Genomic DNA, 54,958 nt, shown 5'->3' on the forward strand with positions numbered 1-54,958 from the left:
CGCAGCGGCGCGCGCAGGTCGTGCGCGACGGCGCGCAAGAACTCCTCCTGCGCGGCTGCGAGCGCCGCGTTGTGCTGCTGGCATTGCGCGAGCGCGGCGCGCAGCGCTGCTACGTCGGAAAAGCCCGTTACGTCGGCGGCGCTGCCATCGGCCACGGTCTGCGCCTCGTCGCTTGCGCTGGCGCCGCAGTGCAAGTCAGGCATGGTCACGCTTTACGCTGCTTGACCGGCCGCTGCCAGCCGGGGATGTTGACCTGCTTGCCGCGCGCCACGCTGAGCGCGCCCGCGGGCACGTCTTTGGTGATGGTCGAGCCGCCGCCCACGGTGGCGCCTGCGCCCACCGTCACGGGCGCCACGAGCACGCAGTTGCTGCCCACGTGCACGTCGGCTTCGAGCACGGTGCGGTGCTTGTTGGCACCGTCGTAGTTCGCGGTGATGCTGCCGGCGCCGTAGTTGACGTGCGCGCCCACGCTCGCGTCGCCGAGGTAGGCGAGGTGGTTGGCCTTGGCGCCCTCGGCCAGCGTGCTGTTTTTGACCTCGACGAAGTTGCCGATGTGCACCTGCGGCCCGAGCTGCGCGCCCGGGCGCAGGCGCGCGAACGGGCCGACCAAAGCACCCGGGCCCACTTCTGCGCCCAGCTGCTCGCCATCGATGTGCGTATAAGGGTGGATCACCGCGCCCGCGGCGATGCGCGCATTGCTGATGTGGCAGTGCGCGCCGATCTGCACGCCCTCGCCGAGCTCCACGCAACCCGTGAAGATGCAGCCCACGTCGATGTCCACATCCTGCGCGCAGCGCAGTTCGGCGCGCGTGCCATCGCGCGCGTCGTCGCGCAAGTCAAAACGCGCCGGGTCGGCCAGGCGCACGCCCTGCTCCATCAGCGCCTGCGCCTGGCGCGCCTGGTGTGCGCGCTCGAGCGCCGCGAGCTGCGCGGGGCTGTTCACGCCCGCGACCTGCAGCGCGTCGTCGATGCAGTGCGCGACCACGGGCACGCCATCGTGCACGGCCATGGCGACCACGTCGGTGAGGTAATACTCGCCCTGCGCGTTGTCGTTTGTAAGGCGCGCGAGCCAGCCCTTGAGCAGGCGCGCGGGCACGGCCATGATGCCGCTGTAAACCTCGCTCAGCGCGCGCTCGGCGGCGCTCGCGTCTTTGTGTTCGACGATGCGCTGCACGCTGCCGTCGGCCGCGCGCACGATGCGGCCGTAGCCCGTGGGGTCGGGCAGCTTGACGGTGAGCAATGCGAGCCGCGCGCCCTGCGCCGCGGCGACGAGCGCGCGCAGCGTGTCGGCCTGCGTGAGCGGCACGTCGCCCGAGAGCACGAGCACGAGGCCGTCGTCCTCTAGGCGCCTGTCGGACTTTGGAATCGTCGGCTGCGGCGCATTCTCGCTATCGACGCCCAAAGTCCGACAGGCTCCTAGCAGCGGCGCCGCCTGCTGCACCGCGTGCCCCGTGCCGAGCTGCGGCTCCTGGCGCACGCAGTGCAGCTCAAAATGATGGTCAAAATAGCCCTCAAGGCTTATGGCACGGTCGCAAGCAGCTTCTACTTCAGGAGCGCCGTGCCCCGTCACCACGACCACGCGCCGCGGTGCGAGCCGCGCCGCCTGGCCGAGCACATGCAGCAGCAGCGCGCGCCCCGCGAGGCGCTGCAAGACCTTGGGGATGCGGCTTTTCATGCGCGTGCCCTTGCCGGCCGCCATGACGACGATGTCGAGCGCTGTCATCATTTTCCCTTCCCGCTGCAAAGTCAGGTCAAACTCACGCGCGCGAACTTGCGCTTGCCCACCTGCACCACGTAGCTGCCCGCCGGCAGCTTGAGGCCCTTGTCGCTGACCACGCTGCCATCGATGCGCACGCCGCCGCCATCGATGAGGCGGTTCGCCTCGCTCGTCGAGGGCGCGAGCTGCGCCTGCTTGAGCAGTGCGCCTATGCCCAGCGGCGCGCCCGTGAGCTGCACCTCGGGGATCTGCTCGGGCACGCCGCCCTTGCTGCGCAGCACGAAGTCCTGCTCGGCCGCATCGGCCGCCTGCGGCGAATGAAAGCGTGCCGTGATCTCCTTGGCCAGCAGCACCTTCACGTCGCGCGGATTGCGCCCGGCAGCGACTTCCTGCTGGAGCTGCTCGATCTCGGCGAGCGAGCGGAACGACAGCAGCGTGAACCAGCGCCACATCAGCGTGTCCGAGATGCTCATGACCTTGGCGAACATGGTGTTGGCGTCTTCGGTGATGCCGATGTAGTTGTTTTTGCTCTTCGACATCTTCTCGACGCCGTCCAGCCCTTCGAGCAGCGGCATGGTCAGGATGCACTGCGGCTCCTGGCCGTATTCCTGCTGCAGGTGCCGCCCCATGAGCAGGTTGAACTTCTGGTCGGTGCCGCCGAGCTCCAGGTCGCTCTTGAGCGCGACCGAGTCGTAGCCCTGCATCAGCGGGTAGAGGAACTCATGCACGCTGATGGGCTGGCCGGTGCTGAAGCGCTTGTGGAAGTCGTCGCGCTCCATCATGCGCGCCACGGTGTATTTGGCCGCGAGCTGGATCATGCCGCGCGCGCCCAGCGGCTCGCTCCACTCGCTGTTGTAGCGGATCTCGGTGCGCGCGGGGTCCAGCACCAGGCTGGCCTGGCGGTAGTAGGTTTCGGCGTTGGTCTTGATCTGCTCGGGCGTGAGCGGCGGGCGCGTGCTGTTGCGCCCCGATGGGTCGCCGATCAGGCTCGTGAAGTCGCCGATCAGAAAGATCACCTGGTGGCCCAGGTCTTGCAACTGGCGCATCTTGTTGAGCACCACGGTGTGGCCGATGTGGATGTCGGGCGCGGTCGGATCCAGCCCCAGCTTGATGCGCAGCGGCTTGCCCGTGGCTTCAGAGCGCGCCAATTTTTGCACCCAGGCGTCCTGCGGCAGCAGCTCTTCGGCCCCGCGCAAAGTGACTTCGAGCGCGTGCCGCACGGCATCGGTCACGGGGTATTTTGTAACGGCGGAAGGATTCATAGGGTTTTCAGGGATGCCGGCGCGACAGGCGTCGCTATACTGCGGCCCACTTTTGGTGGGTGGCGCCGGATTTTAGTGCCGCACCGCCTACCCCTTCCGAGGGAATCTTTGGGCGCGCATGCCGCGCAGCCCGAGGGTTTCGCAGTATTTTTGCTTGCGCGGTCTTTTCGTCTGCGCGCTTTGAACTTTGAAGGCTGTCCTGGCAGCGCTGGCTTGGCGCCAGCGCCTGGGCCAGGCAGCCCTTGCAGTTTGGGGATAGATCTTGATCCACGGTTTGGCTTCCACCGGCAAGGCATTGCTAACGCAACTGTCACGCACCACACAAAATCACCCCCGCCGTATCACCACCGCCGTCGCTGCCCTGCTGCTCACGGGCGGCGGCGCCGCGTTTGCCGTGGCGGCTTTAGGGCCCGACGCGGCCGATCTGCCCGTGCGGCAGATCAGCTACCCCGTCGATTCGCTGGCCGAGGGCACGGCGCTCGATGCGCTCCAGGCGCCGGGGTTTTCGCTCTACCGCTCCGAGCTCACGCGCAGCAGCGACACCGCCGAGTCGCTGCTGCAGCGCCTGGGCGTGGCCGACCCGGGCGCGGCAGCGTTCTTGCGCAGCAACGATGCCGCGCGCCAGCACCTGCTGGGGCGCACAGGACGCCTGGTGTCGGTCGAAACCACCGACGACCACCGCCTGCGCAAGCTCACCGTGCGCTGGGCGCCCGACGATAGCAATACCTTCCAGCGCCTGGTGGTCGAACGCCAGGGCGAGGCCGAGCGCTTCAGCGCGCGCATCGAGAGCGCACCGCTGGTCGCACAAGCACGCCTTGCGGGCGGCATCATCCAGAGCTCGCTGTTCGCGGCCACCGACGCCGCGGGCATCCCGGACGCGGTGGCCATACAGCTGGCCGAAATTTTCGGGGCCAACATCGACTTTCGCCGCGCGCTGCGCCGTGGCGACCGCTTCTCGCTGGTCTATGAAGTGCTCGAAGCCGACGGCGAGCCGCTGCGCAGCGGCCGCGTGCTCAGCGCCGAGTTCCACAACAACGGCAAGACGCACCAGGCCGTCTGGTTCCAGGAACCGGGCGCGGGCAAAGGCGCCTACTACACGCTCGACGGGCAAAGCCTGCGCAAGGCCTACCTCGCCGCGCCGGTGGCGTTTTCGCGCGTCTCTAGCGGTTTTGCGATGCGCTTTCACCCCATTTTGCAGCAGTGGCGCGCGCACCTGGGCACCGACTTTGCCGCGCCCACGGGCACGCCCGTGCGCACCGTGGGCAACGGCGTGGTCGCATTTGCGGGCGTGCAAAACGGCTACGGCAACGTGGTTTTCGTGCAGCACGACAAAGCCCATGTCACCGTTTATGCGCACCTGAGCCGCATCGACGTGCGCAAGGGCCAGAGCGTGGAGCAGGGCCAGACCATAGGCGCGGTGGGCGCGACGGGCTGGGCCACGGGGCCGCACCTGCACTTCGAATTCCGCGTCGATGGCAAGCAGCAAGACCCGCAGATCATGGCGCAGGCGAGCGCCGCTGCCGCGCCGGTGTCCGCCGCTGCGCGCCCCGCGTTCGAGCGCCTCGCGCGCAGCATGCGCATGGGGCTCGACGCCGCGGCGCAGGTGCAACAGGCCAGCGCGGAATAATCCAGCGCCATTCGCCTGCGTACCGCCGCACCCCTGCGCCGCCCAATCCCCCACCGCCCAGCGCCCGATGTCCGAGCTCTACATCGGCCTGATGTCGGGCACCTCGCTCGACGGTGTGGACGGCGTGCTCGTCGATTTTTCTACGTCCAAATGGGCTGTAGTGGCCGCTGCATCAGCGCCACTAGCTCCTGAATTGAAAGCGCAGCTGCTTGCGCTGCACTCTCCTGCATCGGATGAGCTGCACCAGGCCGCGCTCGCCGGCAACGCCATCGCGCGCAGCTATGCGCAGGTGGTGGAAGAGCTGCTGGCCGCGAGCGGCGCTCGCCCTGCAGCCGTGCGGGCGATCGGCGCGCACGGGCAAACGGTGCGCCACCAGCCGGGCGCGTTCGACGGCACGGGCTACACGCTGCAGCTCGGCAACCCGGCGCTGCTCGCCGAGCTTTGCGGCATCACCGTGGTGGCGGACTTTCGCAGCCGCGACCTCGCCGCGGGCGGGCAGGGCGCGCCGCTCGTGCCGGCATTCCACCAGCAGGTGTTCGGGCGCGCGGGCGAGACCGTGCTCGTGCTCAACCTCGGCGGCATCGCCAACCTGAGCGTGCTGCGCGCCGACGGCAGCGTGCGGGGCTTCGACTGCGGCCCCGGCAACATGCTGCTCGACCACTGGTGCCAGCAGCACACCGGCCAGCCCTACGACGCGCAAGGCGCCTGGGCCGCGCGCGGGCGAGTGCTGCCCGCCTTGCTCACGACACTGCAGCAGGAGCCGTTTTTCCACGCTCCGCCGCCCAAGAGCACCGGGCGCGACCTGTTCAACGCCGCGTGGCTCGCCGAGCGGCTGCGCGCTTACCTGGCCGAACATGCGCCGCCCGCGCCCGAAGACGTGCAGGCGACCTTGGCCGAATTGACCGCCAGCGCTTGTGCAGAAAGCGCCTTGTGCTATGGAGAAAATAGCAATTTGCTCGCCGTGTGCGGCGGCGGCGCGTACAACGCCGACCTGCTGCAACGCCTGCAGCGCCGGCTGCCGCAGCATCAGGTGCAGCCCACCGACGCACTCGGTCTGCCGGTGCAGCAGGTCGAGGCTGCAGCCTTTGCCTGGCTCGCGCGCCAGGCGCTGCGCGGTGAACCTGGCAGCCTGCCAAGCGTCACGGGCGCCCGCGGCGCCCGTGTGCTCGGTGCAATCTATCCGGCCTGAACCGCCGGCAAAAAGATCAAACGGAAAAACTCGACCCGCAGCCGCAGGTGGACGTGGCGTTGGGGTTGCGGATCACGAACTGCGCGCCCTGCAGGTCTTCCTTGTAGTCGATCTCGGCGCCAAGCAGGTACTGGTAGCTCATGGCGTCGATCAGCAAGGTAACGCCATTTTTGACCATGGTGGTGTCGTCCTCGTTCACGACTTCGTCGAAGGTGAAGCCGTACTGAAAGCCCGAACAGCCCCCACCTTGCACGAACACGCGCAGTTTGAGGTCCGGGTTGCCTTCTTCGGCGATCAGGTCCGCCACCTTGGCCGCTGCGCTGTCGGTGAAGTTGATGGGGGCGGGCATTGCAGTGGCAATGTTTTCGGCTACGGCGCTCATGGCACTCTCCAGGTTCAATATTTGGGGTCAATAGTACTGCAAAGCCCTCGGGAATTCGGCGGCCGGCGCGGATGACGTCTATTGCAGTGGGGGCTTAGAGTGTTCAGGCAAACAGCTCGAGCGCACGCTGCAGCAGCGCGAGCAAAGGCTGCTCCAGCATGGGCAGGGTGGCGGCGATGCCGAGCAGCCCCACGCTGAGCGTGACCGGGAAGCCCACGGCGAAGATGTTCATTTGCGGCGCCACGCGCGAGATGATGCCCATGGCGAGGTTCACGAACAGCAGCAGCGCGATCATGGGCAGCGCGATCCACAGCGCGCTCGAAAACACCGCCGCGCCGAGTTGAGCGATCTGCATGGTGGCCAGCGCCTGCAAAAAGTTGCCGTCGGCGGGAAAGCGCTCGAAGCTCTTGACCACGGCCATGAGCACGAGCAAATGCCCGTTGAGCACGATGAAGAGCAGCGTGGCGATATGGCCGAAGAACTGCCCCACGGCGCTCGCCTGGGCGTTGCTCGTGGGATCGAAGAACGAGGCGAAATTGAGGCCCATCTGCAGGCCCACCACCTCGCCCGCGAGCTCCACCGCGGCAAACACCAGGCGCGCGGCAAAGCCCACGGCCAGGCCCACGGTGAGCTGTTGCGCGACGGCGCCCAGCGCCGCAGGCCCCGTGAAGGCTATGCGCGGCTGCTCGGCGAGCACGGCCTGCGCGCACAGCGCCACGAAAAAGGCCAGGCCGATCTTCACGCGCATGGGGATGGCGCGCATGGAAAACACCGGCGCCACCGAAAACAGCGCGAGCACGCGCAGAAACGGCCACAGCAGCGGCGCGATCCAGGCCACGAGCTGGGCTTCGGAGAGGGAGATCATGGCGTGCCGGGCGGTCTGGTCAGCCCACCGCGCCGGGGATGGCCTCCAGCGTGCGGCGAATGTAGTCCACCAGCGAGCTGAGCATCCACGGGCCCGCGAGGGCGAACACGAGCACGGCGGCGATGAGCTTGGGCACGAAAGCGAGCGTGGCCTCGTTGATCTGCGTGACGGCCTGGAAGATGCTCACGAGCAGGCCCACGAGCAGCACTGCGCCGAGCACGGGCATGGCGATCATGAGCAGCTGCATCAGCGCTTCCTGGCCCATGGTGAGGACGGTTTGGGCGTTCATGGTCAGGTCACGAAGCTCGCGGCGAGCGAGCCTATGAGCAGATTCCAGCCGTCGGCGAGCACGAACAGCATGAGCTTGAACGGCAGCGCCACGAGCACGGGCGAGAGCATCATCATGCCCAGCGACATGAGGATGCTCGAGACCACCATGTCGATCACGAGGAAGGGGATGAACACCATGAAGCCGATCTGGAACGCCGTCTTGAGCTCGCTGGTCACAAAAGCCGGCACCAGCACGCGCAGCGGCGCGGTCTCGGCGGTGGTTTTGGCGTCGAGCTTGGCCAGGCGCGCGAACAGCGCAAAGTCGGACTGGCGCGTCTGCTTGAGCATGAAGCCGCGCAGCGGCGCGTCGGCCTTGTCGAGCGCCTGCTCGAAGCTCAGCGTGCTCTTGGTGTAAGGCAGGTAGGCGTCCTGGTAGACGCGCTCCAGCGTCGGCCCCATGACGAAAAAGGTGAGAAACAGCGACAGCCCGATGATGACCTGGTTGGGCGGCGCCGCCTGCGTGCCCAGCGCCTGGCGCAGCAGCGACAGCACGATCACGATGCGCGTGAACGCGGTCATCATGAGCAGCACCGCGGGCAAAAAGGACAGCGCAGTGAAAAACAGCAGCGTCTGGATGGGCACGGAGTAGCTCGTGCCCGCGCTGCCGCTGCCCACGAGCAGGGGCAGCGTGCCGGGGGTCTGCGCGAGCGCAGGTAATTGCACGAGCAGCGCGCCTGCGAGCGCCAGCAAGGTGCGGCGCGCTGCGGCTTGCCACTGTGGCCCGTTTGGGCGTGCGCGCTCAGCCATGGCCACCCTTGCCCTGCGCGGACTGCGTCTGCGCCAAGGCCTGCGCGAACGAGGCTGCGCCGGGGTCTCCACCCGGTGCGGCGCTCGGTGCCGGTGCCAGGTCGCCCAATGCGTTGGACAGCGGCACAGCCCCGGCTTTGGCGGGTGCGCCGGCGCCGGGCTGCAGCACATGCAGGCAGTTGATGTGCTGCGCCGTGACGCCGAGCACGAGCCAGCTGCGCGCGCCCTCGGGGCCGACTTCGACGGTGAGCACGCGCTGCTGCGGCCCCACGGCCACGGCCGAGAGCACGCGCACGCCGGCGCCGGCCGCACCCGCGTCGGCGAGCCGGCGCTGCTGCAGGCGCCGCACCAGCCAGGGTAGCAGCGCGAGCGCGCCCACGAACAGCAGCAGCATCGCAAATGTCTGGCTCATGTTGGCCATGTCGCCGCCTCCCGGGCTCAACCGCGGCTGAGCCGGCGCAGGCGCTCGGACGGCGTGACCACGTCGGTCAGGCGGATGCCGAACTTGTCGTTCACCACCACGACCTCGCCCTGCGCGATCAGGTAGCCGTTGACCAGCACGTCCATGGGTTCGCCCGCGAGCGCGTCGAGCTCGACCACCGAGCCCTGCGCGAGCTGCAGGATGTATTTGATCGGCACCTTGGTACGCCCCAGTTCGACCGACAGCTGCACGGGGATGTCGAGCACGCGGCTGATGTCGCCCACGGGCGGCTCGCCGGCAACGCTCGCGGGGTGCACGGGCTCGCCCGAGAGCGGGCCGCCCTGCTCGGCCTCGTGCGCCTGTTGATCGGCGGTTTTTTGTTCTTCGAGCGCCTGCGCCCAGTCGGCAAATGCGTCGTCGTCGCCCGCGGCGCCGTGTTCGGGGTTGTTGTCAGTGGCCATGTCTTTCTCCCATCCAGCCCGCATCGGCCGTGCGCAAAGACTCTTCGATGCGGATCGCGTATTTGGCGTTGTGCGTGCCGTACTGGCATTCGAACAGCGGCACGCCATCGACCGACGCCTGAATGCGCGGCTGGCGGTCGAGCTCGATGAAGTCGCCGGGCTTCATCGCGAGCAGTTGCTCCACGGTCAGCTCGGTGCGCGCGAGCTCGGCCACGAGCGTCACTTCCGCTGCCTGGATTTCGCGCGAGAGCACCTTGACCCAGCGCCGGTCGACCTCGATCGAATCGCCCTGCGTCGAGGAATAGAGGATGTCGCGTATGGGCTCGAGCGTGGCGTAGGGCATGCAGATGTGGATGGCGCCCGCGAGCTCGCCGATCTCTAGCTGGAACGCCGTGGACACGACGACCTCGCTGGGCGTGGCGATGTTCGCGAACTGCGGCTGCATTTCCGAGCGCTGGTAGCTGAGCTCGAGCGGGTAAATGCCTTGCCAGGCTTTTTTGTATTCGGTGCTGATGACGTCGACGAGGCGCTGGATCACGCGCTGCTCGGTGGGCGAGAAGTCGCGCCCCTCGATGCGCGTCTGAAAGCGCCCCACGCCGCCGTACAAGGTGTCGATGATGCCGAAGACGATGGACGGCTCGCACACGATCAGGCCGCTGCCGCGCAAGGGCCGCACCGCCATGAGGTTGAAGTTGGTGGGCACCACGAGCTCACGCAAGAAGGCGCTGTAGCGCTGCACCGCGACGGTGCCCACGGAAATTTCGGGGCTGCGGCGGATGAAGTTGAACAGGCCGATGCGGAAGTTGCGGGCAAAGCGCTCGTTGACGATTTCCATCGTGGGCATGCGCCCGCGCACGATGCGCTCCTGGCTCGCGAGGTTGTAGTTGCGCACGCCGCCGGCCTCGACGGTTTCCTTCGCCGCCTTCTGGCTCTCGCCCGTGACGCCCTCGAGCAGGGCATCGACCTCTTCCTGGGACAGAAATGCTTCGCTCATGCGCGCTCCTTGCCCGGCTATTGGATGATGAAGCTCGAGAACAGCACGCGCCGCACCGGGTTTTCGGCGCCATCATGCCCGTTGCGCGCCGCGCTTGCACCCTTCTTGGGGGGCTCGGCGTACCCGAGCGGGCGCGAGACCTCGCGCCGGATGTCCTCGGCCAGCGCCTCCTTGCCCTCGCGCTGCAGTAACTCGTCGGAGCTGCGTTGCGAGATCAGCAGGAGGATGGCGTTGCGTATGGTGGGCAGGTATTGCTTGACCTGGTCGGAGGCCTTGGCGTCGGACAGCTCCAAGGTGATGCCGATCTGCGCGAAGCGGTCGCCACCAGGGTCGGCCAGGTTGACCACCATGTTTTCCAGCGCCAGGTACGTGGGCGGCGCGGCCGGCTCCGATTTGGCCTTGCCCTTGTGCGCATGCGCAGGGGCGTCGGCATCCTCGTCCAGCGCCGCGTTGGCGCGCTGGTACATGAACCAGGCGGCAGCGCCGCCACCTGCGACGAGCAGCACGAGCACCACGGCAAGGATGGTCAGCAGCCGTTTCTTGCTTTTGGCCGGCGCGGCAGGGGCTGCGGGCGCCGCTGCGGGAGAAGGGGGAGGCACGTTCGGATTCCTCGTAGGATGGCACTCGGCGGGCATGCCCGAATCGAAGCGACAGACAAGCCATTATGGGCGGCGCGGCCCCGGATCATAGCCAGAATAGCGCCGGGAAAATGGCGGAAAACGGCGCATCCGCACGGCTGCCACGCGCGCCGTGGATGCGCCCAGGGTCACTTTGGCTGCTCCCGCAAATGCCACACCGGAATTATCAAAAATCATAGCTTTTAGCGCTTGATGTTTCTGCGTTAACGGCACAAAAGGCACATCATTTTCAGACATCTGTCGCCCCCCATGGGGCAGGGCTCCGGTGTCAGGCAAACACGTCGAGCGCGCGCCGCAGGTCCACGCTCGCGCGCAGGCCACCGCCCGGATTCACAGCCGCGGCCACGACCAGCCCCTGCGCACGGCCTGGCCGCTCTGACGCTGACTGGCCCTGCGCCTGTCCGCCGGCGGCCTGCCCCTGGCCCTGCGCCGTGGTGCCCACGCTCGTGCCCGTGAGCACCAGCCCCTGGCCCAGCAACAGCTCGCGCAGCTGCGCCATGTTTGCGTCGAGCAGCGCGCGCGCCTGCGCCTGGTCGGTCATGAAGTGCACGCGCGCCTCGTTGCCCGTGAGGGACACGCTGACCTGCACCGCGGCGCCGCCTTGGTCCACGGTCATTTCGGCGTTCTGCGTCGTCTGGTGCACCCAGTAGCTGATCTGCTGCGCAAGCCGGTCTTCGGCCCCGGCCTGTGTCGGGTCGGCGAGCATGGCGCTGGCATCGACAGCGCCTGCGGCCTGCTGCAGCGTCGAACCGAAGGTGCTGCCGCCCACAACGGCCACAGCCTGCGGCGCGGCACCGCCGTCGCCCGCGCGGTCTTTGGCGCGCAACCCATCGCCGGCCGCGCCCACACCCGTGCTCACTGCGGCCGCAGCGGCGATGAGCGCATCGCGCGCTGCGGTTTGCAGCGTTGCTGGCGTGGCCTGCAAGGCGGCCGATGGCGGGTCGCTGCGCGGCGCGGCGTCGACCCCGCGCGCACCGGCGCCGGCGGCATCGGTGGGCGCGGCTTGCGGGCCTGCTGCAGCCAGCGCGTCGGCTCCGGTGTGACTGCCGTGCGCCGCAGTGGCGCCGGGTGCCGCCGTGGCTTGCGCCGCCGCGCTGTCCACGAGACCTGCCTGCACCTGCGCGGCGCTGCGCGCCAGCGTGCGGCGCAAAGCCTGCGGCCCTTGCTGCCTCTGGAAGCCTTGGGAGTCGGTGACATCCGCCGCACGATCGAGCCGCGCCGTCTGAGCGACCAGGCCATGGGGTTGTGCGATGGTGGACAGGGTGTCGAACGCGCTGCCGCGGCCCACACCGGCCAGGAGCCCCTCTGTCGCCGCGTCCTTCGCGCCATCGCCCACCGCGCCGCCCGCCGCGCCCCTTGCCATGCCTTGCACTTGCGGGCCACCCAGCACGCCCTGCCACGCAGCCAACGCGGCGGGGTCGGCCAAGGCGGCGGCGTCCGCGGTGCCATCGTCGGCCGCCAAACCAGCGTCGGCTGGGGCGCCGCCCGCCGCAGGCATGGCGGCGCCATCGAGCGCGAGCAGCAAGGCCGCAAAGCTGCCACGACCCTGCGACCCCGCCTGCGTCTTGGGGTCGGCGGCGGCCTTGTCGGATGAGGCCTGCGCTGGCTGCGGCGCGCTGGGCGGATGCGGGGCGGGGGCGATGCGTGCGGGTTCCATGGTCATTGCTCCGTGGGCTGCGTCGGTGTCGGGTGTTGGCTCATGGGCGGGAGGCCGCCTGCGTGCGCAGGCGGTGCTGCAGCATGGCGCGCTCGTCGGTCTGCTTTTGTTCACGGCGCGCCTGCAGTTGCTGCTGCTCGCGCTCTTTGTGCGATAGCAGCTTGCGCAGGCTCAGCAAGCGCTGTTCGGCTTTCAGGAGCTGATCCTGCGCCTGCTGCAGGCGCGCGGCGTGGCCCTGCATCACCTGGGTTTGCAGGCCCGCGGCGTGCTGCAGGCGCCCCATGAACTGGTAGTGGTGCTGCAGCACCTGCGGCTGCAGGCGCGCCTCGGCGCGCGGGCCCCAGCGCGTTTCGGTCTCCTGCGCGTAGGACTGCAGCTGGTCGAGCTGCGCCTGCGCCGCCTGCTGCGCGGACAGCGCGCCGTGCAGGCCCTGGCGCGCGGCGTCGCGCTCGCGTTCGGCCATTTCGATGGCAATGCGCAAGGCATTCAAGGTTTGGGCGTGGCTCATGATTTAGGCATCCAGCAGTTGCGCCATGGCCTGCACGCTGTGTTCGAGCGTCGCGGCTTCGTACATGTCCTGCTGCAAAAAGGCCGCCATCTGCGGCTGCAGGCGGATGGCTTCGTCGAGCTGCGGGTCGGTGCCGGGCACGTAGGCGCCGACCTGGATCAGGTCGCGGCTTTTCTGGTAGCGCGAGTAAAGCGCGCGAAAGCGCCGCGCGAGCTCGAGGTGCGCCCGCGGCACCACGCTGTGCATTACGCGCGAGGCCGATTGTTCGATGTCTATGGCCGGGTAATGCCCGGCTTCGGCGAGCGCGCGCGAGAGCACGATATGCCCGTCGAGGATGGCGCGCGCCGCGTCGACGATCGGGTCCTGCTGGTCGTCGCCCTCGGACAGCACGGTGTAGAACGCCGTGATCGAGCCCACGCCGTACAAGCCATTGCCGCTGCGCTCGACGAGCTGCGGCAGCCTGGCAAAGCACGAGGGCGGGTAGCCCTTGGTGGCGGGCGGCTCGCCGATGGCCAGGGCGATCTCGCGCTGTGCCATGGCGTAGCGTGTCAGCGAATCCATGAGCAGCAGCACGTGCTGGCCCTGGTCGCGGAAATGTTCGGCCACGGCCGTGGCGTAGGCCGCGCCCTGCATGCGCAAGAGCGGCGGCGCGTCGGCCGGTGCCGCCACCACGACCGAGCGCGCACGGCCCTCGTCACCGAGGATGTCTTCGATGAATTCCTTGACCTCGCGCCCGCGCTCGCCGATGAGCCCGACCACGATCACGTCGGCCTGCGTGTAGCGCGCCATCATGCCCAGCAGCACGCTCTTGCCCACGCCCGAGCCCGCGAAAAGCCCCAGGCGCTGGCCGCGCCCCACGGTGAGCAAGGCGTTGATCGCGCGCACGCCGGTGTCGAGCGGGGTGCGCACGGGGTCGCGCTCCATGGCGTTGATCTGGCCGCGACCCAGCGGCACGGCCGCCACCTCGGCGAGCGGCCCGCCGTGGTCCAGCGGCTGGCCTTGCGCATCGACCACGCGCCCGAGCAGGCCCGCGCCCATGGGCAGGCGCAACACGCCGCCGCGCAGCGGCGCACGTGGCGGCTCGCCCAGGCGCGGCACGGGCACGTAGGGCGCGGCCGGCACCACCCGCGCGCCACGCGAGAGGCCCTGGATGTCGCCCGCGGGCATAAGCAGGGCATGGTCGCCCGCAAAGCCCACGACCTCGGCGAGCACGGGGTCCTGGCCCGGCATCTGCACCGTGCACTGCGCCCCCACGGGCGCGCGGATGCCGCTCGCTTCGAGCACCAGCCCGGTCAGGCGCGTGAGCGTGCCGCTGCTTTGCAAAGGCAACTCTGCCCGGGCACGCGCGCGGGCTTCTTGCAAAAAGCGCTCCCAGGCGCCGGGTTCAATCGCCATGCTCGGCCTCATCAGGTGACGTGCTGCGGCCCGTATCCTGGAATGCCGAGGGCGGCTCTGCGGGGGGCGGGGTCTGCCACGCCGACTCCAGCCCCAGCGCGGCGACGGCGCGCTCCCAGCGTGTTGCGAGCCGCCCGTCGATCACCGTGCCGCCCGATTCGACCAGGCAGCCGCCGGCCGGCACGCTGGCATCGGCCAGCCATTGCACGCCGCTCACCTGCGCAAAGGCCGCCTGCAGCGCGGGGCCTAGCGCCTCCTTGTCGGCAGGGTGCAGGCGCACCCGCGCGGGCCGGCCTTCGGCGAGCAGCTGTTCGACGGCTTCACGCACCACGGGCAGCAGTGCCTGCGCGTCGGTGGCGAGTTCGCGCCGCACCACCTGGCGTGCGAGCTCACACGCCAGCTGCAGCACCTGCTGGGCGAGCTGCTGCTGCAGCGCGTCGAGCGCCTGCGCGAAAGACTGGTGTACGGCCTGCAAGTGCTCGGCGGCCTGCTGCCCCTGGTGCGCGATGTAGTCGTCGAGGCGCTGCTGCCATTCGAGGCTGGCGTGCTGGCGGCCCTGCTCCATGCCTGCGGCAAGGCCTTGGGCATAGGCCTCGTCGTGCACCTGTTGCAATTGCGCCGTCATCTCCTCCACCGTGGGCGCAGCCGCTGCGGGCAGTTCGGCCTCTGCAGGCGGGGTGTGCACGCCCTCGGCGCTCACGGTGCCGAAGGTCCACTGCGTGACGTCGCCCACCTCCTCGCTCGGGATGAAGCGCGCGTAGTGGCGCGTGTCAGACGAGGGCATCGTCGCCGCCTCCGCCTAACGTGACCTGGCCTTCGTCGGCCAGGCGCCGGACGGTCTTGAGGATTTCCTTTTGCTGCGCCTCGACTTCAGACAGGCGCATGGGGCCGCGCGATTCGAGGTCTTCGCGCAGCGCTTCGGCGGCGCGCGAAGACATGTTGCTGAAAAACTTCTCGCGCAGCTCCGGCCCGGCACCCTTGAGCGCCACGACCAGCGTTTCCGACGCTACTTCCTTGAGCACGGTCTGTACGGAACGGTCGTCGAGCTTGAGCACGTCGTCGAACACGAACATCTTGTCCATGATCTTCTGCGCCAGGTCGGGGTCGTGGCCGCGGATGGCCTCGATGACGGCGCCTTCCATGGCGCCGCCGAGCAGGTTGATGATCTCTGCGGCCGCCTTGACCCCGCCGAGCGAGCTCTTGCGCACCTTGTCGCCGCCCGCGAGCACCTGGAACAGCACCTCGTTGAGGTCCTTGAGCGCCGTGGGTTGAATGCCCTCGAGCGTGGCCACGCGCAGCATGACTTCGGCACGCTGGCGTTCGTTGAATTGCTTGAGGATGTCCGCCGCGTGGTCGGGGTCCAGGTGCACGAGGATCGCGGCGATGATCTGCGGGTGTTCGTTGCGCAGCAGCTCGGCCACCGACAAGGGGTCCATCCACTTCAGGCTTTCTATGCCCGACACATCGCCGCCCTGCAAAATGCGGTCGATCAGCAGCGCGGCCTTGTCGTCGCCGAGCGCGCGCTTGAGCACCGCACGCACGTAGTTGCCGGTATCGGACACGAGCAGGCTTTGCGCTGCTGCGGCGTCGGAAAAGCGGTTGATGACCTCGTCCACCTTCTCGCGCGAGACGGTGCGCATGCGGGCGATGGTCTCGCCGAGCTTTTGCACCTCTTTGGGCGAAAGGTGCTTGAAGACCTCGGCCGCCTCTTCCTCGCCCAGGGACATCAGCAAAATGGCGGCGTTGTTCAGACCTTGCTCATCCATGGTGGCGTCATCTCAACAAAATACTTGTGGCACACGCTCATCCGGGGATGGTCTCACCATTCACCCAGGTTTTGAGGATGTTGGCCACGGCCACGGGGTTTTGCTTGGCCAGCGAGCGCGCCTCTTCGAGGCGCAGTTGCTCGGGCGTCGCGGGCAGGGCCTCGGTGCGGGCTGCAGGCGCCGGCAGGGGTGGGCGCTCGGGCCGCTCGGCTTCGAGCGCGTCGAGCGTGCGCCCGCCTGCATCGGCTTTGCGCGCACCCAGCAGCACCGGGCGCACCAGCCCCCACAGCACCAGCACCGCGAGCAGCACGGCGCCCAGGGGCCACGCATAGCTGCGCAGCAGGTCCAGGGTTTCGGGGCGCTTCCACAGTGGCAGATCGGACGGCGCGGCGGCGAGCGCCTGGAACGGCGCATTCATGAGGTTGACCGAATCGCCGCGCTCCTTGTTGAAGCCTATGGCGTCACGCACCAGCGCGGTCATCTGCTCGACCTGCTCGGGCGTGAGCGCCTTGGTCACGGTCTTGCCCTTGTCTTCGAGTGTCTGGTAGTTCACGACCACGGCCGCGGACAGGCGCTTGACGGCGCCGGGGTTTTCGCGCGTCACGCGCACGGTTTTGTCGACTTCGTAGTTGGTGATCGATTCGCGCTTGCTCGCGGCGCCCGCAGGCGCGCCCTGCTGCTGGCCGTTGGCCACCGCCAGCGGTGCCGAGGCGCCGTTGATGGGCGCGCTCGAGGCGCCTGGCGGCTGGTTGCTCGTCGCCCCGGGAACGCCTGCGGGCGGCCCGGATGGCTGCGGCCCGGTGCTTTCCACCACCTGCTGGCTGCGCACGGCGCTGGCCTCGGGCGCAAGGTTGGGGCGGTGCTGCTCAGAGGTGGACTCGCTCTGGCTGAAATCGACCTCGGTCGTGACCTGCGCCTTCACGTTGCCCGGCCCCACGACGGGCTCGAGGATGTCCATGATGCGGCGCGCGTACTGCTGCTCGAGCTGCTGCTGGTAGGCCAGCTGCTGCGCGTCGGCGCCGCTGCCGGCAGCATCGGGGGCTTGCGACAGCAGCTTGCCGCTGTCGTCGAGCACGCTCACGTCTGCGGGCGACATCTCGGGCACGCTCGAAGCGACGAGGTGCACGATGCCGGCGATCTGCGCGCGGTCTAGCGTGCGCCCCGGGTACAGGCTCAGCAACACCGATGCCGTGGGCTTTTGCTGCTCGCGGAAAAACCCATTTTGATTCGGCAGCGCCAGGTGCACGCGCGCGCTTTGCACCGAGGACAAGGCCTGGATCGAGCGCGTGAGTTCGCCTTCGAGCCCGCGCTGGAAGTTGACCCGCTCCTGGAATTGCGTCATGCCGAAGCGGTTGCCGCCTTCCATGATCTCGAAGCCCGTCACCGAGCCCTTGGGCAGGCCCTGCGTCGCCAGGCGCAGGCGCACGTCGTGCACGCGCTCGGCCGGCACGAGGATCGCGCCACCGCCCTCGGAATATTTGTAGGGCACGTTCATTTGCGCAAGCTGCGCGACGATGGCGCCGCCGTCCTTGTCGCTCAGATTGGCGAACAGCACGCGGTAGTCGGTCTGGCGGCCGAACACCACGGCGGCCACGAGCAGCGCCACGAGCAAGGCCAGGCCAAGCCCCAGGCGCAGACGCTGCGGCGTATCCAGCGCCGACAGCCGCTGCTGCCAGGGCGCGCGCGCCGGCGGGGTGTGGGGAATTTCAGCAAGTGCGGACATGGTGCGTGAAAAAGCTCGGGTGGTTTCCTCGCGCGGCGCATGCCAAGGACAGCTGCGCCGAGACTCTGGCAGCCTGTCGGACTTTGGGCGTCGATAGCGAGAATGCACCCCAGCGAGACCAATTTTTGCCGGATTCGCCGCCCCATAGCGGGACTATGGGGCAAGAAGACGGTAAAAAATGGGCCGCTGCGGCGCATTCGCAGCCGACGATTCCAAAGTCCGACAGGCTGCCGGGGCTGTGTGATTATTCGCGCGCCCCCTGGGTCTGTTCGTCCGATAAGGCGTTCATTTGACTATTATTTCGGCGCGCTGCAATGCCGGCACGCCACTAGCATTGCGCCATCGCTTCGTTCCACCCCGAGGATATTGCCATGGACCTGCGCATTTCAAGCACCACCGTCCCCCTCTCGGGCGCCGGTCTGGCGCGCCGCGCCGCCGCGCCGCAGGCAGACGCGGGCGGTGTCGGGGCTTCGGGCTTTGCCAGCGAACTCAAGGGCGCCTTGCAATCGGTGAGCGCGGCACAAAACCAGGCCACGCAACTGCAGCGCGAGGTGCAACTCGAAAACCCCGCCGTGAGCCTAGAAGAAACCATGCTCGCGATCCAGAAGGCGCAGATCGGCTTTCAGGCCACGCTCAACGTGCGCAACCGCATGGTGCAGGCCTACACCGACATCATGAACATGCAGGTGTGACGCGCCGCGCCCGCAAGCGCGCCATGCCCGCTACAGTTGCGGCATGACGCAAAAGCTCACTCCTGCAACCACCGCCCTGCTCGTCATCGCGCCGCTGATGTGGGCGGGCAATGCCGTGGCGGGCCGCATGGTGCATACGCTGGTCTCGCCGTTCACGCTCAATTTTCTGCGCTGGCTGCTGGCCTTTGCGCTGCTGCTGCCGCTGGCCCATGGCGTGCTGCGCCCCGGCAGCGCGCTGTGGGGGCAGTGGCGGCGCTTTGCGCTGCTCGGGCTGCTGGGCATTGGCCTGTACAACGCGCTGCAATACATGGCGCTGCAGACCTCCACGCCGATCAACGTGACGCTCGTGGGCGCGAGCATGCCGGTGTGGATGCTGCTCGTGGGCGCGCTGTTTTTCGGCGCCACCGTGGCCATGCGGCAGTTGGTGGGGGCGCTGCTGTCGGTCAGCGGCGTGCTGCTGGTGCTCAGCCGCGGCGAGTGGGCGCAGTTGCTTGCGCTGCGCCTGGTGCCGGGCGATCTGTTCATGCTGCTCGCGGCGATTTCCTGGGCTTTTTACAGCTGGCTGCTGGTGCGCACCAGCGCGCCCGCAGGCATGCGCGGCGACTGGGCCGGGCTGCTCATGGCGCAGATGGTCTTCGGTCTGGGCTGGTCGGGCGCGCTCTCGGCCTTCGAGTGGACCACGGGGCGCGGGCATGTCACCTGGAATGCGCTGTTCGTCGCGGCGCTCGCGTTCATCGCCATCGGCCCGGCCGTCGTGGCCTACCGCTGCTGGGGCATGGGCGTGCAGCGCGTGGGGCCGGCCATCGCGAGCTTTTTCTCCAACCTCACGCCGCTGTTCGCGGCGCTGCTTTCCGCGGCGCTGCTGGGCGAGGCGCCGCAGCTGTTCCACGCCGCGGCCTTTGCGCTCATCGTGGGCGGTATCTGGGTGTCGTCGCAACGGGCCTGAGGCCCCAGCGCCCTCAGAACGTGCCCGGGTAGGCGCCACCATCTGCGAGCACGTTTTGCCCGGTGATGAAGCCCGCGTGCACGCTGCACAGGAAAGCGCAGATGGCGCCGAACTCTTCGGGCGTTCCAAGGCGGTGTGCCGGGATTTTCTGGAGGTATCCCTGGCGAATCTGCTCACCGCTGACGCCTTCCGCCGCGCCCATGGCTTCGAAAGTGACGCCGAGCCGCTCCGTGGCGAATTTGCCCGGCAGCAGGTTGTTGATGGTCACGCCCTGCGCCGCGATCTTGCTGCGCGCAAGACCGGCGATGAAGCCCGTGAGGCCGCTGCGCGCACCGTTGGACAGCCCGAGCACGTTCATGGGCTCCTTGACCGCGCTCGAAGTGATGTTGACGACGCGGCCGAAACCACGCGCCGCCATGCCGTCGACGGTGGCCTTGATGAGCTCGATCGGCGTGAGCATGTTGGCGTCAATGGCGCGTAGCCAGTCGGCACGCTCCCAGTCACGAAAGTCACCGGCCGGCGGCCCGCCGGCGTTCGTGACCACGATGTCGAAGTCATGCCCTGGCCCGCCGGGGGCGCTGAACACCGCAGCGCGGCCCTCGGGCGTGGTGATGTCGGCGGCCACCGCGAGCACCACGGATTTCAAGCCATTTTGGCCGCTAGCGCTTGATGTATCAGCGCTTGAAGCTATCAATTTGGATGCGGCCTGCTGCAGGACGTCCGGCTGGCGCGCGTTGATGACGACGTTCACGCCCTCGCGCACCAGCGCCTGCGCGCAACCAAAACCCAGCCCCTTGCTCGCGCCGCACACCAGCGCCCACTTGCCGGCAATTCCCAAGTCCATGTGTTACCCCTCAAAATCCGCAGAAAGAGCGCGCACCAGATCGCGCACCGTATGGCGCGCCACCCGGCCAGGAACTCTCAGCCTCTCAGGCCGCGTCGTCCGCGCAGTGCCCGGCGTCGAGCGCGGCGAACACCTGATCGCCTTCGACCTTGACCGGATACACGGTCAGCGCCTTCGTGCAGGGATAGACGGTCGCGGCGCCGGTGCGGATATCGAAGCGCCCGGCGTGAAACGGGCATTCGATCTCGCAGCCGACGATCTCGCCCTCGGCCATGGAAGCATCGCCGTGCGTGCAGGTGTCGTCCATGACGAAGTATTCGCCCTCGAGGCACACCACGGCCAGCGGCGGCCGGCCTTCGACCTGCACCTGCAGCGCGTAATCTGGCTCGACCTCGCTGGTGCGGGCAATGAATGTGTACGCAGGCGCAGCGCCCTCGCCTTGCGCTTGGGGTGTAGATGAAGAAACAGAAGTGCTCATAAAACCAAAAATCAAGGAAGGAAATGGGCCGTCGTCCATCAACGCTGCCCGCAAAGGGCAAGCATCATACCCAGTCGCTTCGCTGCAACAGGTGAATCACGGTGCATCAGGCTGCCTCCAACAGCGGCTCATCCGCGCACAGAGCGTCCTCGTCCGCGCCCAGCCCCAGATAGGCGGCACGCACCATCGGGTCGTCCATGAGCGCCGCGCCGCGTCCCTCATGGACGATGCGCCCGCTTTCGAGCACATAGGCCCAATCGGCCAGCGGCAGCGCCTCGTGCGCGTTTTGCTCCACGAGCAGGATGGTCATGCCGTCGCGCCGCAGGTTCGCGATGATGGAAAACACTTCCTCTACGATCAGCGGCGCCAATCCCATCGAAGGCTCGTCGAGCAGCAGCAGACGCGGCTGACTCATCAGTGCCCGCCCGATCGCGAGCATCTGCTGCTGGCCGCCCGAGAGCAGCCCCGCATGCTCCTTGCGCCGGTTCGCGAGCGAAGGGAACAGTTGGTACATGCGTTCGAGCTCGCGCTCGACTTCTGCCTTGGGGCGGGTTTGCCCGCCCAGGCGCAGGTTCTCATCGACGGACAGGTCTCCGAAAACGCAACGGCCCTCCGGGCAGTGCGCAATGCCGCGCCCAACGCGTCGATGCGCCGGCAACTTGCCCAGGGTCTGGCCGTCCAGCTCGATGCTGCCGCCGCGCAGGGGCTGCAGGCCCGAGATGGTTTTGAGCAGGGTGGTTTTGCCCGCACCGTTGCTGCCCACCAGCGCCACCAGCTGCCCGGGCATGACCTCCATGCTCACGCCGTGCAGGCATTGGATATGACCATACCAGCTGTCGACGCCGCGCAGGCGCAACAACGGCTGTACGTCCGTGGGGCGAGAGACATTTGGGATAGGCTGCGTCATGGATAACTCCTTTGCGCCGCAAAGCGGTAGGGGGATTCATTTGGTGCCCAGGTAAGCGGCAATCACGTCTGGATCGCGCGCCACCTCGGCCGGAGTGCCCTGCGCGATGCAGCGGCCATAGTTGAGCACCACCACGTGGTCGGACACGCCCATCACGAGTTTCATGTCATGCTCGATCAACACCACCGTGATGTGCTGCGCGGCCAGGCGTTCGATGATGCGCCCCATCTCGACTTTTTCGCTCGGATTGAGCCCCGCGGCGGGTTCGTCGAGCAGCAGCAGGCGCGGCGTGCGGATCAGCGCCCGCGCGAGTTCCAGCCGCTTGAGCGCACCGTAGGACATGGCGTCGGGCAGGCTGTCGGGCGAAACGTCGAGTCCCACCAGGGCGAGCAGCTCCTGCACCTTGTCGCTCAGCTCGCGGTCGCGCCGTACGAGCGCAGGCAGACGCAAAATTCCGGCCCAGAGTCCGCCCTGCAGACCGACGTGCGCGCCCAGCAGGATGTTTTCGCGCACCGTCATGTTGCGGCATATCTTGAGGTTCTGGAAAGTGCGGCAGACGCCCAGCGTGGCGAGCGCATGGGGCGCCAGCGTGGCGGTGTCGTGGCCGTCGATCAGCACTCGCCCGGCGCTCGGGCGGTAAAGGCAGCTCACGATGTTGAGCAGCGTCGTCTTGCCTGCGCCATTGGGGCCGATGAGCGAGTGCACATGCCCCTGACTCAAGGAAAACGTAACGTCCTCGAGCACCTTGGGGCCGCCAAAGTCCTTGTGCACGCCTTCGAGGCGCACGATGTCGTCTTCTGCCGCAAGGCTTTGCAGGACGGCGCTCATGTGCCTACCCCCGGGTGCGCAGTGCGGCGCGTGAGCCAGCGTTCGCGCAGCGTCGGCACGATGCCGCGCGGCATGAGCAGCACCACCGCAAACAGAATGCCGCCCACCACCAGGGTCTCGTACTCGGCCGCCTTGGCCAGCAGATGCGGCAGCAGCGTCACGATGCCGGCACCCAGCACGGCCCCGGCGATGGAGCCTATGCCACCCACCACGGCCATCATCAGGAATTGCACGGAATGCAGAAACGAAGCCGCATCCGGCGTGACGAAACCCGAGTAATGCGCATACAAGGCCCCCATGAATCCGGCAATCGCCGCAGAAAACACGAAGATGCGCACCTTGTAGCTCTGCACATCGACGCCCATGGTGGTGGCAGCAATCTCGGCGTCGTGCAGCGCGCGCAAGGCGCGCCCTGCCGGAGAGCGCAGCAGATTGACCGAGGCGAGCACCGTCAGCACCAGCACCAGCAGCAGCACGCCGTACCAGGCGGCATCGCCTTGCAGGGTATGGCCTGCGAGCGTGAGCGGGTTGACGGACATGCCGTCCGGCCCGCCGCTCCACTGCGGCTCGTTGCGCAACACGATGCCAAGCAAAAAGCCCACACCCAGCGTGGCCACCGCGAGGTAATAGCCCGACAGCTTGAGAAACAGCCGTCCCACGAGCCAGGCCAGCAGCACCGTGCCGCCAACGGCACAGACGATGGCCAGCAGCACCGGCCAGTTCTGCATGGTCGAGAGATACGCCGACAGATACGCGCCGCTGGCAAAAAATGCCGCATGGCCCAGGCTCAGCTGCCCCGTGGTGCCTATCATCAAGGTCAGCGACACGGCCACGGCGGCGTTGATGAACACCAGGTTGGCCACCGCCAGATAGAAAGGATTGGGCACCAGCAACGGAAACGCCACCGCAGCAAGCAACGCAAGGGCCGCGAACCACGCCGTGCGCGCCGCACCCTGCCTGGCGCCACGGGCGGCGCCTTCACCCGCGTGCCCCTTCGAAGGTTTACCCGCAAGGGCCATAGATTCCATCACTCCCATCACACACGCTCCACACGCCGGCGGCCAAACAAGCCAGTGGGCTTGACCATGAACAGCAGCACGATCATCACGAAAGGCACGGCATCCTTGTAGGCGGACGACACATAGCCCGCCGTCATGGCTTCGGCCAGGCCGATCGCAAAACCGCCGAACACCGCTCCCCAAGGGCTGCCCATGCCGCCGATGATCGCGGCGATGATGCCTTTGAGGCCCACCATCACGCCCACGTCGGCATAGGTGTAGGTGATGGGCGCGGTGACGATGCCACCGATCGCGCCCAGCACGCCCGACAGGCCAAAGGCCAGCAGCAGCACACGCTTGACGTCTATGCCCATGAGCTGCGCAGTGGTCGGGTCCAGCGAGGCGGCAACAAAGCCGCGCCCGGTGCGGCTGTGGCGAAAAAACCAGGCCAGCCCGGCCAGCACCACGGCCGTGATGCCCATCACCCACAAGGCCTGCGGCAGTATCGTGGCACCGCCAATGCGCAAAGGCTCGCTGCCGCTGAACGCCGGGATCGAGCGCGTCTGCGTGCCCCACAACGCATGGGCCAGACCGCGTAACATGATGCCGAAGGCCACCGTGAGGATGATCACCTGCAGCACCCCCGAACGCTGCAGGGTGTAGGTGAACACCCGCTGCAGCAGCAAAGACACCACCAGGCCCGCGAGCACCGCGAGCAGCACGGCCAGCCAGAAGGGCATCTGCGTCTGCAGCAGCACGGCCGTGACCATGCCACCGATCATGACCGACTCACCCTGGGCAAAATTGAGCGCTCCGCTGGCGTTGTAGATCAGCGTGAAGCCCAGCGCCACCAAGGCATAGCGCGCCCCCTCCGTGAGGCCCGAGGACAGAAACTGAATGAAAGCGTCCACGCGCACTTACTCCAACAGCTTCCAACGCCCATCCTTGACCTGCACGATGCGCAGCGATGCGGCCGTCAAGCCCACGTGATCCGTCGGGCTCATCTTGAAGGGCCCGGTCACGCCGAGCACAGAGCTGGCTTCGATCGCGTCGCGCAGCTTGGCCGGATCGACGCTGCCGGTGCGCTGCACGGCCTCGCGGATCAGCAGCATGGCATCGTGCGCATTGCCGGCAAAGAACGATGGAACCTCACCGTACTTGGCCTGGTAGGCCTTGACATAGGCCTGCACCACACCCTGCTGCGGGTTGCTGGCGGGCAGCTGATCCCACACCAAGATGGCGCCATTGGCCATCACCATGTCTTCCGCAGCAGCGCCGGCGAGCTTCACGAAGGTATCGGACGCCAGCGCGTGCGTGCCGTAATGCGGCAGGGGAATGCCCAATTGCTTGTAGTTCTTGGTGACGATGACGGCCGGCTCGCCGAAGCCGCAGTTCAGGATCGCCTGAATGCCCGGCGCCTGGCGCAGGTTGGTCAGTTGCGCGGTCATGTCGGTGTCTTTGGCGTTGAAAGACTCCTCACGCACGATCTTCATTCCTCTTTTGGGAGCAACCTCCTGCGCCGCGGCCAGGCAGGCCCGCCCGAAGGCGTCCGTGCCTGCGATCACACCCACGTTGGCCAGACCACGTTTGCGCATGTGGTCGTAGAGGCGCGTAATGGCCATGGCATCCGTCTGGTTCATCTTGAAGACGAACTTTTTCACAGGGTCGATGATCACCGTTCCGCCGGCGAGCGACAGCATGGGCACGCCTGCGCGCTCGACCAGCGGTGCGGCCGACATCGTCGTCCCGGTGGTAGAGCCGCCGATGATCACCTGCACGCCGTCGTTGTCGAGCATGCGCTTGATGAGCGTGTTCGCACGCGGCGGGCTGGATTCGTCGTCATAGCGGAACAACTCGATCTTGCGGCCATCGATGCCACCGCCGGCATTGATCATGTCCACGTACATTTCGACCGTCTTCATGGCGCCCGCGCCCAGGTAGGACGCTGGGCCAGTCACGGAAAGATACGCCCCGATCTTCAGGGGCGGCTTGGCCTGCGCCCAGGCAGTGGTGCCGAGCAGCGCCGAAGCGGCCAATGCCAGCGTGGCCGCCAGGCGTGTGGTGAAACGGTTTTTCATCATGGTCTCCTTGAACTTTGGATGTGAAGCGTTCTCTCTGGCCCCTCCGGAGAGAATCGCATTGGGCTATCTCGCCGGGCGCAAGTGGCGCGCACCTGCTCCCGGAAACTTCTTTTCCTTTTTATTCGACCTGCGTGCTCCAAGGCACGAGTCCCGGTTCAGAACTGAGCCAGGCCTTGATCTCGTTTTTCTTGAGCTTGGCGTTCGAGGTCTTGGGCAGCGTGTCCACGAACACCACGTGCTTGGGTGTCTCGGGGCGGCTGAGCTTGCCGTGGCAGAAGTCGATGAGCTCCGCCGCCGTGGCTTGCTCGTGCCCTGCACGCTTGACGACCGCTGCGACCACGGCCTCGCCCCATTCGGGGTGCGGCACGCCGACCACGGCCACCTCTTCGACCGCCGGGTGCTCCACCAGCACGGCTTCGACCGTGGTCGGGAACACGTTTACGGCGCCCGTGATGATCAGGAACTTCTGGCGATCCATCAGATACAGATAACCGCGTTCATCGAGACGGCCAATGTCGTTGGTGCGCAGCCAGCCATCGGGCAGGGCCTCGGCCGTGGCTTCGGGCAGGTTGCGGTAGCCTTTCATCAGCGTGTTGCCGCGCAGCCAGATTTCGCCGCTTTCGCCAATCGGTTGAATTTTTCCTTCAGGGCTGCGGATCGTGCAGTCGTAGTGGATGCCGATGCGCCCCACAGATTTCAGCAGGCCCGGCTCTTCACGTAGTGCTTGTTCATGATCCTTGTCTGTCAAAAAGCTGATCCAGCCTGCCGTGGCCTCGGTCATGGCATAGGTTTGCACCAGTGCCACTTTGAAGACATCTTTCGCTTCGCGTATGAGCTTGGGCGTGGCTGGGGACGAACCATAGATCACCATGCGCAACGAAGACAGGTCATAGACCGGGTTGGCACGCACCTCAGCGATGGCGCGCTGCAGCATGGTCGGCACAAGGAAACCCGTTGTCACCTTGAAACGCTTGATGTCGTGGAGAAAGTTCTGCAGTTGGAAGACGCCGTCGGGCAGCACCATGGTCATGCCGTTGCCCAGGCCGAGCACCAGCAACATCACAGCCACCCAGGCCGAAGCCGCGGGTACATACCACACGTCATCCGTGCAGAAGCCGAACTGGATCAGCGAGTGCAGGATGCAGTTGGCGCCGCCATCGTGCGTGAGCAGCACGCCCTTGGGCACACCCGTGGTGCCCGAGGTGTAGCTGATGAACAGCACGTCGTCGCCCGCAAGCGCTGGCCAGACGGGCTCGCCCTGCGCCTGCGCGAGCAACTGCTCGTAGTCCAGCGGCAGGCCGTGGCCTTCGCCGTAGCCGATCAGCGTGATGCCCAAAGCGGCGATCTCGCCCAGGTGCTCTGCAATCAGGTGCTTGCAGCGCCCCTGCACGAGCAGGTACCTGGTGTCGCTGTCTTTGAGCACGTGCAGCATTTCGGGCCAGGCGTACTGGGTGTTCAGCCCGACGCGCGGCGCGCCTATCTTCATGCAGGCGAAGAAGTGTTCATACACTTCAATGGTCTCCTGCGTGAGGATGGCGACGGTATCGTCCTTGCGATGGCCGAGCTTTTGCAGCGCCACGGCAAAGCGGTCGGAGCGCTCGTGCATCTGGCGCCACGTGGCGCTGCGGTCGCCGCACAGGTAGGCGGTCTTGTTCGGATAGTTCTGCGCACAGCGCCGAACCATGTCACGGGGAAGCATGAGTGATGTCTCCTTTATTTTTCTGGCAGGCAGGCCACTCAACAAAGATTTTTCTTTGGCGCCGCCTGCAGTCGAGGCTTCCGTTTATTCGACCTGCGTGCTCCAGGGCACGAGTCCCGGTTCGGAGCTGAGCCAGGCCTTGATCTCGTTTTTCTTGAGCTTGGCGTTCGAGGTCTTGGGCAGCGTGTCCACGAACACCACGTGCTTGGGCGTCTCGGGGCGGCTGAGCTTGCCGTGGCAGAAGTCGACGAGCTCCGCCGCCGTGGTTGGCTCGTGCCCTGCGCGTTTGACGACCGCTGCGACCACGGCCTCGCCCCATTCGGGGTGCGGCACGCCGACCACGGCCACTTCTTCGACCGCAGGATGCTCGACCAGTACGGCTTCGACCGTGGTCGGGAACACGTTTACGGCGCCCGTGATGATCAGGAACTTCTGGCGATCCATCAGATACAGATAGCCTCGTTCGTCCAGGCGGCCGATGTCGTTGGTGCGCAGCCAGCCGTCGGGCAGGGCCTCGGCCGTGGCTTCGGGCAGGTTGCGGTAGCCCTTCATCAGCGTGCTGCCGCGCAGCCAGACCTCGCCCACTTCGCCCGGGGGCAAGATGGCGCCCTCGCCGTCGCGGATGGTGCAGTCGTAATGGATACCGATGCGACCGACCGATTTCAGCAGGCTCGGCTCTTCGCGCAGCGCGAGGTCGTGGTCCTTGTCGGTGAGATAGCTGATCCAGCCGCCCGTGGCCTCGGTCATGGCGTAGGTCTGCATCAAGGCCACCTTGAAGGTGTCCTTGGCATCACGGATGAGCTTGGGCGTGGCCGGGGACGAGCCATACATCATCATGCGCAGCGAGGAGAGGTCGTAGACCGGGTTGGCTCGCACTTCGGCAATGGCGCGCTGCAGCATGGTCGGCACGAGCAGGCCCACGGTGACCTTGAAGCGCTCCACGTCGTGCAGATAGTTCTGCAGCTGAAATGCGCCGTCGGGCAGCACCATGGTCATGCCGTTGCCCAGACCGAGCGAGGTCATCATGACCACGACCCAGGCCGAGGCTGCCGGCATGTACCACACATCGTCCGTGCAGAAGCCGAACTGGATCAGCGAGTGCAGGATGCAGTTGGCGCCGCCATCGTGCGTGAGCAGCACGCCCTTGGGCACGCCGGTGGTACCCGAGGTGTAGCTGATGAACAGCACGTCGTCGCCCGCAAGCGCCGGCCAGACGGGCTTGCCCTGCGCCTGCGCGAGCAGTTGCTCGTAGTCCAGCGGCAGGCCGTGGCCTTCGCCGTAGCCGATCAGCGTGATGCCTAAAGCGGCGATGTCGCCCAGGTGCTCTGCGATCAGGTGCTTGCAGCGCGCCTGCACGAGCAGGTACCTGGTGTCGCTGTCCTTGAGTACGTGCAGCATTTCTGGCCAGGCGTACTGGGTGTTCAGACCCACGCGCGGCGCGCCTATCTTCATGCAGGCGAAGAAGTGTTCATAGACTTCTATGGTTTCCTGCGTGAGGATGGCAACGGTGTCGTTCTTGCGATGGCCGAGCTTTTGCAGCGCTACGGCAAAGCGGTCGGAGCGCTCGTGCATCTGGCGCCAGGTGGCGCTGCGGTCGCCGCACAGGTAGGCGGTCTTGTTCGGATAGTTCTGCGCACAGCGCCGAACCATGTCACGGGGTAGCATGGAAAAGGGTCTCCTTTTATCTTCAGCTCAAGCCGCCATGGGCTTGCTTTGGTTTACGGTGGTGCGGTCCGTTTTGCGTCCGGCAGTGTGTGCCGCGCGACTGCGCGCAGTGCGGAAAATCAAGCCCTTGTCGTCAAAATCGGCCTTGAGAGTCATGCCCACTTGCACACTCTCGGGTGCATCGGTCTCGATGCGGCAAATCAGGCGCGGGCCTTCTTCGAGCTCGACTAGGCCATGCACCAGCGGCACAGGAAAGTCGGGCGAGTAGGCGCGGCGCGTGACCGTGTAGGACAAGAGCTCGGCCTCGCCGCTCGCACGCTGCCAGCGCACGTTGGCGTCTTGCTGGGCGCACCAGCCGCGCTCGTGGTAGCCCAGCGCGGCGCCGGTCTTCTGGTTGACGGCAATCAGCAGCTGCTTTTTGGCGATGCCGGCGAGGAACTCCTCGTCATAGCGGTGCAATTCGATGGCTTCCATTCGGTTTTCTCCAGGTGGGCACGCTCAATTCAGTTTTTGGTGCGGGCTCACCAGCACACAGGTGTGGTAATCGAGGCAGCCACCATTGCCGCTGACGAGGATCAGGTCGTTTTTGGCTTGGCGCTCGCCGCCGGCGCCACGCGCCTGGATCACGGCCTCGGACAGCGGCGTCATGCCTTGCAGGTAAAAGCCCGACAGATGACCGCCACCCGTATTGACCGGAAGCTTGCCGCCCGGCGCGGTGTGGCCGCGCTCGACGAAGGCACCGCCCGCGCCGCGTTTGGCAAGGCCGTAGCCTTCGAGGCTCAGCACGCCGGCGTAAGAAAAAGCGTCGTAGAACTGGCACTGCGTCACGTCGCGTGCCGTGACGCCCGCGCTGCGGTACGCGGCCTTGCCCGCCTGCACCGCGCCCGTCAGCACTTCGGGCTCGTCGCCACGCAGGCCCGAGCGACCGCGGTGACCCTGCCCCATGCCATGGATGTAGGTGGGTGGTTTGGGTGCATCGGCAGCGCGATCCGCCGAAGTGACCACGAGCGCGATCGCCCCGTTGACCGGAAAGCAGCAGTCGAGCACGCGAAACGGCTCGACCACGTAGGGCGAGGCCAAATAGTCCTGTAGCGTGATCGGCTTGCGCAAAAAAGCCTGCGGATTCAGCGCTGCCCATTGGCGGCAGGCGATGGCGTAGGCGCCGAGCTGCTCCGGCGTGGTGCCGTACAGCGCCATGTGCCGGCGCGCCGCAAGGGCATAGCCCGCCGTCGCGCCCAGAAAGCCCTGCCGGGCCTCCCAGCTCTCGATGCCGGACAAGGGCATGGCCAGGGCGAAGGTGTCGCCGCCGCCCTTGCCCTTTTCCTTGATCGGCGTGTCAGAGAACACGCAAACGACTGCCTTGGCAAGCCCAGCAGCTACGGCCAGCGCAGCATACTGCACCATCTGCACCGCCGTGGAGCCTTCCGAATCCAGGGCGGCGAGCAATGACAGGTCGCGCAAGCCGATGTCGTTTTGCATGCGCAGCGGCAGTTCTTCCGTGTGCGCGGTGGGGCTTTTGTTCAGCAGCAGGCCGTCGATGTCCTTGACCCGCAGGCCGGCATCGGCAATCGCCGCGAGGATGGCCGATGCGGCCAGCTCGCGCACGCTGCCTATGGGCTGGCGCGACATGGCGCTGAAACCCAAGCCCGTGATGGCCGCCTTCGCCTGGGGCTTTTTCGTCGAAGATTTCGCCATGGCGGGCATCAGATGATGAATGCCAGGCTGGGCACGTCTTCCTCGCCGTTGACGAGCATGACCTTCTTGAAGAACATGCCCAGGCTGCCGTCGGCGCGGCGGCGCAGGTGGTATTCAACGCGGCCAGGCCAGACTTCCAGCTTGCCCGTGGAAGACTTGCGCAATTCGTAGAGCACGAAGTTGCATTGCGCTTTCCAGCTGTCGTCGGACAGACGCTGCACCTCGATGTTGCTGAGCAGGCGGCGCATGGGCGACACCGGCACCTGGGCGTGGCGCTTGCCGGTGGCCAGCTGCGCGACGCGCGTACGCAGGCGCGAGCGGTTGTCGGCGATCATGGAGACATGCTTGTTCATGTCGAAGTCGCCCTCGCCCAGCGGCACCCAATAGACCATGTCGTCCTCGACCAGCGCCTCCCATTCGAGGTAGCGCGACTCATCGGCAAGGCGCGCTTCCTGGTAGAGGAAGTCGCACACCATGCGGTACTCGCGCTCGCTGACCGGGCTGGTCGCGGTTTGTTCTTTCGTGGCTGTCATAGTTGTCATGTCAACGCTCCTGGTGCGCGCCGCATCGCGGCGCGCGGTGATGGATGAAGGAAGAAATAGGAAATGGGGTGGTCTTTCTGGTGGATCACCTGGGTCTCAGGCCGTCTCCGTCATGACCTTCTTGTAGTGGTTCCAGAAGCCGCGGTTGGTCGTCTCGTCGCTGATGTGGCTCACGACCACGCCCATGTCATCGACGTGCTCGCGGTTCAGGCCGCGCGAGAGGTCGAGCCAGGCGTCTTCGCCGCGCAGGGCGATCTGCTGGCGCTCGGAGATCACGCTGTCGTCGGCAAGCAGGAAGGCGGCCGGTCCCATGGCGCCTTCGGAATTGCGGATGATGCGCGCGTTGATTTCGTCGGAGGCGCCTTCGAGCAGCATGGGCGTGTGCCACTGAACGCACTCGTGCGCGTTCACGGGCTGGAACATGACGATGTTCATCTCGCCGAGGAACAGGTTCGGGAAGATGGCCGCATGCGGAGGGCCGTCGCGCAGAATCTGGTCGGCTTTGGCGTCACCATGAAAGGCTTTCATCTGCGCCATGTAATCGGGGTAGCGGTCGGCGCTGGTGTTGAGCCACTCCAGATACCGCTTGTAGGTGGGCGAGAAATACAGCTCGGTATGGCCGTTACCCCAGTCCTTGGTTTCCGACTTCAGGCTTTCTTCCGTGGCGATCACGGCAGAGTCATACTGCGAGCGGATCACCTGTGCGAACGAGGCGTGCACGTCGTTGACGTGGTAGCCGTCGGTGTCGTTTTCGGGCAGCATCTTCCAGTTCGAGGCAAAACGCTGCTTGGCCCAGCCGGCCGTGAGCTTGATGCGGCCCGTGGGCGACATGTCGCAGGAGCGGTCGAGCAGAACCTTGGCACGCCCCAGGTGTTCGGACAGCGGCGGCACGTCGTCCTTGAAGCTCGCGAACACGAAGCCGCGGTAGCTCTCGGTGCGCAGGCTGCGCACGCCCAGCTCGGACTTGTCTTTCTTGAAGCCGCCTGGGTAGGGCACGTCTTTGAGGTTACCCCCGAGGTCGAACACCCAGCCGTGGTAGGCGCAGGTGAAGTATTTCTCTTTGCCGTGCTTCTCGACGCGCAGCATGTTGCCGCGGTGCGTGCAGCGGTTGACCAGCACGGCGATCGAGTCGTCGCGCTGGCGCACCATCAGCACTTCTTCGAGGCCCAGCGTGCGGCGCACGTATTCACCAGCGCTCGGAATTTCGGAGTCGTGGCCCACGAACACCCAGCCGCTGTGGAAGATTTTTTTCATCTCCTGCTCGAACAGCGCCTCGTTGGTATAGACGCTGCCGCGGATGCGGTCTTTTTCAATCAGGGCTGCCACGTCCGGGGCAGAGTTGAGACTAACAGTAGTTTGGGTGGTCATGACACTCTCCTTTCAACGGCCGACATTGGCCCTCAGACAAATGAAACTTCTGACGGCGAGTGCGCCACCCAGGCACACTCGCCTCCATTTAGCGCCCCAGGTCCTTGGCGCTGACACCCGCGATGCCCCAGTTTTCCTTGGGCATGTCGTGGATCCATACGCGCACGTTTTCCTTGGGTGCACCCAGCGCTTCTTGGAGTGCCTGGGTCACCTTTTGGATCACAGCGCGCTTTTGCTCTTCGGTACGACCCTCGAGCAGGTAAATCTGTGCAAATGGCATGGAAAGCTCCTTGGCAAAAACCGCGCGAATCAGACGAAGCGCAGCCCCACGCTGCCCAGGTTTTGCACCTTGAGCGTGACAGCGTCGCCGGCCTGCACGGCCACGGCTTCGGTGATGCCGCCCGAGAGCACCAGGCTGCCCGCCGGCAGCTCCTGGCCGCGTGCGGCCAGGTGGTTGACCAGCATGGCCACCGCAGCGGCCGGGTTGCCGACCACGGCGGCGCCGGCACCAAAGGCCACGGGCACGCCGTTTTTCTCGAGCACCACGCCAAGCGTGCGCAGGTCGAGGTCTTGCGCATCCGCGATGCGGCTGCCGACCACGAAGCGCGCGGCCGAGGTGTTGTCGGCGATCACGCTCTTGGCGTCGAACTTGAAGTCGCGGTAGCGGCTATCAATGACTTCGATACCGGCGAGCACGAAGTCGCACGCCGCGAGCACGGCACCCACATGGCAGCCCGGCCCTCTGAGCGCGGTCTTGGTGACGAAGCAGATCTCGGGCTCGACCTTCGGGTGAATGAGTTCGCTCACCTTGATGGCCGCGCCCTCGGGCACCGCGAACTCATCGACGAGAAAGCCGAACACCGGCTCGCTCACGCCCATTTGCTTCATCTTGGCAAACGAGGTCAGCCCGGCCTTGTAGCCGACCACACGCGCGCCGCGCGCCGTCTTGCGCGCGAGCACGGCGTCCTGCACGTCGTAGGCGTCGTCCCAGTCCATGCCGGGGTGCTGGTCGGTGATCTTGGGTGTGTCCTGCGCCTTGAGCTGGCAGTTCTCGAGGTGCTCTGCCAACTGGGCGATGGCAGCTTTGTCCAATGTGCTCATCGCCGCTCCTCAGGCTGCCTTGGCGGGGATCAGGCCGCGTTCCTTGGCCATGGTCAGGGCCGTATCCTCGATCATGTCTTCCTGGCCGCCGACCATGCCGCGCCGGCCCAGCTCCACCAGGATTTCGCGCGCAGGGATGCCGTACTTGGCCGCGGCGCGCTTGGCAAACAGCAGGAAGGAGCCGTACACCCCCGCATAGCCTAGCGTCAGCGCGTCGCGGTCGATGCGGATCGGGAAGTCCATGATGGGCACCACCAGGTCTTCAGCCACGTCAGTGATTTTGGCCACGTCCACGCCGGTTTGAATGCCCATGAGGTCGCACACGGCGATCAGCACTTCCATGGGCGTGTTGCCGGCGCCGGCACCCAGGCCCGCCGCCGCCGCATCGATGCGCCGTGCACCCACTTCGATCGCCGCAATGGAGTTGGCCACACCCATTGCGAGGTTGTGGTGGCCGTGAAAGCCGAGCTCGGTTTCGGGCTTGAGCGCATCACGCACCGCGCTCAGGCGCGCCTTCACGCCGTCGGGCAGCAGGTGGCCGGCGGAGTCGGTGACGTAGATGCAGTTGGCGCCGTAGCTCTCCATCAGCTTGGCCTGCTTGACCAGACCTTCGGGGCTGTTCATGTGGGCCATCATGAGGAAGCCCACCGTGTCCATGTCCATCTTGCGCGCCATCGTGATGTGCTGCTCGGACACGTCGGCCTCGGTGCAGTGCGTGGCCACGCGGATGGTGTGCACGCCCAGCTCGCGCGCCATCTTGAGGTGATCGACGGTGCCTATGCCTGGCAGCAGCAGCGCCGAGACCTTGGCCTGCTTCATCAGCGGAATGACGGCGGACAGGTATTCCTCGTCGGTGTGCGCGGGAAAGCCGTAGTTGACGGAGCTGCCACCCAGGCCGTCGCCGTGCGTGACTTCGATCAGCGGCACGCCGGCTGCGTCGAGGCCGCAGGCGATGCTCTTCATCTGGTCGAGCGTCATCTGGTGGCGCTTGGGGTGCATGCCGTCACGCAGGGTCATGTCGTGGACGGTGATTTTGGTTCCAGCAAGATTCATGGTGTTTCCCTTCAGGCGGCAACGGGTTCGAGGGTCAAAGCGCCGCGGAGGATTTCTTCAGCGAACATTTCGGCGGTGCGCGCGGCGGCGGCGGTCATGATGTCGAGGTTGCCCGCATACTTGGGCAGGTAGTCGCCCAGGCCCTCGACCTCGAGGAAGATCGAGACGCGCTTGCCGTCGAACACCGGGCCGTTGACCAGCTTGTAGCCGGGCACGTACTGCTGCACTTCTTTGATCATGGCGTGGATGGACTCGGTGATCCTGGCCTGGTCAGGCTCGGTCTCGGTCAGGCAATGCACGGTGTCGCGCATGATCAGCGGCGGCTCGGCCGGGTTGATGATGATGATGGCCTTGCCCTTCTTGGCGCCGCCGACCTGCTCGATCGCCTTGGCCGTGGTGCGCGTGAATTCGTCGATGTTCTTGCGCGTACCCGGCCCGGCCGAACGGCTCGAGACGGTGGCGACGATCTCGCCATAAGCCACGGGCTGCACACGCGCCACGGCCGCCACCATGGGGATGGTGGCCTGGCCGCCGCAGGTGACCATGTTGACGTTCATCTCACGCCGGCCCACGTGCTCGCGCAGGTTCACGGGCGGCACGCAAAAGGGGCCGATGGCTGCGGGCGTGAGGTCGATCATCAAGGCGCCCTCGGCATTGACCTTGCGGCTGTTCTCAGCGTGCACGTAGGCGCTGGTGGCGTCGAAAACGATCTGCACGCCGTCGGCTTTGAGGTGCGGCACCAGGCCATCGACACCCTCGGCGGTGGTCTTGATGCCCATCTCGCGGGCTCTTTTCAGGCCGTCGGACTCGGGGTCAATGCCCACCATCCACACGGGCTCGAGTACCGGGCTGCGTTTGAGTTTGGCCAGCAAATCGGTGCCGATGTTGCCAGGCCCGATCAAGGCGCATTTGATTTTCTGCATGAAAACTCCGTCAATGAAAAATGAGATGGTGCTCAGCCAAAACGCACCGAGCAGCTGCCCAGCCCGCCAATATGCACCGCAAAATGGTCGCCCGCCTGCGCGGGGCACATGGCGGCAAGCGCGCCCGAAAGCACGACTTCGCCGGCCTTGAGGCCGATTCCGAGGCGCCCCAGCGTGTTCGCAAGCCAGGCCACTGCGTTCACGGGCGAGCCCAGCGCCGCAGCACCCGCACCGGTGCCGATGACTTCGCCGTTTTTCTCGAGCACCATGCCGCAGGTGATGAGGTCGATCTTGCGCGGATCGACGGCGGCGCTGCCGAGCACGAATACCCCGCACGAAGCGTTGTCGGCCACGGTGTCCTGGATTTTGATCTTCCAGTCACGGATGCGCGAATCGACGATCTCGAAGCAGGGCATCACGAAGTCGGTCGCGGCCAACACGTCGGCATTGCTCACGCCCGGGCCCATGAGGTCTTTCTTGAGCACAAAGGCGATTTCGCCCTCGGCCTTGGGCTGGATCAGCGAAGACATCGGTATGGTCTCGCCGTCGCTCACGATCATGCCGTCGAGCATGTAGCCGAAGTCGGGCTGGTACACGCCCAGCATGTTCATGACGGCTTGGCTCGTGACGCCAATTTTTTTGCCAACGACGCGCTCGCCCTTTTCCAGGCGGCGGGCGATCATGCGCTGCTGTACCTGATAGGCCTCATCCACGGTGATATCAGGATGCCGAGATGTAAGCGGCACAACGGTCTGGCAAGCCACCAGTGCCTCGTATAGCTCGTCGCCGAGCTGGGTGATGAGTGCTTGATCCATAAGGGTCCTTTCCATTTTCATTCAGCAAAAAATCGACCGTTGGTTCTCGTTGGCGCTGCCTCATATCGACAGCTCATTGCATTTTTCGAACCTATATTTTCCCGGCGGGTATAGGGAAGCTTGCAAGAATCACTTACCCCATCCACCCAGCACGCCCCAAAAAAACATGTCTGCAGCTGAAAACAAAATTATCTTCCGCGATTGAAGAGCGAACGGGCGCCGAGATATTGAACCCCTGGGTTATTCATCCCCGGGTATATCAAAGGTTATAAATATCGAGAACTGTCGGAATCAAATCGTTCATCACGACGATTTTTTTCCTCCCGATGCGCATACCTTTTTCATCGTCCAGGATTTGATAATGATAGGTGCCATAAAAGACCGTGGATTCCCCTTTGCGGTACGCATAGCTCACCCAATTGGCGGTGACCGCGAATCCCCGCTCATTTTCAGCAATCTGTATGTTGCTGAGCATATGACACGTGCGCGGAAGCGGAGTTGATGCTGCCGACGCGCCCGTGCGGAGCCTGAACACCCGGTCTTCCAGGCCGCTGCGCCCGTTGTAATACATCAACGAAATTTCCGCTTGCGGATCGGTGGTGAGTTCGTACTCCGAATCCCATGCGGGAACCCAGAAATCGACTCCCTCGTCAAACATTGCCAACCATTTATCCCACTCACGGTCGTCCAGATAGCGCAACTCTGCAGCGATGAAATCTTGGACACGAATCCTGTTTTCGAGTGCAACGGTCATATTCATTCTCCTTTCAAGCCCATAAGTTCGAGCCAGCGTTTATGCTGGGCCACGAAAATTCCCTCATCTTCAATTTTTGCGCCACTGTGCGCAGGATTGATGCCAAGCTCCTTCGCGAGATCATCGGGACCTTCGATTTCGTGGGCCATTCCCCTGGACATGTCGCTCCAACGCATGGCCCTGTGCGCGTTACAGCCAATTTGCGTTTCCGAAAATTCGGTCAGATCATCCGGAGTTGCCATTCCACTGGCGTTGAAAAAGTCCTCATACTGGCGGATCCGGTGCGCACGTGCCGCCGGAGCCTCTCCTTTGGGCGCAAAACAGTAAATCGTGACCTCGGTTTTATCAGCAGCAATCGGACGGAAGACGCGGATTTGGCTGCTGGTTTGATCCATGAAAAACACGTTGGGATAAATCAAAAGATTCCTCAACCTACCCACGGCCCAGTCCGCCTTTGCCTTCCCCATCGAAGCCACCAGTTGGTCTTTGACAGGGAAAAGTGGACGATCCTGTGGGTTCGTCCAATCTGACCAGATGATAGTGTGGCCATTTCCCAAATCATAGAATCCACCGCGGGCGTTTGGCAGATCACCCACATTCATGGCTTTGGTCTTATGCCCTGCGGTCGTTGACTTCGCGCGATGTTGCAGCGTTTGCACATAGTTCCCATGCGTAGCAGCTACATGGTATCCATCAACGCCATTTTCCGCTTGCAACTTCCAATTCCCGTTGAATGTATAGGTCGAACTCCCCTTGAGAACTTCCAAACCGTTGGGTGACTGCTCAGCCAAAATATCGATGAAGGTTTTGGCGTTTGCCAGGTGGTCTTCAATGGGCTCGGCGGCGTCATTCAACGTCACAAAAATGAAGCCCTTGTAATTGGCAACCCTCAACTTCTTGAGTCCGAGTTTTTCTTTATCGAACTCTTCTGGATAGCCAGCGTCTTTTTCATTCATGGGGGCAATCAGGCCACCAGTTTCATCGAAGGCCCAACCGTGAAAAGAGCAGACAAAATTAGCGCGCGCACCTTTTGAGACGCGAGCAAGCGTGGCGCCACGGTGCGAACACACGTTGACCATTGCGTTGATATCGCCCTTTTTTGTGCGATTAACGATGATCGGTATGCGCCCCACCCATCGAGTAACGAAGGAGCGTGGCTTTTCAATTTCGCTTTCATGAGCGGCGTACACCCACACTTTTTCCCAGATCCGGGAAAACTCCATTTCGAAAAGGTCGGGATCGGTGAAAATGTCCCGACTGACTCTCCGCACACCATTTTGGGCATGCTCCAGGTACGGTAGCTCTTTGACAGCACTCATGTTTTACTCCTTGGTGGGTTGTTTATGACGTGATTCAGCGAACATTTTTTAACTGCCACGCCAATCATTTTGGTTACATCTAATATCTCATCCACACGGCACGCAGCGTTCGACTAGTTGACGTTTTGCGGAGCCCATGGTGCGGATGTCAGGTATAGACATCCGTAAAGGCGGCGTAGGGTTCACCCGAATGGAACAAAATTCCACGCCACAAGCTATCTTCGGTCCAGGTGTTTATCGGCCGATCCGGCTGGGCGAGGTAACCCAAACCGGCAAATGTCTCGTTACGATTGCCGCTGGGATCGAAGAAATAGACCGTTTCGCCACGGGTGATGCCATGCCGGGTGGGTGCGAGATCGATCTTGACCTTATTTTTCGCCATGACGTCGGCTGCTTTGAGCACGTCGTGCCAGGAGTCCAGGAAGAAGGAAATGTGGTGCACGCCGGCTTTGGGCCCGGGGAGGAATGCAATGTCATGCGGTTTGGTGGCCCGAAACATGAAGGCCACAGCCTGGATCGAGGCATTCGGCCCCACCAGACCTTGCTCACTCAAGTGGAAGTCCAGGCAGTCCGTGAAGAACTTCACATTGTCCGCAATGTGGTTCACATTGCTTTGCGGATTCAATTCGCACACCAGCGCCAAGTGATCCAGCCACTTCACCCCCGCACCCTTGACGTTATCCGGCCAAGGATCTGGATTCACCGAGCCCACTTCGGTGCCCACGCATTCCTTTTGGGCATACAGCCGCATTTCATGGCCGCTGGGGATGTGGAAGCGCAGCATGCGTCCAGTCGCCGGCAGATTGCCTTCCGGCAGCATGTCGGTGTGGATGCCATAAGCCTCGATTCTTTTTTGGAAAGCATCCAAATCGGCATCCTGCTCTACCTTGTACGCCACATGATTCAGGCCCGCCTGGTCGGCCGGTGTCAGGATCACCGAGAACTTATCCCATTCATCCCAACACTTCAGGTAGAGATTGCCGTGCTTGTCTTCCATGGTCGTTTTCATGCCAAGCACGTTTTCGTAATGCTTACGTGCAGCCTCGGTATCCATGACACGCATGCTGACATGGCCAATTCTTAAAATACCCATTGACAATCTCCTTTTCAATTTGCCTGAGGTTTCACTCAAGCTTGGGATTTACTCTTTTGCACAGTGCATCCGCACAAAAGAATGTTAAAAATTAAAGTTTGATACACACGTTCTTCAGCTCGGTGTAAAACTCGAGCGAATGCACGCCGCCCTCGCGCCCTATGCCAGACTGCTTGGCCCCGCCAAAGGGCGTGCGCAGGTCGCGCAGGAACCAGCTGTTGACCCAGGCAAGGCCCACCTCCATGCGCTGCGCCACGCGGTGCGCGCGTGCGAGGTCGCGCGTCCAGATGGCCGTGGCCAGGCCGTAGTCGTTGTCGTTGGCCTTGGCGAGCACCTCTTCTTCGCTGTCAAAGGGTGCGATGTGGCAGCAGGGGCCGAACACCTCCTCCTTGAGCACGCGCGCCGTCTCGGGCAGGCCCGTCCAGATCGTCGGCTGCACCCAGCTGCCTCCCGCGAGCTCGCCCGGCATGTCGGGCACGCCGCCGCCCGTGACCAGCGTCGCGCCCTCTTCGAGCGCAAGGCGGTAGTACGACAGCACCTTGGCCTGGTGCTCTTGGCTGATCAGCGGCCCCATGTTGGTCGCGGCGTCTTCGGGGCGCCCGAGTTTGAGGCCTTCGGCGCCTTTTTTGAGCGCGGCGACGAAGCGCTCGAAAAGCGGCCGCTCGACATAGACACGCTCGGTGCCCAGGCACACCTGGCCGCAATTGGCAAACACCGAGCGCATGGTGCCCTCGATGGCGGCGTCGAAGTCGCAGTCGGCGAACACGATGGCGGCGTTCTTGCCGCCCATCTCCAGGCTGACGGGGCGCGCGCCTTTGGCGGCGGCCTTCATGATGACTTCGCCGGTGCGTGTTTCGCCCGTGAAGGTGATGGCGTTGACCTGCGGGTGGCTGGTGACGTATTCGCCGGCCGAATCGGGGCCGAAGCCGTGCACCACGTTATAGACGCCGGGCGGAATGCCGGCCTCGTTCATGACCTCGCCGAGCAGTGCTGCGGTCTGCGGGGTTTCTTCGGAGGGCTTGACGACCACCGCATTACCGCACGCGAGCGCGGGGCCGACCTTCCAGGTCATGAGCAGCAGCGGCAGGTTCCAGGGACAGATCACGCCGACCACGCCCACGGGGCTGCGGTAGCCGTAGTTGAGCGCGCCGCGCCCGTCGGGCGTGGCGGTTTCGAAAAATTCGGTGGGGACGTTTTTCACCACGTCCGCAAAAATCTTGAAATTGGCCGCCCCGCGCGGGATGTCGATGTGGCTCGCCAGGCTGCGCGGCTTGCCGGTGTCTTCGCACTCAGCGGCCAGAAATTCCTCGAACCGACGGTTGATCCCGTCGGCCACGGCGTACAGACGCTCGACCCGCTCGGCCACGCTCATGCGGCCCCAGGGACCGCGCAAGGCCGCACGCGCCGCGGCCACGGCGGCATCGACCTCGGCTTTGCCGGCCTCATGTACCTGCGCGATGACCTGGCCCGTGAGGGGCGAGCGCTTTTCGAAGGTTTTGCCTGTGGCGACGTAGGCACCGTCGATGAAATTCGAGATTTGCTTCATATCAAGGAGGGGATCTGAAAAAACAGAGAGATCTACAGCCCTATGGCAGACAAACCGGCGCGCGCGCAGTCTTCGTCCTGCGCGGCCGAGCCGCCCGAGACGCCTATGCCGCCGATCAGCACACCGGCTTCGCGGATGGGCAAGCCGCCGCCGAACACCACCAGGCGCGGGCGCTGCGGCAGGCCTATGCGCAGGGCTTCTTCGTCGCCGATCAACTCGAGCCACTGCGCCGTCGGCACGCCGAAGCTCGCCGCCGTGTAGGCCTTGTCGATGGCGATGTCGATCGAGTGCAGCGGCGCGCCGGGCATGCGCAAAAAGGCCATCAGCAATCCTGCGGGGTCGGTGATGGCGACATTGATGCGTATGTCCAGCGCTTGCGCATGCGCTACCACCGCCTGCACGGCGGCAGCGGCGGCTTGGCAGGCGATGGCGCGCGCGCCCACGCTCAAGGGAAGTTCAGCCATGGCGCGGGGCGGAATCAGGTATAGACGTCCGTGAAGGCCGCATATGCCTCGCCGGTGTGGTACAGGATGCCACGCCACATCTCGTCACCCGTCCAGGTGGTGACGGGGCGATCGGGCTGCGACAGGTAGCCCAGGCCCGAGAAGGTTTCGTTGCGGTTGCCGCTCGGGTCGAAGAAGTAGATCGTGGTGCCGCGCGTCACGCCATGGCGGGTCGGTGGCAGGTCGATCTTGACCTTGTTCTTGGCCATCACGTCGGCGGCCTTGAGCACGTCGGCCCAGTCTTCGAGATAGAACGCGATGTGGTGCAGCCCCATGCGCGGGCCGCCGACGAAGGCGATGTCGTGCGGCGTGTTCGAGCGCGAGAGCCAGGTTGCAGCCTGGATGCTGTTGTCAGGCCCGACCATGATCTGCTCGACCAGCTTGAAGTCCAGGCATTCAGCGACGAACTTGGTGGTCTCGGCGACCTTGTTCACGCCAGCTTCGGGGTTGAGCTCGCACATCAGCAGGCAGTGGTCCAGCCAGTGCACGCCCGCGCCCGTGATGTTGTCGGGCCAGGGGTCGGGGTTGACCGTGCCAACTTCCGTGCCCGCGTACTCCTTCATGGCGTACAGGCGCATGTCGTGTCCGCTGGGCAGGTGGAATTGCAGCATGCGCCCAGTGGCGGGCAGCGTGCCTTCAGGCAGGACTTGCGTTTGGATGCCGTAAGCCTCGATGCGCTTTTGCAAAGCGTCGAGGTCGGCATCGCTTTCGACCTTGTAGGCCACGTGGTTGATGCCCGCCTGATCGGCAGGCGTGAGGATCAGCGAGTATTTGTCCCACTCGTCCCAGCACTTGAGATAGACATTGCCTTGCTTGTCTTCCATGGTTTTCTTGAGGCCCAGCACTTTTTCATAGTGCTTGACGGCCGCGGCCATGTCCATCACCCGCAGGCTGACGTGGCCGATTCGCATGATGCCCATTTCAGGTCTCCTTGACATTTGCAGTTGCACAATCTGACGCGCCGAGCTTTGCCACGCCAGCACTCCACGAAAACCCTGGGGCCTTCCCCAAGGCCTTTTTCAACCTGCCCAGCACCTCGACCTCGACGTTCGCGAGCGGTGCCACGCGGCAGGCAAGACAAATTCCTTGGGCTTCTTCTTCGACGCTGACATGCGCACGACTCATGGGCCCGACGCGGCGCACACTGCCCGCGCTCACCTTGACCTTGCAGACACCGCAGCCGCCGCCCAGGCAACCCACGGGAATGCCTTTGCGGCCTGTGCGCGCCATGCCCTGCAACAGGGTTTCGGTTTCGGCGCAGAGATAGCCGGTTTCTTGCGCAGTCTCAGCCGCGCGTTGTTCGATGCGCACCCAGTGCTGGCCCGCAGCGTCGGTGGCGGGATGGGCTGTCTTGGCGCTCATGGCTGCAGTCCTTGCGTACCCGCGCTCACGCGGCGTCGGCCTCGGCGAGGAAGTTGCCCACCAACTGCGCGAAGCGGCTGGCATGTTCGATCTGCGTCCAGTGCCCACAGCGGCCGAACACGTGCAGTTGCGAACGCGAAATCCATTGCGACAGGCGGATGGAGTTGCTCACCGGGATCACCTGGTCTTCGCGCCCATGAATGATCAGTGCCTCGTGCGGCAACGCGCGGATGTCTTCTTCCTTGCTGGCCAGTGCTTCGACCCAGCGCTGGCGCGGTGCAGGGAACATGGACGCATACGACTCCTGAAAGCCGGGCTGGATGCTGGCCTCATAGCGCAGGCGCGCAAGCTCATCGCTGACCAGGTTGCGGTCGTGCGCGAACCAATCCATCACTTTGCGCATGTTTTCAAACGATGGGGTGTAGCCCCAAACGGCGTCGAGCGCGGGCGTGAGTTCGAAGGGCACACCGGCTGCGCCCATGAGCACAAGCCGGCGCACGCGCTGTGGATGGCGTATGGCCAAAGCCAGCGACAGGGCGCCGCCAAACGAATTGCCCACCAAGTCCACCTGCGGCAGACCCAGCGCGTCCATCAGCCCCACGGCCTGCTTCACCCAGTTGTCCATCGAATACACGGCGCCCTCAGGGCGATCGGTAAAGCCAAAGCCGGCCATGTCGGGCGCGATCACGCGGCGCTCTTTGGCCAACACGGGCATTACCAGGCGCCAGTTGGCCCAGGCGCTGACGCCGGGGCCCGAGCCGTGGATCAGCAGCACCGGGAACCCTTGGCCCAGGTCGTGGTAGTTGGTGCGCAGCCCGGCTGCAACGATGCTCTTGCCGATTTCGGGGGAGGGAGAAGTGGTCGTCATGGGGAGTGATGTGTCAGGAGGATGAACAAAGGGCCGTCGCACGTCGAATGAATGGCTGAGCGCCACGCTCACAGCGGGACGGAACCAGAGATTTGGTACTAATGTTGATATTTTTACCCATCTGATCGAAGAGGGGCGCTAGTGAAAACCCTTAGTTTTCTCGAGATTTTGCTGCGTAGAATAGCTGCACAAAGTCCGGTTTTTCTTCAGGTGTGCTTGCGGGCCGCCTGCCTGGCCGTGCTGCGCTGCCACTCGCATGACTGTGCGCCCCTGCGTGCACAATGCACCGTGTAGTCACAAGCTTGCACTCGTAAGACAGCGCTCAGTCGCCGATCCAGGGCCGCTGTTTGTGTGCGTCCGAGCACGCGATGTCCATGCTCTCCCCCTATCCCCCTCCACGCCAACGCCATGAACCTCGCTGACATCGATGCCATCGAAGAACTGGAGCTGGAAGACCAGCCGCGCACGCTGATCGAGGCCACTTACCGCCAGTTGCGGCGCGACATCATCGAGGGGCGGCTGGCTCCGGGCGAGAAGTTGCGCGTCGAGCACCTGAAGTCCTACTACGACGTGAGCTCGGGCACGTTGCGCGAGGCGCTCGCGCTGCTCATTTCAGATTCGTTGGTGGTGGCGCAGGGGCAGCGTGGCTTTCGGGTCGCACCCATGTCGCTGGCCGACCTGGAAGACCTGACGCGCATGCGCATCCTGCTCGAATGCGAGGCTTTGCGCGAGAGCATGGCGCAAGGCACGGACGACTGGGAAGCCGGAATCGTGAGCACCTTTCACAAGCTGACGCTCGCCGAACAGCGCCTGCGCACCGACCCGCGCGGTGCCTTTGACGACTGGGAGGCTTGCAACCGTCAGTTCCACGAGGCGCTGGTGGGGGCGTGCAAGTCGGCGCGGCTGCTCAAGACGCGTCGCCTGCTGTACCAGCAGTCCGAGCGCTATCGCCGCATATCCGTGGTCAAGGGCCCACCGCCAGCCGAGGTGCATGAAGAACACCGGGCGATTTTCGAGGCCGTGCTCGCGCGCAAGGCGGAAGATGCCGTGGCCTTGCTGACGGCGCACACGCACCGCGCCCCTTCCGTGATCAAAAAGGCCGGGCTGCTGAAATAGCGGCCCGTGATGCGCTCTCACGGGTTTTGGGCAAAAAAGGCTTCCTGCGCTGATGCATCAAGCGCAGGAAGCTATTTTTTCGTGAGCGAATATCAGACCAGTTCGAGCGCGACGGCCGTGGCTTCGCCGCCGCCTATGCACAGCGTGGCGAGGCCGCGCTTTTTGCCAGCCGCCTGCAGCGCGTAGAGCAGCGTGACCATGATGCGCGCGCCACTCGCGCCAATCGGGTGGCCGAGCGCGCAGGCGCCGCCGTTGACGTTGACGATGTCGTGCGCCACGCCGAGCTCGTTCATGAGCGCCATGGGCACGACGGCGAACGCCTCGTTGACCTCCCACAAGTCCACGTCCTGCACGCTCCATCCGGCCTTGGCGAGCGCCTTGCGCGAGGCATCGACGGGGGCGGTGGTGAACCACTCGGGCGCCTGCGCGTGCGTGGCGTGGCTCACGATGCGCGCGAGCGGCTTGCAGCCGAGCTTTTGCGCCGTCGATTGGCGCATCAGCACGAGCGCGGCCGCGCCGTCGTTGATGCTGGAGCTCGAAGCCGCGGTGATGGTGCCGTCTTTCTTGAACGCGGGCTTGAGCGTGGGAATTTTGTCGAGCTTGACCTTGCCCGGGCCCTCGTCGATGCTGACCACGCGCTCGCCGCTGCGGTCTTTCACGGTGACGGGCACGATCTCGGCCGCAAAGGCGCCCGATGCGGTCGCGGCCTTGGCGCGCTGCACGCTCTCGGTGGCGAAGGCATCCTGCGCGGCGCGTGTGAACTGGTATTTGGCAGCGCAGTCTTCACCAAAGGTTCCCATGGCGCGGCCGGGCTCGTAGGCATCTTCGAGGCCGTCGAGCATCATGTGGTCGAAGATGCGGTCGTGGCCTATGCGATAGCCGCTGCGCGCCTTTTGCAGCAGGTAGGGCGCGCCGGTCATGCTCTCCATGCCGCCGGCGACCATGACCTCGTGCGTGCCCGCGAGCAACATGTCGTGCGCGAACATTGCGGCCTTCATCGCCGAGCCGCACATCTTGGACAAGGTGACGGCGCCCGTCTCCTTGGGCAGACCGCCCTTGAACGCGGCCTGGCGCGCCGGGGCCTGGCCCTGGCCGGCCATGAGGCAGTTGCCGAACAGCACTTCGCCGACGGCGCTGGGCGCCACGCCCGCGCGCTCGACGGCGGCGCGGATCGCGGCGCCGCCCAGGTCGTGCGCGGCGAGGCTGGCAAAGTCGCCCTGCAGCGCGCCCATGGGGGTGCGCGCAGCACCGACGATGACGACGGGGTCTTGAAGGGATGCAGTCATGGAAAGCTCCTGTGGATGAAAAAGCGGTGATGCGGGGCGACGCGCCGCGCACAGGCTATTTAGGCCGCGTGCTGGTGGCAAAAGCGCCGCTCGGGGTCGTAGGGGAAAACATCATAGACGTGGCCGGCCTGGATGCGCTCCTTGTGCGACTGCCAGAACGCCACGTCGAGCAGGTCGGCATGGTGGCGCAAGAAAACTTCGCGCACGGCGTCGTTGCCGAGCAAAAAAGGCCCGAAAGTCTCAGGGAACACATCGTGCGGGCCGACGCGGTACCAGACTTCGCCACTCATTTCCTCCTCTTCGTTGCGCGGCGTGGGCACGCGGCGGAAGTTGCAGTCGGTGAGGTATTCGATCTCGTCGTAATCGTAGAACACGACTTTGCCGTTGCGTGTGACACCAAAATTTTTCCACAGCATGTCGCCGGGGAAAATGTTGGCGGCCACGAGGTCTTTGATGGCGTTGCCGTAGTCGATCACCGCGTGCTCCATCTTGGCGCGGGTGCGCTCGTCCTGCAGGCCCGTGTCGAAGGCTTCTTGCAGGTAGATGTTGAGCGGGATCATGCGCCGCTCTATATACAGGTGCTTGATGATGACTTCCTGGTGGCCGTCGCCGTCGCGGTCGCTGATCTCGAGCTGGCTCGGGGCAAAGCGCTCGATCTCGGCGATGAGCTCGTCGGTGAAGCGCTCACGCGGGAACGCGACCTCGCTGTATTCGAGCGTGTCGGCCATGCGGCCCACGCGGTCGTGCTGCTTGACGAGCTGGTACTTGCCCTTGATCTGCTCGCGCGTGGTGTCTTTCTGCGGCGGGTAATAGTCCTTGATGACTTTGAACACGTAGGGAAAGCTGGGCAGGTCGAACACCAGCATGACCATGCCCTTGATGCCGGGCGCGATGCGGAACTTGTCGCTCGAATGCTTGAGGTGGTAGAGAAAGTCGCGGTAAAAAAGCGTCTTGCCCTGCTTGGCCAGGCCCAGCGCGTTGTAAATCTCGGCGCGCGGCTTGCGCGGCATGAGGCTGCGCAGAAACTGCACGTAGGCGCTGGGCACTTCCATATCGACCATGAAGTAGGCGCGCGCAAAGCTGAACAGCATCTGCAAGTCCTCCTCGCCGAACAGCACCGTGTCGAGCACGAGCCGTCCGGCGGCATCGCGCTCGTCGTGCAGCAGCGGCAGCGCGAACGGAATCTCGAGGTAGCCGTTGATGATCTTGCCCACCACGTAGGCGCCCTTGTTGCGGTAAAACAGGCCGCTGAGCACCTGCAGCTGGAAGTTGGCGCGCAGCGTGACCTGCGCCAGGCGCTGCTGCACGGCCGCAAGCACGTAGCCCGTGTCACGGCGCAGATCGACGAAGGGACGCTGCAGGCCGAAGTCCTCGATGATGCGCAGCAGGGTGTCGTGCAGCTGGCCCGGCGCGGGGTAGTAGGCGCGGTAAGTCGGCAGCGCCTCGGGCTCGTCGTTTTCGATGTATTCGGTGCTGACGGCCGGGCGCACGAAGATGAAGTCGTTGTGGAAATGCGTGCGGTGCAGGATCTTGCAGGTGACCGAATTGAAAAAGGTCTCGGCCAGCTCGGGCTGGTGGTGGTTTACGAGCAAGCCGATGTAGTGCAGCTTGACCTGCTGCCACACGTCCATGGGCTGGCGGCTCGCGTGGAACTCTTTTTCGAGCCGGTGCACGCATTCGCGCACGCGCAGGTCGTAAAACTCGATGCGCTCGCGCTGCGCGCGCTGCTGCGCGTGCCAGTCGGCCGTCTCGAAGCGGTGCTTGGCGCGCGCCGATTCGGCACGAAAGAGGCGGTAGTGGCGGTTGAAGCCGTCCATCATGGCCTTGGCGATGCCATAGGCCTGCGGGGAGTCGAGACGCTGCGGAAACATGGCGGGTGTGCGTGGTGCAAAGTGCTGGCCCGCAAGCATAGCGGCTTGCCCTGCAAGGCTTGCATACGCAGCCTGTGCCGCCTGCGCAGTAGCCGCACGCGCGGCGCTACTGCTGCGGCGCGCGTTCACGCGCGCCGCTTGGAAGCCACGCGCGCGACGGCGGCGCGGTAGCTCGTATCCAGCCCTTGGGGGCCATCGACGGTCATGTGCATGTTGTGAATGAGTCCATCCTTCAAACCGTAGCACCAGCCGTGCAGGGTGACTTTCTGGCCGCGCGCCCAGGCGTCGAGCAGCACCGTGGTCTGCGCAAGGTGCAGCACCTGCGTGATCGCGTTGAGCTCGCACAGCGCGTCGTAGCGCCATTCGGCGGGGAGCATTTCGAGCACGTCGCGGTGACGATCGCGCACGTCCTGCACGTGGCGCAGCCAGTTGTCGGCCAGGCCCACGCGCGTACTGTCGAGCGCCGCGCGCACGCCGCCGCAGCCATAGTGCCCTACCACCATGAGGTGCTCCACGCGCAGCTGATCGACCGCGTACTGCACGGTCGAAAGGCAATTCAGGTCAGTGTGCACCACCACGTTCGCGACGTTGCGGTGCACGAACACCTCGCCCGGCTCCAGCCCCGCAATCTGGTTTGCGGGCACGCGGCTGTCGGAGCAGCCTATCCACATGAACCTGGGCTGCTGCTGCGCGAGCAGGCGCGTGAAAAAGCCTGGCCGCTCGTGCTCCATGCGCTCGGCCCAGGTGCGGTTGTTGGCGAAAAGCTCTTCGATCGAGGCAGTGGTCATGAAGGGTTCCGTCGTGGTGGCAAAGCCCGCGAAGTTAGCAGGTTTCGGCAAACAGCTCGCGCCCGATCAGCATGCGGCGGATTTCGCTCGTGCCCGCGCCGATCTCGTAGAGCTTGGCGTCGCGCCACAGCCTGCCGAGCGGGTAGTCGTTGATGTAGCCGTTGCCGCCGAAGATCTGCACGCCCTCGCCGGCCATCCAGGTGGCTTTTTCGGCGCACCAGAGGATCACGCTCGCGCAGTCCTTGCGCACCTGGCGCACGTGGTCTGTGCCCAGCAGGTCGAGGTTCTTGGCCACGGTGTAGGCGAACGAGCGCGCGGCCTGCAGCACGGTGTACAAGTCGGCCACCTTGCCCTGGATGAGCTGGAATTCGCCGATGCTCTGGCCGAACTGCTTGCGCTCGTGGATGTAGGGGATCACGTTGTCCATCACCGCCTGCATGATGCCGAGCGGGCCGCCCGTGAGCACGGCGCGCTCGTAGTCCAGGCCGCTCATGAGCACCTTGGCGCCGTTGTTCACGCCACCGAGCACGTTGGCCGCGGGCACTTCGACGTTCTCGAACACGAGCTCGCCCGTGTGGCTGCCGCGCATGCCGAGCTTGTCGAGCTTTTGCGCCACGGAAAAGCCCTTCATGCCCTTTTCGATCAGAAACGCCGTGACGCCGCGCGGCCCAAGTTCAGGGGCGGTCTTGGCATAAACCACCAGCGTGTCGGCGTCGGGGCCGTTGGTGATCCACATCTTGCTGCCGTTGAGCAGGTAGTAGCCGCCCTTGTCTTCGGCGCGCAGCTTCATGCCCATGACGTCCGAGCCTGCGCCGGGCTCGCTCATGGCGAGCGCGCCCACGTGCTCGCCCGAAACCAGCTTGGGCAGGTATTTCTGCTTTTGCTCCGCGGTGCCGTTGCGGTGAATCTGGTTCACGCACAGGTTGCTGTGCGCGCCATAGCTCAGACCCACCGAGGCGCTCGCGCGCGAGATTTCTTCCATGGACACCATGTGCGCGAGGTAGCCCATGTGCGTGCCGCCGTATTCCTCGGCCACGGTGATGCCGAGCACGCCCAGCGCGCCCAGCTTGGGCCACAAGTCCATGGGGAACTGGTCGCTGCGGTCGATCTGCGCGGCGCGCGGCGCGATCTCGGCCTGCGCAAAGCTGCGCACGGCATGGCGCAGCGCGTCGATGTCTGCGCCGAGCTGGAAGTCCAGGCCGGGGAGGTGGGTGGTGCTCATGGCAAAAGTCCTTGCAAAAGTCAAAGGCAAAAAGGGAAAAGAGGGGAGAGGGTCAGTCGCGCACGCCTTCGCGCCCGATCAGCGCCATCAGCGTGCAGCTCATGGTGGCAAAGAGCTTTTCGTGCCCGTTCGCGCTGGCATACGCGCGGCCTTCGCAGACGGTGATGGTGCGGCCGGGCTTGAGCACGCGCCCCTGCATGCGAAAGCGCTCGCCGCGCGCGGGCGCAAGCAGGTTGATCTTGAATTCGACGGTGAGCACGGCCGCTTCTTCGGGCATCAAGGTGTAGCCCGCGTAGCCGCAGGCCGAGTCGAGCGCCGCCGACACCATGCCCGCATGGATGAAGCCGTGCTGCTGCGTGAGCCCCTCGGCCCAGTCGAACTCCATGTCCACCGCGCCCGGCGCGATGTGCGTGAGGCGCGCGCCCAGCGTGCGCATCGCGCCCTGGCGCGCGAAGTTGCTGCGCACGCGCTCGGCGAAGTGGGGGATTTGCGGCTGGAACTCGGGGGGGCTCATCAGTGTCTCCTCAGGGGGAAGGAATGCTCTTGTTTTGATACCGGAAATCATCTTGCAAAATATGCCACGAGTCGTCTAATATCAAGCACTAGCAGCTACTATTTTGATTGCAGATTCCTCAAAATCTCTGCCCGCACCTCGGCAAGCGCGCGCTCAGGCGCCGAGCTTGAGCAGCTCGTCGCCCTCGGCCACCTGGTCGCCGGGGGCGTAGAGCAGCTCCTGCACCACGCCGTCCATGGGCGCGGCGATGGTGTGCTCCATCTTCATGGCTTCCATCACCGCGAGCGGCTGGCCCTTGCGCACGCGCTCGCCGGGCTGCACCGCAAACGACACCACCTTGCCCGGCATGGGCGCGCTCAGGCGCCCGCCTTCGCTCGCGTCCTCGCCGGCGAGCGCGAGCAGGTCGAGCGCGGTGATCTGCGTTGCGCCGCGTGCGCTGAAGATGTGCGCGACTTCGCCGCGCAGGTACACGTTCACGCGCAGGCGCTCGCCCGCGAACTGCAGCTCCAGCGTGCCGGACGCATCCTCGAAGGGCGCAAATTCCAGCGTGCCGGCCGCGACTTCGGGCAGCTCGGCGGCGGGGTTGCCGCCCGCGCCCGCAGCATCCGCGCCCGCGTCGCCGCCCGCCTGCGCCCCCTGCACGCGCAGGTGCAAGGCGCCATCGTGCAGATAGCGCAGCTGCGCGCGCGCGGGTCTGCCGCCGAACTCGAACGCAAAGCGCCGCTCGTACAGCCCGTGCGTGCACCAGCCGTCGCGGCGGCTGAAGGGGTCGGCGTCTTCATGCGCGCGCTCGCAGTGCAAGGTGTTTGCCACGGCCGCGGCCACGGCCAGCGGCAGGCCCAGCGGCTCCTGGCCGAACAGCGCGGCGCGCTCGCGCTCGATCAGCGCGGTGTCGAGCTGCGCCTTGGCAAACGCCGCGCTGCGCGCCACACGGCGCAAAAACTGCACGTTCGTCGTCAGACCCACGATGTGCGTCTGCGCGAGCGCCACATCCAGCCGCGCCAGCGCTTCTTCGCGCGTCTCGCCGTGCACGATGAGCTTGGCGACCATGGAGTCGTAAAACGGGCTGATCGCGTCGCCCTCGCGCACGCCCGCGTCCACGCGCACGCCGGCCGCGGGGCCGCGCGCGGGCGCCGGCTCGAACTGCGTGCACGCAGGCAGGCGCAGCACCTGCAGCGCACCCGTGGCGGGCAGGAAGTCGTTGTCGGGGTTTTCGGCGCAGATGCGCGCCTCGATCGCGTGACCCTGGATGCGCAGGTCTTCCTGGCGGCAGGGCAGCGGCTCGCCCGCGGCCACGCGCAGCTGCCACTCGACCAAATCTTGCCCCGTGATGGCCTCGGTCACCGGGTGCTCGACCTGCAGGCGCGTGTTCATTTCCATGAAGTAGAACTGCATCTGCTCGGGGTGCGCGTAGCCGCCGGGCTGCTCGACGATGAACTCCACCGTGCCCGCGCCCACGTACTGCACGGCGCGCGCCGCGGCCACGGCAGCCAGGCCCATGCGCGCGCGCAGCTCGGGCGTCATGCCGGGTGCGGGCGCTTCTTCGAGCACCTTCTGGTGGCGGCGCTGCACCGAGCAGTCGCGCTCGAACAGATAGACATAGTTGCCCAGCGTGTCGCCAAACACCTGGATTTCGATGTGGCGCGGGCGCTGCACGTATTTTTCGATCAGCACCGCGTCGTCGCCGAAGCTGCTGCGCGCCTCGCGCTGGCACGACGCAAGCGCCGCGGCAAAATCCTCGGCCTTTTGCACCACGCGCATGCCCTTGCCGCCGCCGCCCGCGCTCGCCTTGATGAGCACGGGGTAGCCGATGCGCTCGGCCTCGGCGCGCAGCAGCGCCGGGTCCTGATCGGCGCCGTGGTAGCCGGGCACGAGCGGCACGCCGGCCTTTTCCATGAGCTGCTTGGAGCCGGCCTTGAGCCCCATGGCCTTGATCGCCGCGGGCGAAGGGCCGATGAACACCAGCCCCGCATCGGCGCAGGCCTGCGCGAAGGCCTCGTTCTCGCTCAAAAAGCCGTAGCCCGGGTGGATGGCCTGCGCGCCCGTGGCCTTGGCCGCCTCGATGATGCGCTCCCAGCGCAGGTAGCTGTCTTTGGGCGCGCTGGCGCCGATGTGCACGGCTTCATCGCACACAGCCACGTGCCGCGCGCGCGCGTCGGCGTCCGAATACACGGCGACGGTCTTCACGCCCATGCGGCGCGCCGTGGCGGCGACGCGGCAGGCGATCTCTCCGCGGTTGGCGATCAGGATTTTTTCAAACATGGCGACCTCCGCGGCTCATCGCCTGCTGCACGCTGCGCGTGCCAGGCAATTTGGCAAGCCCGCGCTGCGCGCGAACGCCGCGGTTGGCGATCAGGATTTTTTCAAACATGGTGTCATTTCCAAAATGGTTCTCAAAGCTTCAGTGTCGCCACACGCGCAGCCCGCGCAAGGTTGCTAGTGTGCTGCCCCGCAAATAACTGCACATGAAATCGCGCCTTCGCACTCAGGGCGGCGTTGCAAATCCTCGCGATAGCTGCGGCTATCGCTGCGGTTTGCGCCTTGCCCTGAACGCGAATCCATCGATTTCATTTCGTACAGCTATTTGCGGAGCAGCACACTGGCACGTCAAAGTCGCCGTCGCGATGCAGCAGCAGGTGGCCGTGCGTGATGCAGTAGCTTGCGAGCAGCACGTCGATGGGGCTGCGGATGGTGTGGCCCAGGGCGCGCAAGGCGCGGTAGTGCGTCGCAGCCTCGAGCGCGTTGTCCAGGCCGCCGAGACTCACCTGCGGCAAGGCCGTCAGCAGCGACTGGGCTTCGCGCATGAGCTTGCCCGGGCGAAATCCACGCATCACCTCGTAGATCACCAGGTCGGCACTGCCCAGCGTAAAAGCCCTGTCCGAAAGCAGGCGCACGAGCTGGCGCGTGGCCGGATTCTGGGCGCCCATGAAAAAGTCGATCCAGACGCTCGAATCGACCAGGATCACGTAGCACCGCCTTGCTTCTGCTCGTCTTTTTTCACATCCGACTGGCTGTCGGCAGAGGTCGAGCTCCAAGGCCCTTGCGGCTCCTGCACGCTGTGGCCTGGTGCGCCTTCGAGCGTTCCGAGTGCCCCAGCGGCCTCGAGTTCTTTGCGGTATTGCGCCCAGCCCTCATCGGAGTCGTCCCAATGCAACTGCCCGCGCAAAGCCAGCAAACCCTCATACACCTTGCGCCGCGCGATCAGGCGCAGCCCTTCTTCCACGGCCTCGCGCTTGGTCTTGAAGCCGCCCGCCTCCATGGCACGCGCCATGAGTTCGTCGTCGATGTCGATGTTGGTGCGCATGGTTATCGCTCCTGTGTGTATAAATTAGTCAAATCATACACATCACATGCGAAACACGCCAAACTTGGTTTCGCCGATGGGCGCGTTGCGCGTCGCGGCAAGCCCCAGGGCGAGCACGCGGCGCGTGTCGGCCGGGTCGATGATGCCGTCGTCCCACAGGCGCGCGGTGGCGTAGTAGGGGTGGCCCTGCACCTCGTACTGCTGGCGGATCGGGGCTTTGAAGGCTTCTTCTTCCTCTTTGCTCCAGCTGCCGCCCTTGGCTTCGAGGCCGTCGCGCTTGACGGTGGCCAGCACGCTCGCGGCCTGCTCGCCGCCCATCACGCTGATGCGCGCGTTCGGCCACATCCACAAAAAGCGTGGGCTGTACGCGCGCCCGCACATGCCGTAGTTGCCCGCGCCGAAAGAGCCGCCGATGATGATCGTGAACTTGGGCACGGCCGCCGTGGCCACCGCCGTGACGAGCTTGGCGCCGTGGCGCGCGATGCCTTCGTTTTCGTACTTGCGCCCGACCATGAAGCCCGTGATGTTCTGCAAAAACACGAGCGGTATCTTGCGCTGGCAGCACAGTTCGATGAAGTGCGCGCCCTTCACCGCGGACTCGGAAAACAAAATGCCGTTGTTCGCGACGATGCCCACGGCCATGCCCTCGATGTGCGCAAAGCCGCACACCAGCGTGGTGCCGAAACGCGCCTTGAACTCGTCGAACACGCTGCCGTCGACGATGCGCGCGATGATCTCGCGCACGTCGAAAGGCTTGCGCGTGTCGGTGGGGATCACGCCGTAGAGCTCCTGCGCATCGAATTTAGGAGCTTGCGGCGCAATGTCGGCGGGCCATGGGGCCTTTTTCTGGTTCAAATTGCGCACCGCGTTGCGCGCCAATTGCAGCGCATGCAGGTCGTTTTGCGCGAGGTGGTCGGCCACGCCCGACAGGCGCGTGTGCACGTCGCCACCGCCCAGGTCTTCGGCGCTCACCACCTCGCCCGTGGCCGCCTTCACGAGCGGCGGGCCGCCCAGGAAGATGGTGCCCTGGTTCTTCACGATGATGGATTCGTCGCTCATCGCGGGCATGTAGGCGCCGCCCGCGGTGCACGAGCC

Annotated in this window: 59 protein-coding genes (2 of these 59 running past the window's edge); 6 read left to right on the forward strand and 53 right to left on the reverse strand. The window is 65.3% G+C overall.

Features of this window, described 5'->3' with window-relative positions:
- The 3 genes in view from PYV55_RS07625 to tyrS are tightly spaced (at most 23 nt apart) and all read right to left on the reverse strand, a layout consistent with a single transcriptional unit that may run on beyond the window.
- Positions 1-203, reverse strand: partial view of a sensor histidine kinase gene (locus PYV55_RS07625; protein ID WP_275850089.1) — the start only. 679 nt of this gene lie to the left of the window's left edge; only the first 203 of its 882 coding nucleotides appear in the window; it begins with the start codon at positions 201-203; its stop codon lies beyond the left edge, outside the window.
- A gap of 2 nt (positions 204-205) precedes the next feature.
- Positions 206-1,723: a bifunctional UDP-N-acetylglucosamine diphosphorylase/glucosamine-1-phosphate N-acetyltransferase GlmU gene (gene glmU, locus PYV55_RS07630; RefSeq protein WP_275850178.1), complete on the reverse strand. Its 1,518-nt coding sequence runs from the start codon at positions 1,721-1,723 to the stop codon at positions 206-208.
- A gap of 23 nt (positions 1,724-1,746) precedes the next feature.
- Complete coding sequence (gene tyrS, locus PYV55_RS07635; RefSeq protein WP_275850090.1) at positions 1,747-2,979, reverse strand: tyrosine--tRNA ligase; 1,233 nt, start codon at positions 2,977-2,979, stop codon at positions 1,747-1,749.
- A gap of 262 nt (positions 2,980-3,241) precedes the next feature.
- On the opposite strand from tyrS, the gene PYV55_RS07640 reads away from it, so the two are divergent.
- Both PYV55_RS07640 and PYV55_RS07645 read left to right on the forward strand, forming a co-directional pair.
- Complete coding sequence (locus tag PYV55_RS07640) at positions 3,242-4,606, forward strand: M23 family metallopeptidase (protein WP_275850091.1); 1,365 nt, start codon at positions 3,242-3,244, stop codon at positions 4,604-4,606.
- Positions 4,607-4,673: 67 nt separating this feature from the next.
- Positions 4,674-5,795 carry an anhydro-N-acetylmuramic acid kinase gene (locus PYV55_RS07645; protein WP_275850092.1) on the forward strand — a complete coding sequence of 374 codons (1,122 nt, stop codon included), beginning with the start codon at positions 4,674-4,676 and terminating at the stop codon, positions 5,793-5,795.
- Between the two features lie 16 nt (positions 5,796-5,811).
- Here the strand turns inward: PYV55_RS07645 and erpA are convergent, their stop codons facing one another.
- The 15 genes from erpA to fliF all read right to left on the reverse strand — a co-directional run bounded on the left by erpA (position 5,812) and on the right by fliF (position 17,682).
- On the reverse strand, positions 5,812-6,177 hold the full coding sequence (erpA, locus tag PYV55_RS07650) for an iron-sulfur cluster insertion protein ErpA (RefSeq protein WP_275850093.1): 366 nt from the start codon (positions 6,175-6,177) through the stop codon (positions 5,812-5,814).
- Between the two features lie 103 nt (positions 6,178-6,280).
- A complete protein-coding gene (gene fliR / locus PYV55_RS07655; RefSeq protein ID WP_275850094.1) occupies positions 6,281-7,042 on the reverse strand; it encodes a flagellar biosynthetic protein FliR in 762 nt (253 codons plus the stop codon).
- Between the two features lie 19 nt (positions 7,043-7,061).
- A complete protein-coding gene (gene fliQ / locus PYV55_RS07660; protein ID WP_275850095.1) occupies positions 7,062-7,331 on the reverse strand; it encodes a flagellar biosynthesis protein FliQ in 270 nt (89 codons plus the stop codon).
- A gap of 2 nt (positions 7,332-7,333) precedes the next feature.
- Positions 7,334-8,119, reverse strand: a complete 786-nt coding sequence (gene fliP, locus PYV55_RS07665; RefSeq protein ID WP_275850096.1) for a flagellar type III secretion system pore protein FliP — start codon at positions 8,117-8,119, stop codon at positions 7,334-7,336.
- On the reverse strand, positions 8,112-8,531 hold the full coding sequence (locus tag PYV55_RS07670) for a FliO/MopB family protein (protein ID WP_275850097.1): 420 nt from the start codon (positions 8,529-8,531) through the stop codon (positions 8,112-8,114). Before PYV55_RS07670 ends, fliP begins: the two co-directional genes overlap by 8 nt.
- Before the next feature lie 26 nt (positions 8,532-8,557).
- Positions 8,558-9,001 carry a flagellar motor switch protein FliN gene (fliN, locus tag PYV55_RS07675; protein WP_275850098.1) on the reverse strand — a complete coding sequence of 148 codons (444 nt, stop codon included), beginning with the start codon at positions 8,999-9,001 and terminating at the stop codon, positions 8,558-8,560.
- Positions 8,991-9,995, reverse strand: coding sequence for a flagellar motor switch protein FliM (gene fliM, locus PYV55_RS07680; protein WP_275850099.1), 1,005 nt, complete (start codon positions 9,993-9,995; stop codon positions 8,991-8,993). The genes fliN and fliM overlap by 11 nt, the downstream gene beginning before the upstream one ends.
- A gap of 17 nt (positions 9,996-10,012) precedes the next feature.
- Positions 10,013-10,594 carry a flagellar basal body-associated FliL family protein gene (locus tag PYV55_RS07685; protein WP_275850100.1) on the reverse strand — a complete coding sequence of 194 codons (582 nt, stop codon included), beginning with the start codon at positions 10,592-10,594 and terminating at the stop codon, positions 10,013-10,015.
- 63 nt (positions 10,595-10,657) lie between these two features.
- Positions 10,658-10,870, reverse strand: coding sequence for a hypothetical protein (locus tag PYV55_RS07690; RefSeq protein WP_275850101.1), 213 nt, complete (start codon positions 10,868-10,870; stop codon positions 10,658-10,660).
- A 31-nt stretch (positions 10,871-10,901) separates the two neighbouring features.
- A complete protein-coding gene (locus PYV55_RS07695; protein ID WP_275850102.1) occupies positions 10,902-12,290 on the reverse strand; it encodes a flagellar hook-length control protein FliK in 1,389 nt (462 codons plus the stop codon).
- Between the two features lie 40 nt (positions 12,291-12,330).
- A complete protein-coding gene (fliJ, locus tag PYV55_RS07700) occupies positions 12,331-12,798 on the reverse strand; it encodes a flagellar export protein FliJ (RefSeq protein WP_275850103.1) in 468 nt (155 codons plus the stop codon).
- Between the two features lie 3 nt (positions 12,799-12,801).
- Positions 12,802-14,193, reverse strand: coding sequence for a flagellar protein export ATPase FliI (gene fliI, locus PYV55_RS07705; RefSeq protein ID WP_275850104.1), 1,392 nt, complete (start codon positions 14,191-14,193; stop codon positions 12,802-12,804).
- Positions 14,183-14,977, reverse strand: coding sequence for a FliH/SctL family protein (locus PYV55_RS07710; protein WP_275850105.1), 795 nt, complete (start codon positions 14,975-14,977; stop codon positions 14,183-14,185). Before PYV55_RS07710 ends, fliI begins: the two co-directional genes overlap by 11 nt.
- Entirely contained in the window at positions 14,964-15,959 is a 996-nt protein-coding gene (fliG, locus tag PYV55_RS07715) for a flagellar motor switch protein FliG (RefSeq protein WP_275850106.1), read from the reverse strand. Before fliG ends, PYV55_RS07710 begins: the two co-directional genes overlap by 14 nt.
- Positions 15,960-15,996: 37 nt before the next feature.
- Positions 15,997-17,682 carry a flagellar basal-body MS-ring/collar protein FliF gene (gene fliF, locus PYV55_RS07720; RefSeq protein WP_275850107.1) on the reverse strand — a complete coding sequence of 562 codons (1,686 nt, stop codon included), beginning with the start codon at positions 17,680-17,682 and terminating at the stop codon, positions 15,997-15,999.
- Positions 17,683-17,687: 5 nt separating this feature from the next.
- Between fliF and PYV55_RS07725 the strand changes: the two genes are divergently transcribed.
- From PYV55_RS07725 to PYV55_RS07735, 3 genes are all read left to right on the forward strand, one after another.
- A complete protein-coding gene (locus PYV55_RS07725; RefSeq protein ID WP_275850108.1) occupies positions 17,688-17,975 on the forward strand; it encodes a hypothetical protein in 288 nt (95 codons plus the stop codon).
- 78 nt (positions 17,976-18,053) lie between these two features.
- A complete protein-coding gene (gene fliE / locus PYV55_RS07730) occupies positions 18,054-18,374 on the forward strand; it encodes a flagellar hook-basal body complex protein FliE (RefSeq protein ID WP_275850109.1) in 321 nt (106 codons plus the stop codon).
- A gap of 43 nt (positions 18,375-18,417) precedes the next feature.
- The gene (locus tag PYV55_RS07735; protein WP_275850110.1) at positions 18,418-19,320 is read left to right on the forward strand and encodes a DMT family transporter; all 903 of its coding nucleotides are present in this window, start codon (positions 18,418-18,420) and stop codon (positions 19,318-19,320) included.
- Positions 19,321-19,333: 13 nt separating this feature from the next.
- Here the strand turns inward: PYV55_RS07735 and PYV55_RS07740 are convergent, their stop codons facing one another.
- From PYV55_RS07740 to PYV55_RS07865, 26 genes are all read right to left on the reverse strand, one after another.
- The gene (locus tag PYV55_RS07740; RefSeq protein ID WP_275850111.1) at positions 19,334-20,164 is read right to left on the reverse strand and encodes an SDR family oxidoreductase; all 831 of its coding nucleotides are present in this window, start codon (positions 20,162-20,164) and stop codon (positions 19,334-19,336) included.
- 85 nt (positions 20,165-20,249) lie between these two features.
- Entirely contained in the window at positions 20,250-20,642 is a 393-nt protein-coding gene (locus PYV55_RS07745) for a non-heme iron oxygenase ferredoxin subunit (RefSeq protein ID WP_275850112.1), read from the reverse strand.
- Positions 20,643-20,748: 106 nt separating this feature from the next.
- Entirely contained in the window at positions 20,749-21,501 is a 753-nt protein-coding gene (locus PYV55_RS07750) for an ABC transporter ATP-binding protein (RefSeq protein ID WP_275850179.1), read from the reverse strand.
- Between the two features lie 84 nt (positions 21,502-21,585).
- Positions 21,586-22,377 carry an ABC transporter ATP-binding protein gene (locus PYV55_RS07755; RefSeq protein WP_275850113.1) on the reverse strand — a complete coding sequence of 264 codons (792 nt, stop codon included), beginning with the start codon at positions 22,375-22,377 and terminating at the stop codon, positions 21,586-21,588.
- Positions 22,374-23,414, reverse strand: a complete 1,041-nt coding sequence (locus PYV55_RS07760; RefSeq protein ID WP_275850114.1) for a branched-chain amino acid ABC transporter permease — start codon at positions 23,412-23,414, stop codon at positions 22,374-22,376. The genes PYV55_RS07755 and PYV55_RS07760 overlap by 4 nt, the downstream gene beginning before the upstream one ends.
- Positions 23,414-24,286, reverse strand: a complete 873-nt coding sequence (locus PYV55_RS07765; RefSeq protein WP_275850115.1) for a branched-chain amino acid ABC transporter permease — start codon at positions 24,284-24,286, stop codon at positions 23,414-23,416. Before PYV55_RS07765 ends, PYV55_RS07760 begins: the two co-directional genes overlap by 1 nt.
- Before the next feature lie 6 nt (positions 24,287-24,292).
- The gene (locus tag PYV55_RS07770; RefSeq protein ID WP_275850116.1) at positions 24,293-25,453 is read right to left on the reverse strand and encodes an ABC transporter substrate-binding protein; all 1,161 of its coding nucleotides are present in this window, start codon (positions 25,451-25,453) and stop codon (positions 24,293-24,295) included.
- A 121-nt stretch (positions 25,454-25,574) separates the two neighbouring features.
- Positions 25,575-27,155 (reverse strand): class I adenylate-forming enzyme family protein, encoded by a 1,581-nt coding sequence (locus PYV55_RS07775; RefSeq protein ID WP_275850117.1) that lies wholly within the window; start codon positions 27,153-27,155, stop codon positions 25,575-25,577.
- An 84-nt stretch (positions 27,156-27,239) separates the two neighbouring features.
- Positions 27,240-28,820, reverse strand: coding sequence for a class I adenylate-forming enzyme family protein (locus PYV55_RS07780; protein ID WP_275850118.1), 1,581 nt, complete (start codon positions 28,818-28,820; stop codon positions 27,240-27,242).
- 27 nt (positions 28,821-28,847) lie between these two features.
- Complete coding sequence (locus PYV55_RS07785; protein WP_275850119.1) at positions 28,848-29,294, reverse strand: Zn-ribbon domain-containing OB-fold protein; 447 nt, start codon at positions 29,292-29,294, stop codon at positions 28,848-28,850.
- A gap of 24 nt (positions 29,295-29,318) precedes the next feature.
- Positions 29,319-30,515 carry a thiolase family protein gene (locus tag PYV55_RS07790; RefSeq protein WP_275850120.1) on the reverse strand — a complete coding sequence of 399 codons (1,197 nt, stop codon included), beginning with the start codon at positions 30,513-30,515 and terminating at the stop codon, positions 29,319-29,321.
- A gap of 8 nt (positions 30,516-30,523) precedes the next feature.
- Positions 30,524-31,048: an aromatic-ring-hydroxylating dioxygenase subunit beta gene (locus tag PYV55_RS07795; protein ID WP_275850121.1), complete on the reverse strand. Its 525-nt coding sequence runs from the start codon at positions 31,046-31,048 to the stop codon at positions 30,524-30,526.
- A 105-nt stretch (positions 31,049-31,153) separates the two neighbouring features.
- A complete protein-coding gene (locus tag PYV55_RS07800; protein WP_275850122.1) occupies positions 31,154-32,425 on the reverse strand; it encodes an aromatic ring-hydroxylating oxygenase subunit alpha in 1,272 nt (423 codons plus the stop codon).
- Between the two features lie 88 nt (positions 32,426-32,513).
- Complete coding sequence (locus tag PYV55_RS07805; protein ID WP_114482248.1) at positions 32,514-32,705, reverse strand: 2-hydroxymuconate tautomerase; 192 nt, start codon at positions 32,703-32,705, stop codon at positions 32,514-32,516.
- 29 nt (positions 32,706-32,734) lie between these two features.
- Positions 32,735-33,526 carry a 2-oxo-3-hexenedioate decarboxylase gene (dmpH, locus tag PYV55_RS07810; protein WP_275850123.1) on the reverse strand — a complete coding sequence of 264 codons (792 nt, stop codon included), beginning with the start codon at positions 33,524-33,526 and terminating at the stop codon, positions 32,735-32,737.
- A gap of 9 nt (positions 33,527-33,535) precedes the next feature.
- Positions 33,536-34,579 carry a 4-hydroxy-2-oxovalerate aldolase gene (gene dmpG / locus PYV55_RS07815; protein ID WP_275850124.1) on the reverse strand — a complete coding sequence of 348 codons (1,044 nt, stop codon included), beginning with the start codon at positions 34,577-34,579 and terminating at the stop codon, positions 33,536-33,538.
- Between the two features lie 11 nt (positions 34,580-34,590).
- Complete coding sequence (locus PYV55_RS07820) at positions 34,591-35,502, reverse strand: acetaldehyde dehydrogenase (acetylating) (RefSeq protein ID WP_144732034.1); 912 nt, start codon at positions 35,500-35,502, stop codon at positions 34,591-34,593.
- A gap of 32 nt (positions 35,503-35,534) precedes the next feature.
- Positions 35,535-36,317 carry a 2-oxopent-4-enoate hydratase gene (gene dmpE, locus PYV55_RS07825; protein ID WP_275850125.1) on the reverse strand — a complete coding sequence of 261 codons (783 nt, stop codon included), beginning with the start codon at positions 36,315-36,317 and terminating at the stop codon, positions 35,535-35,537.
- A 259-nt stretch (positions 36,318-36,576) separates the two neighbouring features.
- Positions 36,577-37,071, reverse strand: coding sequence for an aromatic-ring-hydroxylating dioxygenase subunit beta (locus tag PYV55_RS07830; RefSeq protein ID WP_275850126.1), 495 nt, complete (start codon positions 37,069-37,071; stop codon positions 36,577-36,579).
- A gap of 2 nt (positions 37,072-37,073) precedes the next feature.
- Positions 37,074-38,390, reverse strand: a complete 1,317-nt coding sequence (locus tag PYV55_RS07835) for an aromatic ring-hydroxylating oxygenase subunit alpha (RefSeq protein ID WP_275850127.1) — start codon at positions 38,388-38,390, stop codon at positions 37,074-37,076.
- 148 nt (positions 38,391-38,538) lie between these two features.
- Positions 38,539-39,483, reverse strand: a complete 945-nt coding sequence (locus PYV55_RS07840) for a catechol 2,3-dioxygenase (RefSeq protein WP_275850180.1) — start codon at positions 39,481-39,483, stop codon at positions 38,539-38,541.
- A gap of 91 nt (positions 39,484-39,574) precedes the next feature.
- On the reverse strand, positions 39,575-41,029 hold the full coding sequence (locus tag PYV55_RS07845) for a 2-hydroxymuconic semialdehyde dehydrogenase (protein ID WP_275850128.1): 1,455 nt from the start codon (positions 41,027-41,029) through the stop codon (positions 39,575-39,577).
- A gap of 32 nt (positions 41,030-41,061) precedes the next feature.
- Positions 41,062-41,493, reverse strand: a complete 432-nt coding sequence (locus PYV55_RS07850; RefSeq protein ID WP_275850129.1) for a GlcG/HbpS family heme-binding protein — start codon at positions 41,491-41,493, stop codon at positions 41,062-41,064.
- Positions 41,494-41,507: 14 nt separating this feature from the next.
- Positions 41,508-42,452, reverse strand: coding sequence for a catechol 2,3-dioxygenase (locus tag PYV55_RS07855; RefSeq protein WP_275850130.1), 945 nt, complete (start codon positions 42,450-42,452; stop codon positions 41,508-41,510).
- A gap of 1 nt (position 42,453) precedes the next feature.
- Positions 42,454-42,894, reverse strand: a complete 441-nt coding sequence (locus PYV55_RS07860) for a 2Fe-2S iron-sulfur cluster-binding protein (RefSeq protein ID WP_275850131.1) — start codon at positions 42,892-42,894, stop codon at positions 42,454-42,456.
- A gap of 25 nt (positions 42,895-42,919) precedes the next feature.
- Entirely contained in the window at positions 42,920-43,762 is an 843-nt protein-coding gene (locus PYV55_RS07865) for an alpha/beta fold hydrolase (protein WP_275850132.1), read from the reverse strand.
- 408 nt (positions 43,763-44,170) lie between these two features.
- Here PYV55_RS07865 and PYV55_RS07870 point away from each other — a divergent pair, with 408 nt between their 5' ends.
- Complete coding sequence (locus PYV55_RS07870; protein WP_275850133.1) at positions 44,171-44,878, forward strand: GntR family transcriptional regulator; 708 nt, start codon at positions 44,171-44,173, stop codon at positions 44,876-44,878.
- A 92-nt stretch (positions 44,879-44,970) separates the two neighbouring features.
- On the opposite strand, the gene PYV55_RS07875 is transcribed toward PYV55_RS07870, so the two are convergent.
- The 9 genes from PYV55_RS07875 to PYV55_RS07915 form a co-directional block, all read right to left on the reverse strand.
- Positions 44,971-46,164, reverse strand: coding sequence for an acetyl-CoA C-acyltransferase (locus tag PYV55_RS07875; protein WP_275850134.1), 1,194 nt, complete (start codon positions 46,162-46,164; stop codon positions 44,971-44,973).
- A 59-nt stretch (positions 46,165-46,223) separates the two neighbouring features.
- Complete coding sequence (gene aceK / locus PYV55_RS07880) at positions 46,224-48,035, reverse strand: bifunctional isocitrate dehydrogenase kinase/phosphatase (protein ID WP_275850135.1); 1,812 nt, start codon at positions 48,033-48,035, stop codon at positions 46,224-46,226.
- Positions 48,036-48,160: 125 nt separating this feature from the next.
- On the reverse strand, positions 48,161-48,823 hold the full coding sequence (gene can / locus PYV55_RS07885) for a carbonate dehydratase (RefSeq protein ID WP_275850136.1): 663 nt from the start codon (positions 48,821-48,823) through the stop codon (positions 48,161-48,163).
- 34 nt (positions 48,824-48,857) lie between these two features.
- On the reverse strand, positions 48,858-50,045 hold the full coding sequence (locus PYV55_RS07890) for an isovaleryl-CoA dehydrogenase (RefSeq protein WP_275850137.1): 1,188 nt from the start codon (positions 50,043-50,045) through the stop codon (positions 48,858-48,860).
- Between the two features lie 52 nt (positions 50,046-50,097).
- A complete protein-coding gene (locus PYV55_RS07895; protein ID WP_275850138.1) occupies positions 50,098-50,559 on the reverse strand; it encodes a PaaI family thioesterase in 462 nt (153 codons plus the stop codon).
- Between the two features lie 153 nt (positions 50,560-50,712).
- Positions 50,713-52,821, reverse strand: coding sequence for an acetyl-CoA carboxylase biotin carboxylase subunit (locus tag PYV55_RS07900; RefSeq protein WP_275850139.1), 2,109 nt, complete (start codon positions 52,819-52,821; stop codon positions 50,713-50,715).
- A gap of 305 nt (positions 52,822-53,126) precedes the next feature.
- Positions 53,127-53,525, reverse strand: coding sequence for a type II toxin-antitoxin system VapC family toxin (gene vapC / locus PYV55_RS07905; protein ID WP_275850140.1), 399 nt, complete (start codon positions 53,523-53,525; stop codon positions 53,127-53,129).
- Positions 53,522-53,863, reverse strand: coding sequence for a type II toxin-antitoxin system VapB family antitoxin (locus PYV55_RS07910; RefSeq protein WP_275850141.1), 342 nt, complete (start codon positions 53,861-53,863; stop codon positions 53,522-53,524). The genes vapC and PYV55_RS07910 overlap by 4 nt, the downstream gene beginning before the upstream one ends.
- Positions 53,864-53,905: 42 nt before the next feature.
- Positions 53,906-54,958, reverse strand: partial view of a carboxyl transferase domain-containing protein gene (locus PYV55_RS07915; protein ID WP_275850142.1) — the 3' portion only. The gene runs 555 nt beyond the window's last position; only the last 1,053 of its 1,608 coding nucleotides appear in the window; the start codon falls outside the window, past its right edge — the gene reads right to left on this strand; its stop codon occupies positions 53,906-53,908.

This window comes from Extensimonas soli (assembly GCF_029211265.1).
Lineage (GTDB): Bacteria > Pseudomonadota > Gammaproteobacteria > Burkholderiales > Burkholderiaceae_C > Extensimonas > Extensimonas soli.

What these genes read in the sequence shown, in the direction of transcription:
- PYV55_RS07775 (WP_275850117.1), bottom strand. Translation starts at nt 27,155, where the DNA reads ATGCTTCCCCGTGACATGGTTCGGCGCTGTGCGCAGAACTATCCGAAC.
- PYV55_RS07845 (WP_275850128.1), bottom strand. Translation starts at nt 41,029, where the DNA reads ATGAAGCAAATCTCGAATTTCATCGACGGTGCCTACGTCGCCACAGGC.
- PYV55_RS07800 (WP_275850122.1), bottom strand. Translation starts at nt 32,425, where the DNA reads ATGACCACCCAAACTACTGTTAGTCTCAACTCTGCCCCGGACGTGGCA.
- aceK (WP_275850135.1), bottom strand. Translation starts at nt 48,035, where the DNA reads ATGTTTCCGCAGCGTCTCGACTCCCCGCAGGCCTATGGCATCGCCAAG.
- PYV55_RS07900 (WP_275850139.1), bottom strand. Translation starts at nt 52,821, where the DNA reads ATGTTTGAAAAAATCCTGATCGCCAACCGCGGAGAGATCGCCTGCCGC.
- fliI (WP_275850104.1), bottom strand. Translation starts at nt 14,193, where the DNA reads ATGGCGATTGAACCCGGCGCCTGGGAGCGCTTTTTGCAAGAAGCCCGC.
- fliN (WP_275850098.1), bottom strand. Translation starts at nt 9,001, where the DNA reads ATGGCCACTGACAACAACCCCGAACACGGCGCCGCGGGCGACGACGAC.
- PYV55_RS07890 (WP_275850137.1), bottom strand. Translation starts at nt 50,045, where the DNA reads ATGAGCACCACCCACCTCCCCGGCCTGGACTTCCAGCTCGGCGCAGAC.
- PYV55_RS07795 (WP_275850121.1), bottom strand. Translation starts at nt 31,048, where the DNA reads ATGACAGCCACGAAAGAACAAACCGCGACCAGCCCGGTCAGCGAGCGC.
- can (WP_275850136.1), bottom strand. Translation starts at nt 48,823, where the DNA reads ATGACCACTGCCTCGATCGAAGAGCTTTTCGCCAACAACCGCACCTGG.
- PYV55_RS07850 (WP_275850129.1), bottom strand. Translation starts at nt 41,493, where the DNA reads ATGGCTGAACTTCCCTTGAGCGTGGGCGCGCGCGCCATCGCCTGCCAA.
- glmU (WP_275850178.1), bottom strand. Translation starts at nt 1,723, where the DNA reads ATGACAGCGCTCGACATCGTCGTCATGGCGGCCGGCAAGGGCACGCGC.
- PYV55_RS07835 (WP_275850127.1), bottom strand. Translation starts at nt 38,390, where the DNA reads ATGAGTGCTGTCAAAGAGCTACCGTACCTGGAGCATGCCCAAAATGGT.
- dmpH (WP_275850123.1), bottom strand. Translation starts at nt 33,526, where the DNA reads ATGAGCACATTGGACAAAGCTGCCATCGCCCAGTTGGCAGAGCACCTC.
- PYV55_RS07670 (WP_275850097.1), bottom strand. Translation starts at nt 8,531, where the DNA reads ATGAGCCAGACATTTGCGATGCTGCTGCTGTTCGTGGGCGCGCTCGCG.
- PYV55_RS07760 (WP_275850114.1), bottom strand. Translation starts at nt 23,414, where the DNA reads ATGGGAGTGATGGAATCTATGGCCCTTGCGGGTAAACCTTCGAAGGGG.
- PYV55_RS07695 (WP_275850102.1), bottom strand. Translation starts at nt 12,290, where the DNA reads ATGGAACCCGCACGCATCGCCCCCGCCCCGCATCCGCCCAGCGCGCCG.
- PYV55_RS07745 (WP_275850112.1), bottom strand. Translation starts at nt 20,642, where the DNA reads ATGAGCACTTCTGTTTCTTCATCTACACCCCAAGCGCAAGGCGAGGGC.
- PYV55_RS07785 (WP_275850119.1), bottom strand. Translation starts at nt 29,294, where the DNA reads ATGGAAGCCATCGAATTGCACCGCTATGACGAGGAGTTCCTCGCCGGC.
- PYV55_RS07735 (WP_275850110.1), top strand. Translation starts at nt 18,418, where the DNA reads ATGACGCAAAAGCTCACTCCTGCAACCACCGCCCTGCTCGTCATCGCG.
- fliG (WP_275850106.1), bottom strand. Translation starts at nt 15,959, where the DNA reads ATGGATGAGCAAGGTCTGAACAACGCCGCCATTTTGCTGATGTCCCTG.
- fliE (WP_275850109.1), top strand. Translation starts at nt 18,054, where the DNA reads ATGGACCTGCGCATTTCAAGCACCACCGTCCCCCTCTCGGGCGCCGGT.
- erpA (WP_275850093.1), bottom strand. Translation starts at nt 6,177, where the DNA reads ATGAGCGCCGTAGCCGAAAACATTGCCACTGCAATGCCCGCCCCCATC.
- PYV55_RS07820 (WP_144732034.1), bottom strand. Translation starts at nt 35,502, where the DNA reads ATGCAGAAAATCAAATGCGCCTTGATCGGGCCTGGCAACATCGGCACC.
- fliR (WP_275850094.1), bottom strand. Translation starts at nt 7,042, where the DNA reads ATGATCTCCCTCTCCGAAGCCCAGCTCGTGGCCTGGATCGCGCCGCTG.
- PYV55_RS07710 (WP_275850105.1), bottom strand. Translation starts at nt 14,977, where the DNA reads ATGCCCTCGTCTGACACGCGCCACTACGCGCGCTTCATCCCGAGCGAG.
- PYV55_RS07855 (WP_275850130.1), bottom strand. Translation starts at nt 42,452, where the DNA reads ATGGGCATCATGCGAATCGGCCACGTCAGCCTGCGGGTGATGGACATG.
- PYV55_RS07755 (WP_275850113.1), bottom strand. Translation starts at nt 22,377, where the DNA reads ATGAGCGCCGTCCTGCAAAGCCTTGCGGCAGAAGACGACATCGTGCGC.
- PYV55_RS07875 (WP_275850134.1), bottom strand. Translation starts at nt 46,164, where the DNA reads ATGACTGCATCCCTTCAAGACCCCGTCGTCATCGTCGGTGCTGCGCGC.
- PYV55_RS07790 (WP_275850120.1), bottom strand. Translation starts at nt 30,515, where the DNA reads ATGGCGAAATCTTCGACGAAAAAGCCCCAGGCGAAGGCGGCCATCACG.
- PYV55_RS07780 (WP_275850118.1), bottom strand. Translation starts at nt 28,820, where the DNA reads ATGCTACCCCGTGACATGGTTCGGCGCTGTGCGCAGAACTATCCGAAC.
- PYV55_RS07645 (WP_275850092.1), top strand. Translation starts at nt 4,674, where the DNA reads ATGTCCGAGCTCTACATCGGCCTGATGTCGGGCACCTCGCTCGACGGT.
- PYV55_RS07910 (WP_275850141.1), bottom strand. Translation starts at nt 53,863, where the DNA reads ATGCGCACCAACATCGACATCGACGACGAACTCATGGCGCGTGCCATG.
- PYV55_RS07690 (WP_275850101.1), bottom strand. Translation starts at nt 10,870, where the DNA reads ATGTCTGAAAATGATGTGCCTTTTGTGCCGTTAACGCAGAAACATCAA.
- fliF (WP_275850107.1), bottom strand. Translation starts at nt 17,682, where the DNA reads ATGTCCGCACTTGCTGAAATTCCCCACACCCCGCCGGCGCGCGCGCCC.
- fliP (WP_275850096.1), bottom strand. Translation starts at nt 8,119, where the DNA reads ATGGCTGAGCGCGCACGCCCAAACGGGCCACAGTGGCAAGCCGCAGCG.
- PYV55_RS07865 (WP_275850132.1), bottom strand. Translation starts at nt 43,762, where the DNA reads ATGACGACCACTTCTCCCTCCCCCGAAATCGGCAAGAGCATCGTTGCA.
- PYV55_RS07870 (WP_275850133.1), top strand. Translation starts at nt 44,171, where the DNA reads ATGAACCTCGCTGACATCGATGCCATCGAAGAACTGGAGCTGGAAGAC.
- PYV55_RS07805 (WP_114482248.1), bottom strand. Translation starts at nt 32,705, where the DNA reads ATGCCATTTGCACAGATTTACCTGCTCGAGGGTCGTACCGAAGAGCAA.
- PYV55_RS07740 (WP_275850111.1), bottom strand. Translation starts at nt 20,164, where the DNA reads ATGGACTTGGGAATTGCCGGCAAGTGGGCGCTGGTGTGCGGCGCGAGC.
- fliJ (WP_275850103.1), bottom strand. Translation starts at nt 12,798, where the DNA reads ATGAGCCACGCCCAAACCTTGAATGCCTTGCGCATTGCCATCGAAATG.
- fliM (WP_275850099.1), bottom strand. Translation starts at nt 9,995, where the DNA reads ATGAGCGAAGCATTTCTGTCCCAGGAAGAGGTCGATGCCCTGCTCGAG.
- PYV55_RS07830 (WP_275850126.1), bottom strand. Translation starts at nt 37,071, where the DNA reads ATGACCGTTGCACTCGAAAACAGGATTCGTGTCCAAGATTTCATCGCT.
- PYV55_RS07840 (WP_275850180.1), bottom strand. Translation starts at nt 39,483, where the DNA reads ATGGGTATTTTAAGAATTGGCCATGTCAGCATGCGTGTCATGGATACC.
- PYV55_RS07860 (WP_275850131.1), bottom strand. Translation starts at nt 42,894, where the DNA reads ATGAGCGCCAAGACAGCCCATCCCGCCACCGACGCTGCGGGCCAGCAC.
- PYV55_RS07895 (WP_275850138.1), bottom strand. Translation starts at nt 50,559, where the DNA reads ATGAGCCCCCCCGAGTTCCAGCCGCAAATCCCCCACTTCGCCGAGCGC.
- tyrS (WP_275850090.1), bottom strand. Translation starts at nt 2,979, where the DNA reads ATGAATCCTTCCGCCGTTACAAAATACCCCGTGACCGATGCCGTGCGG.
- dmpG (WP_275850124.1), bottom strand. Translation starts at nt 34,579, where the DNA reads ATGAATCTTGCTGGAACCAAAATCACCGTCCACGACATGACCCTGCGT.
- fliQ (WP_275850095.1), bottom strand. Translation starts at nt 7,331, where the DNA reads ATGAACGCCCAAACCGTCCTCACCATGGGCCAGGAAGCGCTGATGCAG.
- PYV55_RS07770 (WP_275850116.1), bottom strand. Translation starts at nt 25,453, where the DNA reads ATGAAAAACCGTTTCACCACACGCCTGGCGGCCACGCTGGCATTGGCC.
- dmpE (WP_275850125.1), bottom strand. Translation starts at nt 36,317, where the DNA reads ATGGATCAAGCACTCATCACCCAGCTCGGCGACGAGCTATACGAGGCA.